Here is a 45,885-nt window from a genome sequence, read left to right on the forward strand (position 1 = left end):
GGATACGACATGCACAGCATCGGCGGGGCCGGCGGCGCGGGTGGAAACGGCGCGGCCAGCTTGGCCAACTTCGGCAACGGTGGGTTCGGTGGCGCGGGCGGATCCGGCGGCGACGCCAAGTTGTTCGGCAGCGGCGGGACCGGCGGGAACGGCGGGAGCGCGGGCCAAGGCGGACCCACCGGCAATGGCGGCAAGGGCGGTAACGGCGGGACCGGCGGTCACGGTGGCGCGGTGTATGGCAATGGCGGCTTCGGTGGGGTGGGTGCCGCCGGCGGCCTCGCCGGTGCCGGCGGCGCAGGCGGCGACGGCGGTCTGGGCGGCGACGGCGGCGGCGCCGTCGGGCTGATCGGCAACGGCGGTAACGGCGGGCCGGGCGGCGCTGGTGGACTCGGGCCTCCCGACGGTAATGGGGGCGCCGGCGGCAACGGCGGTACGCGCGGAACGCTGTTCGGTACGCCTGGCGCGGCCGGTCCGCACGGCTGACCCCGCGCCTCTGCCGGTTGGCGGCGCCCTGCGCTAGCGTGGGTAGATCAACCAAATCCACGCGGGAGCGCATGCCGAGTGCGCTGAGAGGACGGCTGGGGCCGTCGACCGTACGAACCTGACCGGGTAATGCCGGCGTAGGGAGATTGAGAATGACCGTAACTATCGAACCGTCGGTGACCACCGGACCCATCGCGGGCAGCAGCAAGGTGTACCGCGATGTCGAAGGCTTTACCGGCATGCGGGTGCCGTTCCGCCGGGTGCACCTGTCCACCGGGGACCACTTCGACCTCTACGACACCTCGGGCCCGTACACCGATACCGACGCGACGATCGATCTGGCCGCGGGCCTGCCGCCGCGGCCCGGCGTGGTTCGCGACCGCGGCACTCAGCTGCAGCGCGCCCGGGCCGGCGAGATCACCGCGGAAATGGCGTTCATCGCCGCCCGCGAGGGCATGCCTGCCGAGCTGGTCCGCGACGAGGTCGCCCGCGGCCGTGCCATCATCCCGGCCAACCACAACCACCCCGAGATCGAGCCGATGATCATCGGCAAGGCGTTCGCGGTGAAGGTCAACGCGAATATCGGCAACTCCGCGGTCACCTCCTCGATCGCCGAAGAGGTCGACAAGATGGTGTGGGCCACGCGCTGGGGCGCCGACACCATCATGGACCTGTCCACCGGCAAGAACATTCACGAAACTCGCGAGTGGATTCTGCGCAACTCGCCGGTGCCGGTCGGCACGGTGCCCATCTACCAGGCGCTGGAGAAGGTCAAGGGCGACCCGACCGAGCTGACGTGGGAAATCTACCGCGACACCGTGATTGAGCAGTGCGAGCAGGGTGTCGACTACATGACGGTGCACGCGGGGGTGCTGCTGCGGTATGTCCCGCTGACCGCCAAGCGGGTCACCGGCATCGTCAGCCGCGGCGGGTCGATCATGGCGGCCTGGTGCCTGGCTCATCACCGAGAGTCGTTCCTGTACACGCATTTCGAAGAACTGGCCGACATCCTGGCCGGCTACGACGTCACCTTCTCCCTCGGCGACGGGCTGCGCCCCGGATCCATCGCCGACGCCAATGACGCCGCTCAATTCGCCGAGCTGCGCACCCTGGGTGAACTCACCAAGATCGCCAAAGCCCATGGCGCACAGGTGATGATCGAGGGACCCGGGCACGTCCCGATGCACAAGATCGTCGAGAACGTGCGGCTGGAAGAGGAGCTGTGCGAGGAGGCTCCGTTCTACACGCTGGGCCCGCTGGCCACTGACATCGCGCCGGCCTACGACCACATCACCTCGGCCATCGGCGCGGCCATCATCGCCCAGGCCGGCACCGCGATGCTGTGCTACGTCACGCCCAAAGAGCACCTGGGGCTGCCGGACCGCAAGGACGTCAAGGATGGGGTGATCGCCTACAAGATCGCCGCGCACGCGGGCGATCTGGCCAAGGGCCATCCCCACGCACAGGACCGCGACAACGCTTTGAGCACAGCGCGTTTCGAGTTCCGCTGGAACGACCAGTTCGCGCTGTCGCTGGATCCCGACACCGCGCGGGAGTTCCACGACGAGACGCTGCCCGCCGAGCCGGCCAAGACCGCGCACTTCTGCTCGATGTGTGGGCCGAAGTTCTGCTCGATGCGCATCACCCAGGATGTGCGCGACTACGCCGCCAAGCACGGGCTGGACTCCGAGGAGGCGATCGAGGCCGCGATGGCCGAGAAGTCGGTCGAGTTCGCCGAGCACGGTAACCGGGTGTATCTGCCGATCACCCAGTGACGTTGCCGCCTCCGACGCTGCCGCTCCCACCGCCCGGCGCGACGCCGCTGCGGGTGCTGACGATCGCCGGATCGGACTCGGGGGGCGGTGCCGGCATTCAGGCCGACCTGCGCACCATGGCGCTGCTCGGTGTGCACGGCTGCGTCGCCGTCACCGCGGTCACCATGCAGAACACGCTGGGCGTCAAGGGTTTTCACGAGGTGCCAGAAGATATCGTGGTCGGCCAGATTGAGGCGGTGGTGACCGACATCGGCGTACAGGCCGCCAAGACCGGCATGCTGGCATCCTCGGCCATCATCGCCGCGGTGGCTGACAGCTGGCGCCGGCTCGAGCTGAGTGTTCCTCTCGTCGTCGACCCGGTCTGCGCGTCGATGCACGGCGACCCGCTGCTGGCCGCATCTGCACTGGATTCGCTTCGCGCTCAACTGTTTCCGTTAGCCACGCTGGTGACACCGAATCTCGACGAGGTGCGGCTACTGGTCGATGTCGACGTCGTCGACACCGAGTCGCAGCGCGCGGCCGCCGAGGCGTTGCATAAGCTGGGCCCGCGGTGGGTGTTGGTCAAGGGCGGGCACTTGCGTTCGTCGGGCAATAGTTGCGACCTGCTGTACGACGGCGTTGATTTCCACGAGTTCGACGCCCCCCGGCTGCCCACCGGCAACGACCACGGTGGCGGTGACACGCTGGCCGCCGCGGTGGCGTGTGCATTGGCGCACGGCTACGGGATGCCCGACGCGGTCGCGTTCGCCAAAGCGTGGGTCACCGAATGCCTGCGCGCCGCCTATCCGCTGGGCGGCGGCCACGGCCCCGTATCCCCCTTGTTCAGGCTCGGATCATGAACCTCGACGACATCGCAGGCGTCGCACACGAACCCGACGGCACTCCACAAGGCGTTGCCGTGTTGACGCATGGCGCCGGGGGTAACCGGGATTCCACATTGCTGCAACAGGTTTGCGACGAGTGGGCGCGCCACGGCTGGTTGGCTATCAGATACAACCTGCCCTATCGCCGCCGCCGGCCCAAAGGACCGCCGTCGGGCTCGGCGGCAGTCGACCAAGCCGGAATAGTCGAAGCCATCGAATACTGCCGCAGCCTTGCCGACGGACCGCTGATCGCCGGCGGGCATTCCTACGGCGGCCGCCAGACGTCGATGGTGGTGGCTGCCAACCAAACCCGGGTCGACATTTTGACCCTGTTCTCCTACCCCGTCCATCCGCCCGGAAAGCCGGAACGTCAGCGCACCGCGCACCTGCCCGACATCACCGTCCCCACCGTGTTCACTCACGGCACCTCGGATCCGTTCGGCACCATCGCCGAGGTGCACGATGCCGCGGCGAAGATCTCCGCCCCTACCGAGGTCGTCGAGATCTCCGGCGCACGTCACGACTTGGGCTCGAAGACCCTCGACGTGCCCGCGCTCGCGGTTGGCGCGGCGCTGCGTCTGCTGGAGACCCGGCCGGAGAGCCGAAAAGCGTGACCTCCATCAACTTTCGCACACAAGCCTGACCATAAGCCGAATCCGCGGGGCCTCCCATCCGACTCAGATCGACCACTAGCGCCATGGCGGCGTGCACCAGGAACCGCGCCTGCATCGGGGTGAGCGACGGTCGCGCGGTTGTCAGCAGCCGCACCCAGGAATCGATCGTCGACAGCTGCACGTTGTGCAGCAGCATTTGGTCGGCGGGTGTCAGGTTGACCCGCTCGGTGTAATAGACCGCGGCCAGCTCGGGGTTGGCGAACGACGTCGCGACGTAGGCGTCGATCAGCAACATCAGCGCCTGGCGCGGTTCGGTCAGCGCGCCGACGACCGGCGACAGTTGCCCGGACACCCGGTCGGCCGCCCGGCGCAGGCCGGTCGCCAGAATCTCGCACTTGCCGGAGAAATACCGGTAGATCCCCGACACCGGTATGCCGGCGGCCGAGGCGATCTGCGCCATGCTGGTTTCGGTATAGCCGCGGTCTTTGAACAAAATCATCGACGCGTGCAGCAACGCCTCGTAGACGCCCGCGTCCTCGGCGAAGATCCGCCAGGATGGCGGGCGGCCAAAGACCTCGCCGGGCTGCGGGAGCTCCGCGGCGAGGATCGCCGCGGCCGCCTCGCCGAGCAGTCCGCGAATCTCGTCGGCCGGCAGCCGAGCCCGGTGATCGACGATGCTGCCGATCGCGCTGAGCACGCCCGCCGACAGCATCCACCGTTGCGAGGAAATCAGCGCCGGCCGAATCGCATTGAGCGGCTCCTGAATTCGGCGATTCACCAGCTTGAGTTGACCGGTCAGGGTGAGCTGGTCCTCGGCGCGCAGGTAGCGCGCCTGCCAGCGGTACAGGCCGCCGGACTCGCGATTGTCCAGGGTGACGTCGATAAGTGCGGCAACCAGCTGGTCCAGCGTCGTGGCCGGATCAGGGTCGGGATCGGGCTCGGGATCCAAATCCGTGCAGTCGACCAACAATTGGCTCAAGGTCAGTACCGCGCCACGGAACAGGTCATATTTACCCGCATAGTGCCGGTACAGCGCGGGTGCCGATACCCCGACTTTGGCGGCGATGGTCTCCATGCTCACCGCGTGATAGCCCTGCGCGCTGAACGCCTCAGCCGATGCGCGCGCAATCTGCGCCTTGCGGTCCTTGGGTCGCCTCCGAATGGCGGTGGCATCGGTGGACACCGCCTCACTGTAGCCGCATGCCGTCCTCGCCTATCGCAGTCGCGGAATATCCATTAACATAATCACCGCTTGGGGAGCCGCGCGAGGACGGCCGGAAGGACCGCACATGTTGGAAAAAGTTCGCCGGGTGCTCAATTTTCAGGTCACAATCGGCCAGCTGATTGTCGTCGCTTTGGTCGTTGGAACGCCATATTTGCTGGTAGGGGTGGTCTGGACGACGACACACACCGAGCAACTTCGCCGGATGCAGGGTCTCGACCTGGCGGTCTCCTTTTTAGGCCAGATCGTCTCGTGGCCGGTCCTGCTGTTCTCGAACGTGTGCATGACGTGAGCGCAGCGGGGTCGAATTTGGCATTAACATACCGAACACATGGAGAAGCTGTGAGTCGTCGTCAGATGTACCTGGGAATCGCCGGACTACTGCTGGGCGTGGTCGGATTGTTCGCGCTCTTCTTTCCGATCTACCTGGATGAGTACGACTCGTACGGCGTCAAGATCACCTGCGGCAACGGCATCAGCTCCGATCTGACGCAGGCCCACCAGGCCCCTGGTGGCGCCGTCGTGTCGAGCTGCGACTCCGCCCTGCTCATGCGCCGCGCCTGGGCCATCCCGACCGTCGCCCTGGGCTGGGTGATGGTCACCGGCTTTCTGGTGGTCTGGGTGCACAACGGCCAGCAGCGGGATGCCGCCTACCCCGGGTAGCGCGCGTAACACCCGTCCATATCGCCGCCCACCCCACCCCGGAACGCCGCGATGCGGGTGAATCCGGCTGGCACGCTGATGCCGTCGGCGTCGCTGGCCACCATGTGGTTGGTGAGCAGCCCGGCCACGGCCTCGTCGAGGTCGCCGGCCGTCAGGACGAGTGACTTGCCGGACGGCAGGTCGATCGGCTCGGCCATCTTGCGGTGCGCAACCCCGGTCAGACATGCCGTGCGCAGCGCGGTCCACGGGCTCTGCATCGCCAGGCCACGCTCATGCTGCGCAGCCAGCGCATACCTCGACATCACGATCGACAGGGCCGTGTCATCGCCTTGGGGCAGACTCTGTTCCTTTTCAGAGGCGACTTTGCCCATCGCCGCCAGCGCGGGCAGGTCGACCACGATGGTGTTGGTGGCCGGACAGTAGGACGCCGGCGGGCTGGGCCTGGCGTCGGGGCAGCCGGCTGCCTTATAGGACAACGTCGGCGGGTTCTTGGGCGAGAAGACCTTGCCCATGAGTTCCATCAGCGTGGACAAGGTGTCTTCGTTGATCGGCACCTCGCCGGTCTCCGGGTCGCCGTTGGGATCCACCCGCAACGTGGTCGGGAGGTCACCGCGGCGCTGCTCGATCTCGGCCTTGTTGATCGACGCGCACGCCGGAGTGCCGCTGATGAAACCCATCTGGAACGCGCTCACCCGATCCAGGGCCGAGCCGTGTTCGTCGTCGTTTTGCGCGTCGGCGTCCATCACCGGGTCGCGGGTGGTGATGATCCCGGCCATCACATGGTCGAGGCCGTCGGCGGTGCTCAAGGTGAAACGCGGCGACTTGCCGTCGGCCACCCAGTACAGGTAGACCCCGGCGAAGCAATCGGCCTGCTGCTCACGCACGATGGTCGGGTCTCTTCTGGTGACCAGCTGCGCCATGGATTGCAAGGCGTGACCGAACTCGTGCGCCAACACACCATTCACCGACATGTCGCCGAAGTACTTCTGGGCCACCGCCATGAACACCCCGCGGTCCCAGGCGATCATGTTGCACCGGGAGGTGAAGAAGGCGTTGACGAGCTGGTAGGTCTCGTTGTGGCAGACGATGGGACTGTTCGGATCGTTGGAGTCGTAAGACACCAGCTTGTCGACGGGCTTGAACGAGCCTTTCAACGGAGCGATGTAGTTGGCTTTCCAGTACTCCTCGATGTCGTTGATAGACAGCAACGACAACTTGTCGATCGCCCCGTTGTTGGTGTTGATCACCGTGCCGGTTGCCGCGGGCGCGTTGGGGCGTTGGCCACTGGGGCCATTGGTCGCGGGTAAACCACCCACCCGGAACGGGTCGTTGAGGATCGACATGGCGCGGCCGCCGACGACGGTCGTGCAGCCGGCCACTACGAGTACCGCCCCCAGACAGGCGATCCCGGCCCGCGCCGACGCGACCAGCCCGCGAGAGCCACCACACCGCAACTTCATCTGACCAACCCCATCCCGACCGGTCTGCACTAAAGGAATCCCATCTTAGATGGATTGGTTTACCGTCAGCACCCAAACGAAGCGGCCCCGATGTCAGAACCGCGCAGTATCGTCGTCAGCCATCGGGTCGGTGCACGAAGTCATCGAGGCATTCCGGAAGGCGCCGTCAAATTCCGAGCGGGGCACGAAGTTCGAGCAGCTCATGGTGCGATATTTCGAACTCGACCCGACGATGTCGCAGCAGTATGACGCGGTGTGGCGGTGGATCGATTGGCCCGGGCGCCAGGGCAAGCCGGACACCGGTATCGACTTGGTCGCGCGCGAACGGGATACCGGTAGCTACACCGCTATCCAGTGCAAGTTCTACGAACCAACCCACACGTTGTCCAAGGGGGATATCGACTCGTTTTCACCGCTTCGGGCAAGACGGGCTTCGCCAACCGGGTGATCATCTCCACGACGGACCGCTGGGGCAAAAATGCCGAGAACGCCTTAGCCGATCAGATGATCCCGGTGCAGCGGATCGGGATGGCCGAGATCGCCGAGTCGCCAATCGACTGGGACGTCGCCTGGCCGCACGGCGACCTGCAGGTGAACCTGGCACCCGCGAGGCGCCACGCGCCACGCCCCCACCAGCAGCAGGCGATTGACGCGGTGTTCCGGGGTTATGGCTTGAGCAACGATCGCGGCAAGTTGATCATGGCGTGCGGCACCGGCAAGACACCAGCATTCTGCCGAGCTGGTGTCGATGGACGACGAGTTGACGTTCGGACCGGAGTTTCACCGACTCTCGTTCGGTGACGCGGTGGAACGCGGACTGCTCACCGACTACAAGGTGATGGTGCTGACCGTCGACAAGTCGGTGATCGCACCGCGGCTGGCACAGGAACTGGCCGGCGTATCCGGTGAACTCATGCTCGACGACGCGTCGAAAATCGTGGGCTGTTGGAACGGCCTGGCCAAACGCGCCGGCGCGGGCGTGGCCGCCGGCGAACCGCCGATGCGCCGCGCGGCGGCGTTCGCCAAGGACATCAAGACCTCCAAGCAGATCGCTGAGATGTTTCCGAAAGTGGTTGAGGCCTACCAAGAGCTGCTCGATGAGCATTTGGGCTCCGATAACACCAACCGCGGGTTGCGCTGCGTCGCACACCACGTCGATGGCACCTTCAACGCTCTTGAACGCAACGAGCAGCTTTCCTGGCTCAAAGGTGTTGTGGCTGAGGATGAATGCCGCATCCTGACGAATGCCCGCTGCCTGTCCGAAGGCGTCGACGTTCCCGCCCTGGACGCCGTACTGTTCTTGAACCCGCGCAATTCGATAGTTGACGTGGTGCAGTCGGTGGGCCGGGTGATGCGGAAGTCGTCGGAGACAAGGACTATGGCTACGTCATCCTGCCGGTGGCGGTGCCCGAAGGTGTCGAACCCGCGGTGGCGCTGGCCGATAACAAGCGGTTCAAGGTTGTCTGGCAGGTGCTCAACGCGCTGCGGTCGCACGATGAGCGGTTCGACGCGATGGTCAACAGCATTGCGCTCAACGCATCGTCGAAGAAGAAGGAAGGTGTAGGTAACGACAAGCTGCTCGGCGGCCACATTGGTCCAACCTCTGACGACCCGCGGCCCGATGTTGCCACTCAGATGGCACTGTTCTCCCTGTCGCAATGGCAAGAAGTGATCTATGCGCGCATCGTCAATAAGGTTGGCACGCGGACCTATTGGGAGCAGTGGGCCGCCGATGTTGCCGACACCGCCGCGACGCTGACCACCCGGATCAAGGCGCTGCTCGAAGGTGCTGGCCCGGGAGTGGCGACGGCTTTCGAACAGTTCCTTGCCGGGCTACGCGACAACCTGAACAACTCGATCACCGGTGAGGATGCGATCAGTATGCTGTCGCAGCATCTGATCACCAAGCCGGTGTTCGATGCGCTGTTCGCCGGGCACAACTTCGCGTCGCATAACCCTTGCCGTCCATGTTTGCGACCCCGTACCACACAAACGTTGGTTTATGCATGCTCGGCGTCGGTGGCGCAGAGATCTCTCTGTTGATGGTCGGTTCTCTTCCCGATCTGAACTTTCACGGATTCGGCGGCCAGTTCTTCCCGCGCTGGACATACGAGAAGGCCGAATCACCCTACGAAGAACTAGATTTCACGTCCGCCGACAACACCGACATAGACGAACACGGCTACCGGCACGTCGACAACATCACCGATGGAATCCTCAAGCTGTGCCGCGACGCCGTTGGCAATCAGGTCACCAAGGACGACATCTTCTACTACGTATACGGCCTGCTACACGACCCTGCCTACCGCGAAAGGTACGCAGCCGACCTGAAGAAGATTCTCCCCCACATCCCGACTCCCGAAACACGTGAGCGTTTCGAGCGATTCACCGATGCCGGCCGCAGGCTCGCGGAGCTGCACGTCGGCTATGAGTCCGTCAAGCCGTATCCCCTTGACGTACAACTGAAGCCAGGAGTAGGCGCAACAGACCGCGAAACGTGGCGTGTCTAGAAGATGAAATGGCACTCCAAGCAAGATCATTCGTCGATCGTCTACAACACCAAGGTGACGATCCAAGGCATTCCAGAGGAGGCCGAACGGTATATGCTCGGCTCCCGGTCGGCGCTTGGCTGGATCATCGACCGCTACCAGGTCACCACCGACAAGGCCTCAGGCATCGTCAACGATCCCAATGACTGGTGCGACGAACACGATGACCCGACTTACATCGTCGACCTCATCAAGAAGGTGACGACCGTCAGCGTCGAGACTATGAAGATCGTCGACTCGCTTTCGTGAACCGCTACAACAACCGCGTAATCCTGCTCTGCCCAACCGTATAGATGACAGGCCCCGGCGAACTCGCGGCACCTGCAATCGCTGCCACGTTGTCGATGAACCGCATCGCGGCGTCCTCTGCCAGAAGGTCAGCGCGAGGCACGCAAAACAACCGGGGATCACCGCCGCAACCAACTCATCAGTGAGCTGATCATCACCGCCGTCGCGGTCCAACCCGCACGCCCGCGCCCGATCACATACCGGCGCACCGTTTTGCGGTCACTGCCCGATAGCCGGGCCACCTCCCGCAACCCCAACCCCTGCAGCCACAGCCGCGGCATCTCCACGATCTCGATCACCGACACCTCCCGGTAGCTCATCTGGCCAATACAGCGGCCCAACAACCGGAAGATCCCGACGCCGCCTACGAACTCATCGTCGAAGGCCAGTCGTACCGACAACGCCAAAAGCCAAAGCCGGCCCCTCCGACTGCGTCGGATTGACCGGCAACGACTCCATCAGTCACCATCAACACGGCCCATAGCCGGAAGACCAACTGGTCCCATGCTCATGGCAACCAGTGGTCCCATCACCCTGGCCGGCGACAAGCAGATCACCTAGAGATCGCCTTCAAGAGTGGTATGGTCGTAGGAATCGGTTCCACCCCAATCAGATTCGCGGTTCGCTGGGACTTCGTTGAGTGCAGCGTCGCCAACTTCTGGTGGTCCGGCTGGCCTATGAGTACTCGATGAGCGCCCCGTCTGGGGTTGCTTTTCGCCAGCCCGGCACGGCATGTTTGCAATAGGTGCGCCGGAAAGTCTGGTCGGCAGCTTGGCCCGGAGCGGGCCGAGTGTGTTTCGGCTGGAAGGTTGATCCGTGTCAAGCAGACGGAGCAGCGTGTCGGACGCCCCACAAGCGCACGAGGTCGGCCTCCTGACCTACACCGGCCGATTAGGCGGCGGTCTTTGGGCGGATGTGCAGCGAAAGCTGCCTTTCTACACGACCGACTTCAAGGACGGGCTGCATTCGAAAGCCGTAGCATCTGTCAGTTTTCTTTTTTTCGCCTGCCTTGCGAATGCTATTGCCTTCGGTGGCCTCACCAGTGTCATGACCGACGGTGAGATCGGCATCGTGGAAATGATTGTGGCAACCGCCTTCGGCGGAATCCTGTTCGCGCTCCTGTCCGCTCAACCCCTGACAATTTTGGGCGGCACCGGCCCCATCGTCATCTTCACCGGCCTGCTGTACACGATGTGCCGGCGTTTCGATCTTCCCTTTTTACCGGTCTACGCCTGGGTAGGAGTTTGGTCGGGCGTTCTCATGCTCGTCCTCGCGGTCACCGATGCCAGCGCGCTGATGAGGTTCTTCACCCGCTTCGTCGACGAGATCTTCGCCGTCCTCATCGCCGTCATTTTCATCGTCGAAGCGGCGCGCTCCGTGGTGTCGCCCTTCACCGCGTCACCGCGCAACGACGCGACCGCCCTGATGACCATGGTGCTGGCACTGGGAACATTTCTGTTGGCCCGCAACTTCAAGACTTTCCTGCAGACCAGGTATATCCAGCGCAGGTTCCGTGAATTCGTGGCAGATTTCGGACCCACCATCGCCATCGCGCTGATGACGATCTTCGCTTTGGCGTTGCCGGAGGTCAAGGTGGCGGACGTGGCCATTCCCGACCATTTCGGCACCACCACCGGCCGGCCCTGGCTCGTCGACATGTTCTCGGTGCCCGTCTGGCTGATCCTCGCTTGCCTCGGGCCGGCAATCCTCGTCACGGTTCTGCTATTTCTCGATCAGAACATTACGACTCGTCTGGTCAACAGCCCGTCGCATGCCCTCCGAAAAGGTGGGGGCTATCACCTGGACCTGGCTGTCGTCGCCGTCATCACGGCGGTGTGCTCGGTGTTCGGTTTGCCCTGGATCGTGGCGGCCACGGTCCATTCCCTCAACCACATCAAGAGTCTGGCGACCACCAGACGACCCGTCGAGACGTATCTGTCGCAGGGATTTGGCGCAAACCAGTCTGAAGACGACGACTCCGGTGCCGAGCGCATTCTAGCTGTCCGAGAAAATCGAGTCTCCCCGCTCGCGATTCATTTGCTGGTCGCGGCCTCAATTTTCATGTTGCCGGTGATCAAGAAAGTTCCGATCGAGGTACTTTTCGGCCTGTTCCTGTTCATGGGTTTCGCCACCCTCAACGGGACGGACTTCTATGCACGGTTGAAATTGTGGTTGACGGACCGCAATCTGTACCCCAACACCCACTACGTTCGTCATGTTCCCTGGAAAGTCATCCACGTCTTCACCTTCGTGCAGGTTCTCTGTCTGGTGGTGTTGTGGATCCTCAAGAGCAGCCCGGTGGGGATCTTGTTCCCCTTATTCATCGCGATGCTGGTGCCGTTGCGCCTTCTGCTCAACAGGTGGTTCCAGGCAGAGCATCTGGCCTTGCTCGACGCCAATGAGCAAGCCGACGACGAGAGCATGGGGGACTTCCGGCCCTGAGCTTCGAGGTGATGCAAGACGTCCTGATGCTGCAGTCCGAAAGACACTGAGCCGACTAAGAATTGGTATTCCACGTGTTGGGCTTGAAGACGGGATACACGCCCGACTTCAGCGGCCTACTGGGCTGTCCGCCGCCATCACAGCGTGCACACCGAACGGCCGACACGTTATCCAAACGCCTACGCGGGGCACGCCTGGACGGCACCTACGAAGACGAGATGCGAAAACTGCACCGCGTCGAGCTGCTGATCATCGATGATCTGGCGCTCCACCGCCTGGAAGACCACCGAAACCAGCGACTTCTACGAGCTCATCGTCGAACGCCACCGCAAAGCCTCGACCATCACCAGTAACCGCGAACCACCCTAGATCCTGACCATGATGGCCGACCCGCTCCTGGCCCAATCCGCGATGGACCGACTGCAATCGGCGGCTTACGAACTCGTCGTCGAGGCCAGTCCTACCGACAACGCCAAAAGCCAAAGCCGGTCCCGCCGACTGCGTCGGATTGACTGGTAACCACGCCGTCAGTCACCATCAACAGGGCCCGTGACCGAAAGACCAACTGGTCCCATGCTCATGGCAAACCGGTGGTCCCATCACCCTGGCAGGCGACATTCACCGAGACGCATCGACCACAATCGCGGCTGCGACCCGACCTCGGTGGCAATGGTATGCTCCGCCCCGCTGCAGCAGGGTTCGAGCGCTTCGCGCGTGATCGCCGAGATGATCAGCTTCGACTGCTGCGCCTCATGCCGCAAACAAGCATCCAGCGCAGCGGAAACCTTGGCCGTCATAAGTTTCATGAAGGCCAACGCCATTTGATGGAGAGCTAGGAGACTGCGGCGCCAGGTGATGCGGTTGCCAGGCCGACCGCGCGGCACCCGTCCAATAAGCGGTGGTCATATGTGACGAACGCCCTGAGCTCTCGTTTGATCTGGGAAGCGGCCGCGAGGTGAATAGCATCGAGAGAGCGTAGTGAAACCGGGCCGATTGTTTCAGCCAGAGCGATCACTGGTTCGGCGAGCGGGACTATGTCGAGCCCGTCGAGTAGGTAACGGGCACGCTCAGCATGGCCTGGTTGTCCGTATCGGGCAACTACTCTCATCAACTCGACCCGGCCCAGCGCGCTCGTCACGCCGTACTCACCCTGCCCATTTTGCGTAGTGAGCCAGTTCTGCAGTTCGGGCGTCTCAGGCTCGGCGATGAGCAGCTTAGTGAGGGCCGAAGTGTCTAGATAGATCACTGCTCGTCGCGCATCTCTTTGAGTACATCGGACAACGTGCGCGGGTGGTCCGGGGCCGGGGTAGCCGTGATGCGCAGCAGGTTTTCTGGACTCCGCGCCGGAAGTAGGGCACCTGCATTGATCAGTGATTCGCGAGACCGAAGGCCAGCCTGCACCGGGACGAGGCGAGCCACCAGCCGGCCGTTGCTGGTCACGCCGATCTCCTCACCGGCTTCGACCCGGGCCAGGTAGCGCGACGCATGCTGCCGCAACTCGCGAACTCCGATTGCTTCCATGCTCCTAACGCTAGCACGCTGTAGCACTCGCTGTGCTACACGGCTTAGGACACCCGGGTCCGGTGCCGCTTGTCATGGGGTGTGACGCCATTTACCCCGCCGATCGACCTCGCGTAGCTACCCACCGCGAACGCCACGCCAGAACCCATGACCGCCAGAGCTTCCCGATTGATATTGTCCACCGTGTCCCGCGCGCTCTGATAGTTGGGATCAAACCAGACACCCGGCTGCCCACCCCAAAGTCGCGCCTGCACAAAGGTTTTCGTCTGCGAAGCCCCGGTGGTCAGGCCCCCGATCGGCACGCCGGCCACCAGAAACGGGTGGTAGGCCACCCCGGTGTTGAACGGCATGTCGGCGGGGCGCTTACCGGCCAGATTCAGATAGCCGGCCAGCGTGCGCTCGATGGCGTCCGAGCCCTCCGGCACGTCGGCAGCCGACACCCCGGGCCCCGGAAGACCGGACTGATCGCCGTCATCGGTGAAGAAACCCGCGTTCGCCGATCCGAGCATGTCGAAGTTCAGATACAGCGCGATGTCGTTGAGCGCGGCGTTATCCAGGCCGAAGACGTAGTCCATGGCGCCGTTGAGGCCGTTGTGTTCGCCGCCCCAGAACACGAACCGCACGGCGTTGCTCACCGGTGGCAACGGACCCAGCTGCAGCGCGGTTTCCAGTACCGCGGCCACGCCCGACCCGCCGTCGTTGATGCCCGGCGTATCCCGTGGGCTGTCCAGATGCGAGCCCACCATGACCACTTCATGGGGCGCGCCAGTCTTGGTCTGCGCCACCACGTTTCGCGATTTGATCTTGAGATTCTCGGCGTCCAGTACCAGCCGTACCGGAGTGGTGGCCCGCTCCAGCGCGGCAGCCCCGCTGCCGGCGACCACCGCGACCGGCACGGTGAGCTGGTTGTAATAACCGGGGTTGAACAAGGTGGGCGGGGCGCCCTGATTGCTGGGCTGGCTGACCACGATCAATGCCGCGGCGCCCTTGGCCACGGCGGTGTTCTGCTTGTCGACCACCGAGCATCGGGTGTCGTCGACCACGGCGATCGCACCCGCCGGCAACGCAGACGGGTAATCGCTCGCGGCGCAGCCGGCGGGTTGTGCAGGCCGGACCGTCGGGGCGGTCAGCCCCCCGGACGGGGTTCGGATCAGCAGCGACGCCTGGTCGACGGGATAGCTACGGCCGGCCACCGTCAGCGTCGGCTTGCCCTGCGACACGGCGGACAACCGTTCGAACTGCGGCGTCGACACTTCAAAGCCCTTGTCGCGCAATGCCTTCGCGACATAATCGACAGTAGCGTCGTGGCCGGGTGTGCCCTCGGCCCGGTTGCCCTTGTTGGCGTTGGCGATCGCCTGCAGCGCGCGCAGGTGGGTGAACATGCCGTCCGCTGTCACCTTGGCCGCCAGCATCCGGCCTAGGTCCGGTGCCGCGGCCGGGGGCGCCGGCCGCGGCGTCGAACATCCCGCCAGCAGGCAGGCGAGCACTACCGTCGCAAGCCCGCGCCTCATGGCTTGGCGAGCACGTGGCGGGTGCGGTCCCCCATCACTGGAACACCGTTGCGGCCGGTGAGGTCCTGTGCGTACAGACCGATGGCGTAGGCGACGCCACCGCCCTGAATCCCCAGCGAGGTGCGATCGATGTGCTCGAGGGTGTCGCCCTTCTGGTGGTAGTTGGGATCGAACGGCTGATCGGCGGTGCCGCCCCACAGCTTGGCCTGCTCTTCGTTCTTCTTGACCTCGGCGCCGGAGAACAACCCGCCCGACGGGATGCCCGCCAAGGTGAACCCGTCGTAGTCGGAGCGGCCGTCGAACGACGTGTCCTGCGCGGTCTTGCCCGCCATCTTCAGATAGGCGACCAGCGTTCGCTCGATACCGGCCGAGCCCTCGGGCACCACCGGCTGACCGCGGGCGTCCAGCGGCAGCGATTGGTCACCGTCATAGGTGAAGTAGCCCGGGTTGGGCGAGGCCAGCATGTCGAAGTTCAAATAGAGCGCTATGTTCTTGAGCGCATCGAGATTCAACGACTCGACGTAATTCCGCGAGCCGATCAATCCCAATTCTTCGGCTCCCCAGAAACCGAAACGAACGGCGTTGTGCACGTGCGGCGAATTCCCGAGTTGCACTGCGGTTTCCAGGATCGCGGCGACGCCGGAACCGTTGTCGTTGATGCCCGGTCCCTCCGGCACGCTGTCCAGGTGCGCGCCGGCCATCACCACATCGGTGGGTGAGCCGGTCTTGGTCTGCGCGATGATGTTGCGCGCCTTGAAACTCTTGGTGTTCGCATTGAGCTTGACGGTGGCCGGGCCGGATTTGCCGCGCAACTGAACCCCGACTGACTTGGTGACACTGACCACCGGAATTTTGACGTCGGTGTTGACGCCCAGCGTGCCGCCCATCGACTGCTCGTCGACGTTGTCGGCGACGATCAGCGCGACGGCGCCCTGCTGCGCAGCGGTCTCTTCTTTCTGGGCGAACTGGCAGTTGCCCCGATCCACCAATACCACCGCGCCTTTTACCGGCAGCTTGTCGTAGTCGGAGGCAGTGCAACCCGGACTGTCGTCGGTGGGTGCGAACACCAGCGGACCGGTGATTCCCTCCTCCGGGGTGCCAAGGCTGTACTCCAGGGCGCGCGCCTCGGCGCTCAGTCCCCCGACGGCCACCTGCCCCTTCTCGGCGTGGAAGACGCGCGCGGAGAACTCCGGTGTCTGCACGTCAAAACCACTGTTGCGCAACGTGTTGACGACATAGTCGACGCTGGCTTCATAACCGGGTGTGCCCACCGCGCGGGTTCCGTTGTTGGCGTTGGCGATGTCCTGAAGTTTCGACAGGTGCGCCATCATGGCGTCGGTACTCACCTTGTTGCGCAACGTGGTGGCGAACTCGGCGGCGGCGGGGTTGCTGGGAGCTGGCTGCGATTGAGTTGACCAGCGAACGCAACCCATTGCCACGAAAGCAACGATCACGGCAACGGCCAGCACCGCCGGTATCGTCTTTGATTTGTTCGACATTGCGCTCAAGATTAGACCGCCACGGCGGCTGATGTCGCGAAAGCCGCATCCGCACAGGCGGATGCGGCTTCGCTGCAGAGCAATCAGATCAAACGAAAAGCGCGGTGAACGGTGCGAACGGGAGATTGCGTACCACGAACCAGACCAGTACTAGCGACAGCGCTACTACCGCTGCCCAGCGTCGGTGCTGCCAACTCCTGATTCGTCGACCTACCAGGCGGCCATATGTCCAAGTCAGGTAGGCCCACACCAACAGCCCCACCGCCACCAGGCCAAGCGCGTTAAACCTGGCGGCTGCCAATAGATTGCCATGCATAAGGCTGTACAGCATTCGCAAGCTGCCACACCCGGGGCAATCGATTCCCAACAAGGCTTTGGTGGGACACACCGGCAGCGGGCCGTTCGGGGTTGTCGGATCACCCAGCCAGATTGCGGCACACGCCAATGTCGTGGATGCCGCCACCAGTAGTGGCGGACCCAAGCTCAGCGTTGCCGCCCCCTGGCGGGTCACCATCAGCGCACCGGACTTAGTACAAGGTGGTTAGCATCATCGCCGCGCTCTGAGTCCCGCTGTTGAGAGCACCAACCGCCAACAAGATGCCGTAGATGACGAACACGATCACGCCGGCCACGGCCGACCAGATCACGAACTTCTTGGCAGCATCCGCAGACGCCTGCGCCTCCGCGTACCGGCCCTGTGCCCACAACCCGTTGACTTGGGTGGACTTGACGATCGCAACGATGCCAAGGGGGAGGCAGCAGAACAGGGTCACCAGGATGGACCAGACCAGGTAGTTGTCGGGTTGCTGTCCGGCGGGCGGCTGCTGCGGCGGGTAACCGGGAGGTGGTGGTTGTGTCATGGATTCTCCAGTCAAAGAAGTTAGCTGGCGTAAAGCGGTGCTTACCATACCGGAGAGCCGTCGCTACGGCATCACCAACCGGAAAATAGTCAACTGTGCAAAATGCCCATGCCGTTTCCAGCGGAATCAGCTATGGTCCGGCGCCCTCACACCGGTATAACCCGGCAATAAAATCCATGCCCAGACAGACAATTGCCAGCGGAATATGTTGCAGATCATGGACATAGCTGCCTGAATGCGTATTGACAGAAAACTCTGGTTTTCCGGCAAGCGACACAAATAGACTCCTGCATGTCAGCGCAGCCGCACCGTCGGTCCGACAACCCTAAGGAGTAAGGATGTCTCACTTCACCAACGCGCTGCGGGCCGCGACGGCTACCGCGCTCATGGGCAGCTTTGCCTGCCTGGGTACTGCCACCGCGACCGCAGACCCAACAGGCAACTCGTCCGACGTCAACACCCTGGCCGCAAACCTGTCGAAGGGTTACGGCCTCAACAACTGCACCGCGCAGTCGATTAGCGCCGGTGAACTGGCCGCGCTTTCCTGTGGGCAGAGCCCCGATTCGGCAGGACCCGCTCAGGCCAAGTACATCCTTTTCGCCAACGCCGACGATTTGGCCGGCTCGTTCAAGGCCAGCATCAAAGACGAAACACTGACGGCGTGCGGGGATAGCGGTCAATCGCCGACCACCTGGCATCAGGGCAGCGCCGGCACCACCGCAGGGCAGGTCGCTTGCGGGACGTATCAGGGCGCCGCCGAGATCATCTGGACCACCGACGCGAAGAACATTCTGAGCTACATCCGCGCATCCAACACCGATGTCCCGGCGCTCTACCAGTGGTGGCGGACAAACGGCTAGCTCAGCCCTGCGGCCCAACCCTCGAAATCGAGTGTGAACTCAGGGCTTTCACTGTGCATCGTGGGCGTCACCGATCCCATTGTCGCGCCCACGATGCACACTCAACGCCAGGGGTTCACACCGCTTTGCAGACGAGTTCGGCCACCGCACGCATCCCGGCACCGTTGGGGTGCAGCGGTGCCGGCCGACCAGGAAGCGGCACACCAGGTCTCGTCGTCCAAGGCTTTTCCGACCACGCGTGATGGTCGCGGCTGGCCGCCCCGGCACTCACGACCTCGCATTCGGCTGCCGCGGCCGCATCGGCCGTGAGGCGTTCCAGGGTGGTAGCCACATGCCACCCCAGCTCGGCATCCCGCTGCGACAGCGGCGGAGCCGGCACACCCGCCGGCGGCAGCACAGTGAGGTAGTCGATGAACAGAATGCGCGCGCCCGGGGCGCGCTGGCGCAGCGTCTTGCCCACCGCACACAACGATTCGAAGACCTGTGCCAGCGCGCGGTCTCGGGTATCACGGTCGAGCAGTTCACGTATCCGCCCGCCCAGCATCGGCAAATGCCGCATGGCGTGCGGCAACGACGCGACCGTCAGCAACGGAATGTAGCCCACATCATTGCCGCCGATGGTGACCGTTACCAATGTTTCCGAGCCGTCCAGAGCCGTGACCTGGGGCGGTGCGCCATGCTGATGCTCGGTGAGCACATGCGCGGTGGTCGCACCGGAATAGGTGACGTCAACCAGGTCCAGGTTCAGCCGCTCGGCAACCAGGTGCGGGTAGTTGTGCGCCGATCTTCCGGCGCGCCAAGGAGCTCCGCTCGCGCGGGGCGCAATGCCGGGCCCGGCCGCCATTGAACTGCCCAACGCCACATAACGGTTCATAAGGCGGGGCTGGAAGCCTGCGCCCAGAACCGCTTGGGAATGCGGCCCGCCTTGCGCGCCAGATAGCCCGCGGTGACGGCGGTGGCCATCGCCGCGGCCATGGTGGGCGGGTCGGCGGCGCGGGTCACCGCGGTGGCTAATAGCACTGCAGCACAACCCAATTCCATGGCCAGCGCGGCGTCGCTGGCGGTACCGATGCCGGCGTCGAGCACGACGGGCACACCCGCGCGCGCGACGATCATCTCGATGTTGTGCGGGTTGGTGATGCCCAGACCGGTGCCGATCGGCGAGCCCAATGGCATCACCGCCGCGCAGCCGGTGTCCTCCAGGCGACGGGCCAGGGCCGGGTCGTCATTGGTGTATGGCAGTACGACAAATCCGTCGTCCACCAATTGTTCTGCGGCCCTGACTAATTCGACGGCATCTGGCAGCAGGGTGCGTTCGTCGGCGATAACCTCGAGCTTGACCCAATTGGTGTTCAGCGCCTCGCGGGCCAGCTGCGCGGTCAGCACCGCCTCGGCGGCGCTGCGGCAGCCTGCGGTGTTGGGCAGCGGAGTGATACCCAGCCGGTTGAGCAGATCAAGCAGTCCGGTCCCGCCCTCGGCATCGACCCGGCGCATCGCCACCGTGGTCAGCTCGGTGCCCGAGGCGATCAGGGCCTCCTCGAGTACCGCCAGATTGCTCGCTCCGCCGGTCCCCATGATGAGCCGCGAAGCGAAGCTACGGTCCGCGATCGTCAACTTGTCAGCCACCTTGCACCGCCGTCACCACCTCGAGTCGGGCACCATCGAAGAGCCTTATTTCCCAGTTAGATCGGGGCAGGACCGCTAAATCGAGCGCCACCGCGACACCGCGGTCCGGGAAGCCCAGCGACGCCAGCAGCTTGGCCACGGTGGTCTGCTCGTCGACCTCGACCCGCTGGTCGTTGACAACCACGATCATGAGACCGCTCCCACCGCAGCGAGTTCGGACACGATCCGTTCGGCGGTCCACGGCGCCAACAGAAATCCCGAGCGGCCGTGGCCGGTGGCCACCAGCGTCCGCTCATCCAGCCGGTGCACCAGCGGCAGGTTGTCCGGGGTCATCGGCCGCAGTCCGGCGGCGCACTCGGCCAGCTCATACTCACCCAGCGCCGGCACCACCGCGCACGCGTCGTCGAGTAGGTCGCGCACTCCCGACACGACCGGGGCGGTGTCGCGGCCGTGCTCGTATTGCGTGGCACCGACCACCACACCATCTGCGCGTGGCACCAGGTAGACCTGCCGCCCATGTACGCGGGCGCGAATCACCCTCTGCAGCAACGGCATACAACCCTTGCGCCAGCGTAGCCGCAGCACCTCGCCCTTCACCGGACGCACCGGCAGGCCGGGCCACAACGAAGGTGCGTCGATGCCGTTGGCAATCACCACGGTTTCGCCCACGGCGTCAGATAGCTCGTGTACCGGGGCCGCCCACCGAACGCCCAGCCGTTCGCAGTCCAGGCGCAGCGCGTCGAGCACGGCGCGGTTGTCGACGGCGAGTTCGGTGGGAGCCCGGAAACCGTGCCGGATGCCCTGTGCCAGTAGTGGTTCCACGTCGCGGGCGGCGGACTCCCAGGCCACCGGGTGCCCCTGCGCCGACAACCAGTCCGCGACGGTACGCAGGTCGGCGACGTCGGCCGCGTCGACGGCGACAACCAATGACTCGTGCGCGGTGACCACTTGCGGCGGCAGCCCATGCAGAAAGCCCTCGCGCCACAGCCGCAGCGACTCCAGGCCCAGCCGCAGCAACCGCTCCTCACCGGGCCAGCCTTCGCTGTGCGGGGCCAACATGCCGCCCGCCACCCACGACGCTCCGGCTTCGCTGGTGCGGTGTACCCGTACCGTCCAACCGGCTTGCGCCGCGCGCCGCGCCACCGACAGCCCGATGACGCCGCCGCCTATGACGGCCAAGGACCCGGTCGGCATGCTGTCCTCCCTTCGCCGGCATGATCCGGATCAGGTGTGACGGTAAGGGCGGGCGCGCCCACTCTCAGACCCCGTTCCCGGGACTCCCGTGTCTACAAGCTTCCACGCTAGCGCGCTAGCGTCACGATGTGCACCATCGCGGTCTCGAGGTCCTCGCAACAGCCAGGCTTTACCTGTGCACCGACGCTCGGCGCGAGCGGGGCGACCTGGCCGAATTCGCCGATGCGGCGCTGTCGGGTGGGGTCGACATCATCCAGCTGCGCGACAAGGGTTCACCCGGTGAGCAGCGGTTCGGCCAGCTGGAGGCGCGCGACGAGCTGGCCGTTTGCGAGATCCTGGCCGACGCGGCCCGCCGCCATGGCGCTCTGTTCGCGGTCAATGACCGCGCCGATATCGCCCGCGCGGCCGGCGCCGACGTGCTGCACCTGGGCCAGGGCGATCTGCCCCTGGGGATCGCCCGCGACATCGTCGGCCCGGACATGGTGATCGGCCTGTCCAGCCACACCGCCGACCAAGCGGCGACGGCAGCCGGGGCCGACTATTTCTGCGTCGGACCGTGCTGGCCCACCCCAACCAAGCCGGGGCGCCCGGCGCCGGGCCTGGACCTGGTCCGGACGGCCGCCGGGCTCGCCGGGGACAAACCATGGTTCGCCATCGGCGGCATCGATGCACAGCGGCTGCCCGAGGTGCTGGCCGCCGGGGCCCGCCGGATCGTGGTGGTGCGCGCGATCACCGCGGCTGCGGACCCCAAGGCGGCCGCCGAACAGCTCAAGTCAATGCTTGCAGCAGCGTGCTGATCCGGGGACTGAGCGGCACTTGATCCGCGTCCCCGGGCATGCACCAGACGAAGACCCCGGCCTCTAGCTCCAGGGTGCGTGGCAGGCTGCGGCGCCGTTCGTCGCCGTGGCCCAGCGGCAGCGTGGCCGGGGCGGACCGCAACCCCTGCCAGCTCGCGGCGAAGCCGGGGTGCAGCGGCAAATTGGTCACCTCGTGTTCGGCAACCCAGCGCAGCTCGGCGCTTTCCCGGTTGGGCACGGTCTCGAGCAACTCGGCCGCATCGGCGACGACGGTCGTGTAGGTCCACTCGGTGCCGCTGGGCCGCGCGGTCACCACCACCGCCCGCACCTCCACCAGCGCGGCGTCCAGGCCAGCCTCTTCGTGTGCTTCGCGAACCGCGGTCTGCTCGGGGGTCTCGTGGCTGTCACGCGCACCGCCGGGCAGACCCCAGGTACCGCCCTGATGACTCCACACCGCCCGATGCTGCAGCAAAACGGCGGGAGTTCCGTCGGCCAGTGGAGCCCGCAGCAGCAGGCCCGCGGAGCCGTATCTACCCCAGAAGTGGACGCCGCTGTCGGAAATCACCCATCCGTCACCGTCGCCGCGCACGAACTCAGGGTAATGGCGGATTAATGTTCCAGCCTCCCCACATCCGTCGGCACATTCTCTTAAGATTCGCTTATAGAGGTTCGTAATATGGCCGAAAGATGAGGTGTCGGAGAAAACGTGACGGTTGAGCTGGCGCACCCGTCGACCGAGCCACTGGGGTTACGCTCGCCCGCGGAACCGGCCCACCCCCGCTGGTGGTTCGTGGTGACGACGCCAGGTCGCATCCTGACCATCGGCATCGTGCTGGCGGCCCTCGGCGTCGCCAGCGCATTCGCCACCTCGACGACCATCAATCACCGGCAGCAAGTGCTGACCACCGTGCTCGAGCACACCGAGCCGCTGTCGTTCGCGGCCGGCCGGCTCTACACCACGCTGTCGGTCGCCGACGCCGCAGCGGCCACCGCGTTCATCGCCCAGGCCGAACCGCGCGCCGTCCGGCTGCGCTACGAACAGGCCATCACCGACGCCGCGGTGGCAGTGACCCGGGCGTCGAGTGGGCTCACCGACGAGCCGTTGGTGCAGTTGCTGGGCCGGATCAACGCCGAGCTGGCGGTGTATACCGGGCTGATAGAGATCGCGCGCACCAACAACCGGGCGGGTAATCCGGTCGGCTCGTCGTATCTGTCCGAAGCCTCGGGGCTGATGCAGTCGACGATCCTGCCCGACGCCCAGCAGCTATACCAGGCGACCTCGACGCGGGTGGACAACGAAACCACGGCGTCGACCCAGATCCCGGCGCCGGTGATCCTTGTCGTGACCACCACCGTGGTGTTCGGCGCGTTCTCGCATCGCTGGCTGGCCCGGCGCACCCGACGTCGGATCAATCCGGGCCTGGTCGTCGGCGCGCTCGGTATCCTCGTCATGGTGGTGTGGGTCGGGACCGCGCTGACTATTTCGACTACGGCCAGCCGTAGCGCGAAGGACACTGCGGCCGAGTCGCTCAAGACCGTGACCAACTTGGCCATCACCGCCCAGCAGGCGCGAGCCGACGAGACGCTGTCGCTGATCCGCCGCGGCGACGAGGAAGTCCGCAAACAATCCTTCTATCAGCGCATCGATTCCATGCACCACCAACTCGACGCCTACATGGCACGCAACGACGCCGTCGACAAACCCGACCTGCAGGGCGCCGACCAGCTGTTGGTCCGCTGGCAACAGGCCAACGACCGGATCAACTCCTATATCTCAGTCGGCAATTACCGGGCCGCCACCCAGGTCGCGCTTGGCAAGGGTGAGGACGACTCGACACCGGCGTTCGACAAGCTCGACGAAGCCCTGACCAAAGCCATGGATCAAAGCCGAAACCACCTGCGCAACGACGTCCTCAACGCGCATCGAGGGCTGGCCGGCGCCCAGGTCGGCGGCGTGGTGCTCAGTCTGGGCGCCGCCGTCGCGGTGGCCCTGGGCCTGTGGCCGAGGCTGAAAGAGTACCGATGATGAGGCGCCTGGCGCTGCTCGTGGTGGCATTGCTACTGGCCGGCTGCGGCCATTCCGAACCGTTGAAAGTCGAGACGACGCCGACGCTGCCGCTGCCCACGCCGGTCGGCATGGAGGAAATGCCGATTCAGCCGCCGCTGCCGCCGGACAACACCAGCCAGGACTGCAACCCGACCGCCAGCCTGCGTCCCTTCCCCAACAGGGCCGACGCCGACGCCGCGGTGGCCAACATCCGCACCCGCGGCCGGCTGATCGTCGGGCTCGACATCGGCAGCAACCTGTTCAGCTTCCGCGACCCGATCACCGGCGAAATAACCGGTTTCGACGTCGACATCGCGGGCGAGGTGGCGCGCGACATCTTCGGTGGCCCAAACCACGTCGAGTACCGCATCCTGTCGGCCGACGAACGCATCACGGCGCTGCAGAGATCTCAGGTCGACGTCGTCGTCAAGACCATGACCATCACCTGCGAGCGGCGCAAACTGGTGAATTTCTCTACGGTGTACCTCGATGCGAACCAGCGCATCCTCGCGCCGCGGGACTCGCCGATCGCACGGGTTTCCGACCTGTCCGGCAAGCGCGTCTGTGTGGCCCGGGGCACCACGTCGCTGCGCCGCATCCGTGAAATCGCACCACCGCCGATCGTCGTGTCGGTGGTGAACTGGGCCGACTGCCTGGTGGCGCTGCAGCAGCGCGAGATCGACGCCGTCAGTACCGATGACTCGATCCTGGCCGGGCTGGTAGAAGAAGACCCTTACCTGCACATCGTCGGGCCGAACATGGCCACCCAGCCCTACGGCATCGGGATCAACCTGGAAAACACCGGCCTGGTCCGGTTCGTCAACGGCACGCTCGAACGCATCCGCACCGACGGCACCTGGAACACGTTGTACCGCAAATGGTTAACGGTCCTCGGCCCGGCGCCCGCCCCACCCACCCCGAGGTACGTGGACTGATGGGCAAACCCACTCAGGAAAAGCCGCAGACCGAACAGCCGGCCGCTGACGCCGAAGACGTGAGTCCGGGCACCCAGCCCGCCGAGATGCACACCACCGGGTCCTCGGAACGGCCGCTGGCCACCCAGGCGCTGTTCCGCCCCGACTTCGACGATGATGACGACGACGACTTCCCCATCTCGCTGGGCAGCATCGATACCCAGCCACAGGATCGCATCATGGCCGCACAGCGCAAGCTGCAGCCAGTCCGGCAGCTCGGCGGTGGGTTGGTGGAAATCCCGCGAGTGCCCGATATCGATCCGCTCAAGGCGCTGATGACCAGTCCGGTGGTCCCGGAGTCCAAGCGCTTCTGCTGGAACTGTGGACGACCGGTCGGCCGGTCCAGCGCGGAGGGCAAGGGCGCCTCGGAGGGCTGGTGCCCGTATTGCGGCAGTCCGTATTCCTTCCTGCCACAGTTGAGCCCGGGCGACATCATCGCGGGGCAGTACGAGGTCAAGGGCTGCATTGCGCACGGCGGACTGGGCTGGGTCTACCTTGCCGTCGACCACAACGTCAACGACCGCCCGGTGGTACTCAAAGGCCTGGTGCATTCCGGTGACGCCGAGGCGCAGGCGATCGCGATGGCCGAACGCCAGTTCCTGGCCGAGGTGGTACACCCGTCGATCGTGCAGATCTTCAACTTCGTCGAGCACACCGACAAGCACGGGGATCCGGTCGGCTACATCGTCATGGAGTACATCGGCGGGCAATCGCTCAAGCGCAGTAAGGGCGAGAAGCTGCCCGTCGCCGAGGCGATCGCCTACGTATTGGAAATCCTGCCCGCGCTGGGGTATTTGCATTCGCTCGGCCTGGTCTACAACGACCTGAAGCCGGAGAACATCATGCTCACCGAGGAGCAGCTCAAGCTGATCGACCTGGGCGCGGTGTCGCGGATCAACTCGTTCGGATACCTCTACGGCACACCGGGTTTCCAGGCACCGGAGATCGTCCGGACCGGGCCGACGGTGGCCACCGACATTTACACGGTGGGACGCACGCTGGCGGCGTTGACCTTGGACCTGCGCACCCGCAACGGCCGCTATGTAGACGGGCTGCCCGAAGACGACCCGGTGCTGGCTACCTACGACTCCTTCGGGCGGCTGCTGCGCCGCGCCATCGAACCCGATCCCCGGCGCCGGTTCGCCAGCGCCGACGAGATGTCCGCGCAGTTGATGGGTGTGCTGCGCGAAGTGGTTGCCCAGGACACCGGGATTCCGAGGTCCGGGCTGTCGACGGTATTCAGCCCCAGCCGCTCGACGTTCGGCGTGGACCTCTCCGTCGCGCACACCGATGTGTACCTGGACGGACAAGTGCATTCGGAGAAGCTGACCGCCAAGGAGATCGTGACCGCGCTGCCGGTACCGCTGGTCGATCCGGCCGACGTCGCCGCCCCGGTCCTGCAGGCCACGGTGCTTTCCCAGCCGGTGCAGACGTTGGACTCGCTGCGCGCGGCCCGCCACGGTGCACTGGACGCCGAAGGGCTTGACTTGTCCGAATCGATCGAGCTGCCGTTGATGGAAGTGCGGGCGTTGCTTGACCTGGGCGACGTCAGCAAGGCCACCCGCAAACTCGACGACCTCTACGAGCGGGTCGGCTGGCGCTGGCGGCTGGTCTGGTATCGGGCCGTGTCGGAGTTGCTCACCGGCGACTACGACTCCGCGACAAAGCATTTCACCGAGGTGCTCGATACCTTTCCCGGCGAGTTGGCGCCCAAGCTGGCGCTGGCTGCCACCGCCGAACTGGCCGGCACCACCGACGAGCACAAGTTCTACCAGGCGGTGTGGCGGACGAACGACGGCGTGATCGCGGCGGCGTTCGGATTGGCGCGGGCGCAGTCGGCCGAAGGCGATCGAGCCGCCGCGGTGCGAACCCTTGACGAAGTGCCGGCTACCTCAAGGCATTTCACGACCGCACGGCTCACCAGCGCGGTGACCCTGCTGTCCGGGCGGTCGACGAGCGAGATCACCGAGGAACAGATCCGCGACGCCGCCCGACGGGTGGAGGCGCTACCGCCCACCGAGCCGCGAGTGCTGCAGATACGGGCGCTGGTGCTCGGCGGCGCGATGGACTGGCTGGAAGACAATGAAGCCAGCACCAACCACATCCTCGGGTTTCCCTTCACCGAGCATGGCCTGCGCCTGGGCGTCGAGGCGTCGCTGCGCAGCTTGGCTCGCGTGGCGCCCACGCAGCGGCATCGCTACACACTGGTCGACATGGCCAACAAAGTGCGGCCCACGAGCACTTTCTGAGTGTGCTTCCTTGGCTTTCTGGTGCACAATCGATGCTGCGATCGTCTCGCGTGTGCACTCTTGGATTCCAGTGTGTTGCATTGGCGGTCGAATGGCTTTTGCGGCGCCGTGGGTACACACTCAAAGCCGGTAGTACACAGTCGATTCTGAGATACTTCGCGTGTGCGCCCTTGGCTTCGCGTGTGCACCCTTGGCGGCCGAATCGCCCGCGACCCACCATGAGTACACACTCAAAGCCGCTGGCGCACAGTCGAATCCGCGATAGCATCGCGCACCCGCCGCAGAATATCCGCCGGACGGTGTTCGGCGACAACCCGGATGACGGTCCAGCCCATTCGCTGCAGCATCTCCAGCCGCTCGATGTCCCGGCGAAACTGTCGCTGGTCGACCCGATGCTGGTCGCCGTCGTATTCGACGGCGACCAGCCAATGTTCCCAGCCCAAGTCCAGGTACGCGATCGGAATCCCATCTGCATCGAGTACCGGTATCTGGGTCTGCGGCCGCGGTAGCCCGGCATCGATCAGCAACAGCCGTAGATAGCTTTCCCGAGGCGACTGCGCGCCCGCATCTACGAGTTCCAAAGCACTCTCCAGTCGCCGCAGCCCTGGCGATCCGGGATGACGCCTGGCCACATCCAATACATTTTCAATTTTGAAGCCAGTTGCCAGCGCCAGGGAATCAAGCCGCGCAACCGATGAGCGGACCGCCCCGCGCCGGCCGAGATCGAACGCGGTGCGCTCTACAGTGGTGACCACACGGCCGTCCAGCAGCTGCGTTTCGCCGTCGAGAAGCATGTCGCGCCGGGTCATCACACCCCGCGGTGGACGAGTGTTGGAATGAATCAGCTCGACCGGCACCCCGTCGGGAATCCACTTGGCGCCGTGCAATGCCGCAGCAGCCGCTCCGGCGATGACTCCCTGCCGGTTCGACCACAGCCAGGCTGCGCCGACGCGCTGGTACAGGGACGGCTCGACGCCCCTAGCCAGGTAGACGTTCGGAAAGACCGCCCGGTACCGGGTCCGCAGTTGGTGACGGCTCAACGCTCCGCAGGTCAGTACCTCACTGCCCAGGAATGCTTCCAGCTTCACGGCGCAAACAATTGCACGTCAACAACCGACCGCGGTTCCCGTTATCCACAGGCCCAAAACTCAGCGAAAACACAGGTCGGCAGGTCACAGTTAGGCAATGGCCGGGCAGTCCGCACGCTGGATCACCACGGCCCGCGTCTTGCGCCGGGCCGGCTTCGGCGTGACCGGCAAGCAGGTCGACGCGGTAGCGAGTCAGGATTGGCCGACGTACGTCGACAGCGTGCTGGCCGCCAACCCAGACGCCGACCCGGGTGCACTCGCCACCCCGATGCCCACGCTCACCCCGCCGCAGCCTCCCGGCAAGGGCGCAACCCAAGCCGCCCGCAGACAGTACGGACGCCAGCTCTCCGAGCAAGCCGACGAGCTGACCCGGTGGTGGATAGGCCGCATGGTGGCCGTCCAGACGCCGACCCACGAAAAGCTGACATTCTTGTGGCACAACCACTTTGCCACCTCCGCGCAAAAGGTCCGGATCGCGGCGTACATGGCCGCGCAGAACCAGAAGCTGCGCACCCTGGCGCTGGGCGACTTCCGAACCCTGGCATACACGATGCTCACCGACGCCGCGATGCTGCGCTGGCTGGACGGGCAACTCAACACGGCCAAGGCGCCCAACGAAAACCTTGCTCGGGAGTTCATGGAGCTGTTCACGCTCGGACATGGCAACGGCTACACCGAGGACGACGTTCGTGCGGGGGCCCGCGCCCTGACCGGATGGGTCATCGACGCCGACGGCCAGACCGCGCTGCTGCCGCGGCGCCAGGACACCGGCCCCAAGACGTTGTTCGGGATCACACACGATTTCGACGTCGCCGGGTTCTGCGACACCGTGCTGGCTCAGCCGGCCTCGCCGGCCCATGTCGCCGGACGCTTGTGGCAGCAACTCGCCTCCGACGACCCGCCGTCGCCGCAGGTGCTGAACCGCCTCGTCACCGCCTACGGCCCCACGCGCGACCTGAAGGCGCTGACCCGGGCCGTCCTCACCGACGGCGAGTTCGTCGGCGGCCGGGCCACTGTGGTCACCGCACCGGTCGAGTGGCTGGTCGGCATCATCCGGGCCCTGCAAGTCCACGTCGAGCAACACCAGAAGCTGGTCGACGTGACGCTGCGGGCGCTCGGCCAACGGCCCTTCTTCCCCACCGACGTCAACGGCTGGCCGCGCGGGCAGGTGTGGCTGTCCACCGCATCGGCCAGGGCGCGGCTGCGGGCCGCGATTCAGCTGGCACGCAGCGGCGACCTGTCGGTGATTGAAAGTGCCGCTGTCGGCGAGCGGATCGACGCCGTGGGCTATCTGATCGGTGTGGGCGCGTGGACCGATGGAACCGCCAATGCGCTTGAGCCGCTGATACATAGACCGGCGCAGCTGGTCGCAGCCGCCGTCAACTCCCCCGAATACCTGACCTCATAGCGAGATTGCCATGCCCGATTTCAACCGCCGCCGATTCCTGATCACAGGTGCCGGCGTGGGCGCGGTCGGTCTGCTGTCCGGAAGCATGGCGGTCGGCTGGCACGATCTGATGCACGCGGCCCACGAACGGCCACTGGCCGACAACGCCGGCATCTTGGTGATCGTCACCCTCTACGGCGGCAATGACGGGATCAACACGTTGATTCCCTACGCGGACAACGCTTATCACGATGCCCGGCCAGAACTCGCCTATGCACCCGAAAACGTGTTGCACCTGGATGCTCAACTCGGGCTCAACCCTGCCATGCGTGGCCTGGCTCAACTGTGGGACCAGCGGCAACTGGCCATCGTGCGCGGGGTCAGCTATCCCAAACCCGACCACAGCCACTTCCGGTCGATGGATATCTGGCAGACGGCGTCGCCGGCCACAGCCGTCTCGACGGGCTGGATCGGCCGCTGGCTCGACGCTACCGGCGACGACCCGTTGCGGGCGGTCAATGTCGGCAGCGTCCTGCCACTGCTCGCGGTCGGCGAAAAGCACACGGCCGCAGCTCTTTCCACCACCATAGTTCCGCGCGGCCAGCAGCATAAATCCGACATATTCGGCGACGTCATGAAAGCGCTTGGCGCCGACGACCCCAACGACACTCCGGCCATGTCAGCGGTGCGCCAGTCCTATCGCGCCGCTCGGGCCACCGACGCGACGTTCGCGTCGATCGCGGCAACCGAAGAGAGCAACGCACTGGCCAGCCGGCTGAGCATGGTGGCCAATGCGATCAAGGCGCGTGTTCCGACGCGGGTCTACATGGTGCATCTCGGCGGCTTCGACACCCACGCCGACGAGCGCGAGACCCAGCAGCGACTGCTGCAGACGTTCGACGAAGCCGTCTCCGGATTCCTGCGGCAGATGGCCGGCGATCGCTACGGGCGCAACGTCGTCCTGCTGGCATATTCGGAATTCGGGCGCCGGGTGGCCGCCAATGCCTCCCAGGGCACCGATCACGGCACCGCCGGCCCGGTGTTCGTCGCCGGGGTACCGGTCAAGGGCGGGTTCTACGGCGAGGAGCCCAGCCTCACCGACCTCGACGAGGGAGACCTCAAGCCCACCACCGACTTTCGCGACATCTACCACGAGCTGCTCACCCGCACCGTCGGAACCGACCCGACACCGTCGGTCGGCAATGGCCGGACCAACCTGGGCTTTCTATAAGACTTCGACTCGTCCGTCGCGACCCCCAGCGCCCGGCTTCGCCGCGCTTGCGATCGCTCCCATGCAGTCACGCGCGATAGCCAGTTCTTCGTTGGTCGGAATCACCAGCACGGCAATGTGTGAACGATCGGTGGAGATCCGCCGGGCGCCGGCGCCGAGATTGCGGTCCTCGTCGAGCTCGATACCGAGTTCGGCCAGCCCAGCCAAAGCATCCCGGCGCACCGCGGCGTCGTGCTCGCCGATGCCGGCGGTAAAGCTGATCACATCGGTGTGGCCCAGCACCGCCAGATACGCGCCGACATACTTGCGTAACCGGTGGATGAACACGTCGTAGGCCAATCGCGCTGCGCCATCGCCTGATTCAATCATCGAACGCAGCCGCCGAAAATCGCGCTCGCCCGCCAGGCCCAACACTCCGGACCGGTGATTGAGCATCGACTCGATCTCGTCCACCCTCATGTTCGCGGTGCGCCACAAATAGCTGAAGACACCGGGGTCCACATCACCGCTACGGGTCCCCATCACCAAGCCCTCCAGCGGAGTGAGGCCCATCGACGTCTCGACCGGCCGCCCCGCCGCGATCGCCGACGCCGACGCACCGTTACCCAGATGCAACACAATCTGATTCACAGCCGCTAACGGCCGACCCAAGAACGAAGCGGCCTGCGCGCTGACGTACTGATGCGACGTGCCGTGAAAGCCGTAGCGGCGAATCTGCCACTGCGCGGCCAGTTCCCGGTCGATCGCGTAGGTCGCCGCCGCGGCAGGCAGATCATGGAAGAAGGCGGTATCGAACACCGCAATATGCGGCACGTCAGGCAACAACTTACGGGCCACGCGGATGCCCAACACTGCGGGCGGATTGTGCAGCGGGGCCAGCGGGGCCAGCTCCTCGAGCTTGCCGATCACCGCATCGTCGAGCACCGTCGGCCGGTGAAAATCCTTGCCGCCGTGCACAACCCGGTGACCGACTGCCACCAGGCCGCAGTTGCGCAGGTCGATCCCGTCGTCGGAGAGCATCTCGAACGCGCGATGCAGGGCTGCGTCGTGGTCTGGGATCGATGACGACTCCTCACCGATCCGCTCCACGCTGCCCGACGCCAAGGCCGGCCCGGCGGGATCGACGAGCTGAAACTTCAGCGACGACGAGCCGGAGTTGATCACCAGCACTACCCGGTCAGCCATGGCAAATACCCTGTGCCTGAATCGCCGTGATGGCAACGGTGTTGACGATGTCTTCGACCAGCGCACCGCGGGACAGGTCGTTGACCGGCTTACGCAGACCTTGCAGCACCGGACCGATCGCGATCGCACCGGCGGTCCGCTGCACCGCCTTGTAGGTGTTGTTGCCGGTGTTGAGGTCCGGGAAGATCAGCACCGTCGCGCGCCCGGCCACCGGCGAACCACGCAACTTGGTAGCGGCGACCGAGGGATCCACCGCGGCGTCGTACTGAATGGGCCCCTCGACCAGCAGCTGTGGATCGCGTGAACGCACCAATTCCGTTGCCGCCCTGACCTTGTCGACATCGGCTCCGGTTCCCGAATCGCCGGTGGAGTAGGACAGCATGGCCACCCTGGGCTCGATGCCGAACTGCGCGGCGGTACGCGCCGAGCAGATCGCGATGTCGGCGAGCTGCTCGGGTGTCGGATTGGGGATGATCGCGCAGTCGCCGTAGGCCAGCACCTTATCCGGCAGACACATCAGGAAGATGCTGGACACCGTGGAGACGTCCGGAACGGTTCGGATGATCTCCAGCGCGGGCCGTACGGTGTGCGCGGTGGTGTGCGCGGCACCGGAGACCATGCCGTCGACCATGCCGTTGTACACCAGCATGGTGCCGAAATACGTGGCATCGTTCATGATTTCGCGGGCATGCTCGACGGTGACCCCTTTCGCCTTGCGCAGCTCCGCGTACTGGTCGGCGAATTGCTCGTGAAGGTCGCTGGCGCGCGGATCGATGACCGTCGCCTCGTCCAGGTCGACACCGAGTTCTGCTGCACGCAACCGGACTTGGGCTTCATCGCCCAGGATGGTCAGGTCGGCCACGCTGCGCTGCAGCAGCCGGCCGGCGGATTTGAGGATGCGGTCGTCCTCGCCTTCGGGAAGGACGATGCGTTTGCGGTCCGACCGCGCCTGCTGCTGCAGCCGATGGGTGAACATCTGCGGCGTGGTGACGGCCGGAATGGGAATGATCAACTGCGCCAACAGATCTGCGAGGTCGACGTAGCGCTCCATCAGTTCCAGCGCGGTGTCGATCTTACGTTGCGATGCGGCCGTCACCCGGCCGCGCGCCGACGCGGCCGCGCTTGCGCTGTGGTAGGTGCCCAGCGCGGTGGTGATGATCGGCAACCTCAACCGCAGCCCCGACACCAGGGCCGCGATAGACGGATGCAACTCCAGGCCGCCGTTGAGCACCAGGCACGATAGCGACGGAAAGCCTTCGGCCGCATGGGCACTCGCGACGGCCAGCACCACGTCGGAGCGGTCGCCGGGAGTAATGACCGCCATGCCGTCGCGCAAGCGCTCCAGGCAATGCTCGGCGGTCATTCCGGCCACCATCACATCCATCACCTCGCGTTGCGCCAGCACCGCGTCCCCGCGGATCTGCTCACCATCTACCGCCGTCGTCAGCTCGGCCACCGTGGGCGCGGCCAGCAGCCGTTCTTCGGGCAGCGCATAACTGCGGGGCCCGAACCTTTGCAGCGCCTGGCACACCACCTCCAGCTGCGCAGGATCACACCGGCTTGCCACCACCGCGGCCGTGTGTGCGCGCTGAGCGGCCAACTCCGCCAGGCAGATCTCCACCACGGTGACGATCTGGTCCGGCGTGCGGTCCTTGGCCCGGACCGTCAGCAGAACGGGCGCACCGAGGTTGGCCGCAATGCGCGCATTGACCGAGAGCTCCGCGGGCGTCGCGATGTCGGTGTAGTCGCTGCCGACGATCACCACCGCGTCGCACTTGTCGGCCATCGCGTGATAGGCGTCGACGATGGCGGCGATCGCGCCGTCGCTGTCGTCGTGCAGTTGCTGGTAGGTCACCCCGACGCAGTCCTCGTAGGGCAGGCCCGCGGTGGTGTGCTCCAGCAGCAGTTCCAGGATGTAATCGCGATGGAGGGCCGCCCGGGTAATCGGCCGGAACACACCAACTTTGGCGACCATCGCGCTCAGCCGGTGCAAGAGCCCCAGCGCGATCGTCGACTTGCCGGTCTCCCCTTCGGGTGCGGCGATGTAGATGCCCGACGGTTCAGCCAAGTCGCCGCAGCCTGGGTTCCAGGTCGGATCGGAAGAGTTCCAGAAAGCGGCGCTGGTCGTGGCCGGGCGCGTGGAATACCAAGTGGTTGAGGCCCCACGTCACGTACTGGCCGACCTTTTCGACCGCCTCGTCGGGATCCGACGCCACGATCCAGCGCTTGGCGATCTGCTCGATGGGCAGTGCGTCGGCGGCCTTCTCCATTTCGATCGGGTCGTCGATGCTGTGCTTCTGCTCGGCGGTCAACGACAGCGGTGCCCAGAACCGGGTGTTCTCCAGCGCGAGGTCGGGATCGGTGTCGTAGGAGATCTTGATCTCGATCATCTTGTCGATGTCGTCGACATTGCGCTCGGCAACTGCGGCGCCCTCCCGCACAGCCGGGATCAGTTTCTCGGTGTAGAGCTCCGCACCCTTGCCGGAGGTGCAGATGAACCCGTCACCGGCGCGCCCGGCGTACTTGGCCACCGCCGGCCCGCCGGCCGCGATATAGACCGGCACACCATCTGCTGGCACGTCGTAGATCGAGGCCCCCTTGAGCCGGTAGTACTCGCCGTCGAAATCGACGCGGTCACCGCGCCACAGCTCGCGCATCAGCCGCACCGATTCGCGCAGCCGGGCGAAGCGCTCCTTGAAATCCGGCCAGGCGCCCTGGTAACCGGTGGCGATCTCGTTCAGCGCCTCACCGGTGCCCACGCCGAGGAAGACGCGGCCCGGGTACAAACAGCCCATGGTCGCAAACGCTTGGGCGATGACGGCGGGGTTGTAGCGGAAGGTGGGCGTGAGCACCGAGGTACCCAGCTGCAGCCGCTTGGTGCGTTCGCCGACGGCGGTCATCCAGGACAGCGAAAACGGGGCGTGGCCGCCTTTATGCCGCCACGGCTGGAAATGGTCACTGACGGTTGCACTGTCCATGCCGTGGTCCTCGGCGGCGACGGCTAAATCGACAAGCTCACGGGGTGCGAATTGTTCAGCGGATGCTTTGTATCCGAGTTTCAGTTCAGCCACCAGTTATTTCTACTCCCCCTAATTCAAAGCGGTGAAACTCAACCGTTTTCGCCCGGACGGGGATACGCTCCGGTCAGTTCTGCCCAAATGGAGGTGCGCTATGTCGTTTCTTGTCGCGGCGCCGGAGATGGTGATGTCGGCGGCTTCGGACCTGACCAATATCGGTTCGACGATCAGCGCGGCCACTACCGCCGCGGCGGCCCCCACGACGAGCTTGCTGGCTGCGGGTGCTGACGATGTGTCGGCTGCTGTTGCGGCATTGTTCGGCTCGCACGCCCAGGCTTACCAGGCCCTCAGCGCGCGGGCGGCGGCCTTCCACGACCAGTTCGTGCAGGCATTGCAGACCGGCGCCGCGTCATACGCCAGCGCTGAGGCCGCCAACGTGTCGCCGCTGCAGACACTGGAACAACAGGCCTTGAACCTCATCAATGCGCCTACCCAGGCAGTGCTGGGACGCCCGCTGATCGGCGATGGCGCCAACGGGACGACACCGGGGCAAAGCGGCGGAGCCGGCGGTTTGTTGTACGGCAACGGCGGGGCCGGCGCGGCCGGCGACGCCGGTCACGTCGGCGGAAACGGCGGAGCCGCGGGCCTGATCGGCAACGGCGGCGCCGGCGGGGCCGGCGGAGCCGGTGCGGCCGGCGGCGCGGGCGGTAACGGCGGGTGGCTGTCCGGAAACGGCGGACACGGCGGCGCCGGCGGTGCCGCGACCACGCCAGGCGGAATCGGTGGCGCCGGTGGTGCCGGCGGCAACGCGTATGTAAACGGGTCCGGGGGCGCCGGCGGTGCCGGCGGAAACGGCTTCGCGGGTGCCGCCGGCGTCAATCCGGCGTTCAACCAGACCGGCTTCGCCAGTCCGAACCCGGGAACCGACGGTGGTACCGACCCCGCAACGCAAGCGGGCACCAATGGCCAAGCCGGAGGCAACGGCACCAGCCCAGGGATCGGCGGCGGGGCCGGCGGTCACGGCGGTGTGGGCTACGCCAGCAAACCGACCATCACCGGCGGCGACGGCGGCGACGGCGGTAGCGGTGGCGTCGGTGCCGCGGGTGGTACCGGCGGCGACGGCGGCGACGCCAAGCAAGCGGCCTTTGGTCTGCCACTGCAAGCGGGAGCGGGTGGCCAGGGCGGCGACGGCGGCGCCGGTGGCCCGGGCGGTCACGGTGGCAACGGCGGCATAGCCGCCGCCCAGGACAGATCCGCCGCGACCGGCGGCGCCGGCGGCGCCGGTGGCGCGGGCGGTGCCGGCGCAAACGGCGGTGACGGCGGCGACGGCGGTATCGCCGAGGGAGGCGGGACCGCCACCGGCGGAAACGGCGGCGCCGGCGGCCACGGCGGCGCCGGAACAGCCGGTCAAGCCGGTGGTGGGGGCGGCGTCGGCGGCGCCGGCGGCCGCGGTGGCCTGCTGTTCGGCAACGGCGGCGACGGCGGCAACGGCGGCCTGGGCGCCAACGGCGGCGCCGGTGCCGACGGCGGGGGCGGCGGTCACGGCGGCAACGGAGCCGCAGCCAAGGGCGCGCAGGGAACCACCCTCGGTGACGCCGGGCAGGGCGGCGACGGCGGCGACGGCGGCGACGGCGGCGTGGGCGGCGACGGCGGCAACGGCGGTGCCGCCGGTGCGGGCGGACTGTTCGGACATCAAGGCAATGTCGGCGGCGGCGGCGCCGGCGGCCATGGCGCACTCAGCGGCACCGGTGGCGCCGCTGGAATCGCCGGGGTAAACGGGGGCGGCGTGCACGGAATTGACGGCCAGGCCGGCAAGACACCCGGCATGGCTGCCGACGGCCATCAAGGCAATCCGGGCTGAGCCTGTTAAATCGGGTTATGGCCCACCAATCGACGGAACTCGTTCAGATCACCGACAAGGTGCACCTCGCCCGAGGCCCGGCCGTGAACTGGGTGCTGGTCACCGACGACACCGGCGTCATGCTCATCGACGCCGGCTACCCCGGCGACCGCGAGGAAGTGGCGGCCTCGCTGCGCAAGCTGGGCTACGGCCCCGGGGACGTGCGGGCGATCCTGCTCACCCACGCCCACATCGACCATCTGGGCTCGGCCATCTGGTTCGCCAGCGAGCACCGCACGCCGGTGTACTGCCACGCCGACGAAGTCGGCCACGCCAAGCGTGAATACCTCGAGCAGGTGTCGATTCTCGATATCGCACTGCGCATTTGGCGACCCCGCTGGGCAGTGTGGACGGCACACGTGGTGCGCAGCGGCGGGCTGATCCGCGACGGCATCCCGACCACCCAGCCGCTGACCGCCGACATAGCCGGCGCGTTACCGGGCCACCCACGAGCCGTTTTCAGTCCCGGCCACACCAACGGGCACTGCTCGTATCTGGTCGACGGCGTGCTGGCCAGTGGCGACGCCCTGATCACCGGCCACCCGCTGTTGCGCCACCGCGGCCCGCAGCTGCTGCCGGAGGTGTTCAGCTACAGCCAGCAAGACTGCATCCGCAGCTTGTCCGCACTCGCCCTGCTGGAGACTGACATCCTGGCCCCTGGCCACGGCGATCTGTGGCGTGGCCCCATCCGCGAGGCCACCGACGCCGCCATCCGGCTGGCGAGCTAATCCGCCCGCAGGTGCTCGCGCAGCGTCGCACCTGCGTACTCGGTGCGGTACAAACCGCGCTCCTGCAGTAGCGGCACCACCTTGTCGACGAATTCGTCCAGGCCATGCGGGGTGAGGTGCGGCACCAGGATGAACCCGTCGCAGGCGTCGGCTTGGACGTAGCGGTCCATCTCGTCGGCGATGTGCTCGGCGGTGCCGACGAACTGCTGGCGGCTGGTGACGGCGATGACCAGTTCCCGGATCGACAGGTTTTCGGCTTGGGCGCGGTCCCGCCACGTGCGCGAGACCGCGATCGGGTCGACGTGCCGGACCCGCCCCTGGGTGATGTCGCTGTCGACGACCGGGTCGAAATCGGGCAGTGGGCCGTCCGGGTCGAAGTCCGAGAGCTCGCGGCCCCACACCTGCTCGAGCATCGCGATCGCGGTCGCGCCGCTGACCTGCTGGTAGCGAATGTGTCGCGCCTTGTCCTGCGCCTCGTCGTCGCTGTCGCCGAGGACGAAGGTGGCGGCCGGAAACACCTTGAGTTGATTGGGATTTCGTCCGGCGGCGACGGCACGGCCCTTCACGTCGGCGTAGTAGCGCTGGCCGTCTTCCAGGGAACCGTGCAGGGTGAACAGCGCGTCGGCGTGCCGGGCGCCAAAGGACCGGCCCTCGTCGGAGTCGCCGGCCTGCAACAAGACCGGATGACCCTGCGGCCCGGCCGGCAAGGTCGCAAAGCCGCGCACCTGGAACTGGGTACCCGAGTATTCGACGCTGCGGATGCGGTCCGGATCGACGTAGCGGCCGCCGTCGGCGTCGGCCAGTACGGCGCCGGGTGCCCAGCTGTCCCAGAACTTTTGCGCCGCGGTGACGAACTCCTCGGCCCGCAGATACCTGTCGGCGCGGTCGAGAAAGCCGCCGCGGCGGAAGTTGGCGCCGGTGAAGGCGTCCGAGGAGGTGACGATGTTCCAGCCGGCCCGGCCGCCGGACAGATGGTCCAGCGTCGCGAATTGCCTTGCCACTTCGAAGGGTTCGTTGAAGGTGGTGTTGATGGTCCCGGTCAGCCCGATCCGGTCGGTGACCGCGGCCAGCGCGGCCAGCACGGTGAACGTGTCGGGCCGGCCCACCACATCCAGGTCGTAGATGAGGCCGCGATGCTCACGCAGCCGCAAGCCCTCGGCCAGGAAGAAGAAGTCGAACAGCCCCCGCTCGGCGGTACGCGCCATGTGCACGAAGGAGTCGAATTCGATCTGGCTGCCCGCGTTCGGGTCGGTCCACACGGTAGTGTTGTTGACGCCCGGGAAGTGGGCCGCGAGGTGAATCGTCTTGCGGCTCAAGGGAGTATCCCCCACTTTTCGGCGATCAGCTGGTGCGAACGAAGTCGATCGGCATGCCGGTGCGTGACCGAGGTGATGACCAGTTCGTCGGCGCCGGCCACCCGCAGCAGCGCTTCGAGCCGCTGCGCCACGTCGTCTGGATTACCGACGAATTGCGTTGCGGTGCGGTCTTTTACCACTTCCAGCTGCTCTTCGGTCAACGGCTCGCTGCGGTCCGGGTCGGGGTAGGGTATGGCGCCGCCGCCGGCGCGGATCGAGTACACCCAGTGGCCGTAGGTGGACGCGAGATGCCGTGCGGTGTCGGTGTCCTCGGCGACGACGACGTCGGCCGAAACCACGACGTAAGGGCGTTCCAAATACGCCGACGGGACGAACGCGTCGCGGTAGGCGTCGATGGCTTCCAGCGCGGTTGCCGGGGTGATGTGGTAGCTGGCGACAAACGGAAGGCCCAGCTCTCCGGCCAGGTGCGCGCTAGGTCCTTTGGTACTGCCGAAGATCCACGGTGTCAGGTCGGCCCCCTCCCCAGGTATGGCATGCAGGTCGAAACCCTCGACGCGATAGGTGCCGGCCAGCATGGCGATGATGTCGCCAACCTGGTCGGCGAAATCGGGCGCCACCGCCTCGGGCTGCTGCAGGACCGACATGATTGCCTGCACCTGACCCAGGCCCAGCAACTTCCGCAGATCGAACGGCGCGGGAATCACCACGCCGTCTCTCTCGTGCCACACCCGCGGCGGTTTGGGTTCCCGGGGTTTGGGGTTGGGTGATGGCTTGCGCCGCTGCCCGGAACGGCCCAGGCCCAAATCGATGCGTCCGGGGTAGAACGCGTCGAGCATGCCGAAGCTCTCCACCACCGCGGCGGCCGTGGTGTGGCTCAGCTGGACGGCGGCCGACCCCACCCGAATTCGGTTGGTAGCGGCCGCGATTTGACCGATCAGCACGGCGGGCGACGCGCTGGCGACGGCGGCGAAGTGGTGTTCGGCAATCCAGTAGCGGCGAAAGCCCCACCGTTCGGCGTGCTGGGCCAGCTCGATGGTGTTGTGCAGTGCGGTCGCGGCGTCGCTGCCGGCACTGATCGGCACCAGGTCCAGAATCGACAGCGGGATCACTGCGGCACCCCCCGGTACCTGTTGGGCGCCACCGGCAAGCCGAGCCGCTGACGCAGCGTCTCGCCGTCGGGGTATGCGGCGCGAAAACGACCGGCCCGCTGCAGCATTGGCACCACCTCGTCGACGATCACCGGAAGGTCGGCGGCGTTGACGGCCGGCCGCAGCCGCGCGCCGTCCACGCCGAGCCGCTGCCATTCCAGCAGCATGTCCACCAATTCCGTTGCGCTGCCGGCCCAGACTAGCGTGTCGGACCGGAAGTCGGTTTCGCCGTGGAACGAAACCACCACGTCGGCAAGCACTTTCAACCGTTCGCCGACTCCGCGCACTTCGTCGAGAACGCCGGCAACCGGAGCCTCAGCCGTCGGCGTGATGAACACGACGTCGCAACTGGCCGCGGCGAACGCATAGGCCGGGCCGGCATGGGCCAGTGCCGCCACCACCGGCTGGCCCTGGGGTGGTCGCGGCGTGATCGATGGCCCCTTGACCGAGAAGTACTTGCCGGTGAAGTCGATGTAGTGCAGCTTGGACCGGTCGATGTAGCGGCCGGTGGCCGCGTCGCGGATGATCGCGTCGTCCTCCCAGCTGTCCCAGAGCCGGCGCACCACTTCGACGAAATCGACTGCCTCGCTGAACAATTCGGACGGGTTGATCTCACGGCGCCCGAACAGCGCCGCCTCGTGCGCGGTCACGCTGACCCGCGGCTGCCAGCCGGCCCGGCCGTGCGACGCATAGTCAAGGGTGGCAATGGATTTCGAGATGTGGAACGGCTCGGTGTGAGTGACGGTCGCCACCGGTACCAGCCCGATGTCGCGGGTGACCGGCGCGACGCGGGCGGCGACCAGCACCGCGTCTGCGCGGCCCGCCAGACGCTCGGGACGGATACGCTCGCCGCGTCCGATCTGCGGCATGAAGCTGTCGTCGATGGTCAGGAAGTCCAACAGCCCACGCTCGGCGGTGACGGCGAGGTCGGTCCAGTAGCGACCGCTGAGCACTGACTCGGCCGCCGGGGTGGCTCGCCAGGCCTGCGGATGCCAGCCGTACCCGTCCAGCGCGACGGCGAGATGCAGCTGGGCCGTCATGGCAGTTCCTTCAGGAAGGCGACGGGAAACACCGGCCCGAGTGCGGGCAGCGGCCCGGGCAATCGGGTGTATCCGCCGGCGCGATACAACTCTTCGGCCTCGGGCTGGCGGTCGCCGGTGGTCAGGTAGACCTTGCGGTAACCGCGGGCGGCGATCGCGGCCTCCAGCTCGGCCAGCAGCGCGCGGGCGTACCCGCGCTGGCGGTGTTCGCGGTCGGTCCAAACCCGCTTCAGCTCGGCGGTGTCGTCGTCGAATCGGCAGAATGCGCCGCCGGTGACCGACCGGCCGTCCAGCACCCCGATCAGCATGCCGCCGTCGGGTGGGGCGAATTCGTTGGGCAGGCTGTCGGTGAGCCAGGCCAGCACGGCCTCCCGCGCGATGCCGTAGCGCTGTGCGTATTCGACGGCCAACTCGGCCAGCAGCGGTTGCGTGAGCGGATCGTCCAGGGTGGCCGGTACGAAGCGAAGCGTCACGTCAATTTCCAACGCCGGTCACCCGGAAGCATTCCGGGTCGCGGTGACGTAGCGGGGGGTGATCGCCAGATCGTGTTCGCTGATCGGCTTGCGGCCCGTCATGCCGACGGCGGCGAGCAGCTCGAGGAGGGTCCGTTCGGTTGTCGTCCAGCCGTGGGCCGCCAGAAAATCGGGGACCGAGCGGAATTCGTCGGCGTAGGTGAGCCTGGCCAGGTCGACGTCGAGACCTTGTTGGCGCCAGCGGTCGACGAAGGCGCGGCCTTCCTGCAGTTGCAGCGGCGTCCAGGTGGGCATGTGATCGGCGGCCAACCGGCTGCCCGGGGCGCTGACCGCGGTGACGTCGTGCAGTAGGCGGTCCTGCGCGTCCGGCGGCAGATAGCCGACGAGCAGGTTTTCCGCGATCCACACCGTGGGCCGGCCGGCGTCGAAACCGACCCGCCGCAGCGCCGTCAGCCAATCCTGGCGAAGGTCGACGCCGACCGCGCAGCGGTTCGCTCTTAGCTTGGCACCCAGCCCGCGCAAGACCTCCGTCTTGAAGTCGATCACTTCCGGCTGATCGACCTCGTACACCGTCGTCCCGGGCGGCCACCGCAGCCGATACGGCCGCGTGTCCATCCCGGACGCCAGAATCACCGCTTGGCGGATACCGGCCTGGCCCGCGCAGGTGAGGAACTCGTCCACGAACCGGGCGTGCGCGGTGAGGATATAAATCAGGCCGCTCATTAAGACGTTGTCGACCAGTCCGGTGAAGTACTCCACTCCGGCGGCTCGAACCAGCGGCTCGGCGTAGGGGTCGTCGATCAGTCCCTTGCGGGTCGCGACGGCCCTGGCGGCCGCGCCGAACGTGGCGGTCATTCCGACGCCGGTGGCCGGATCCCAGGTGTCGCCCTCGGTTCTGGTCATTTAGCCGCGTCGCCGGGCGAGGCCGACGGCCGCTCGCCAGCCCAGCAGCAGCACCGCGGTGACCGTCGACGCCACCACGATGAAACTCGCCGCGACGCCCGCCGAGCTCGCCTTGCGCAACAACATGCCGACCGCCACCGTGCACACCCAGACGATCAGCCCGGTGGGAGCCACCGCCGTGGGACGCTGCCAAGCGCGCGAGAGCAGCCAGCCGACCACCGTCCCGCTGAGGAATGGCCAGGCCGTGGTCGCGAGGCCGGTGACGTTGATTCCTTCGTCATGGCTGCGGCGCCCGAGCGCGCAGAACACCAGGACGGCCACCACGTCTATAACGAGCCAAGCCGGCCCACGCCGCGGTTGCATGCAGCGAGATTACCGGGCCGGGCAGGATGAGGTGATGAGCACCGATACCCCGCCCCCCTTCGACCCCTACGACCCGCTGGGGCTGGACGCGTCGCTAGCCGACGACGAGATCGCGGTGCGCGACACCGTGCGAAAGTTCTGCGCCGAGCACGTCACCCCGCACGTCGCCGGCTGGTTCGAGGATGGCGATCTGCCGGTGGCGCGCGAATTGGCCAAACAATTCGGCGAACTGGGGCTGCTGGGCATGCACTTGCACGGCTATGGCTGCGGCGGCGCCTCGGCGGTGCACTACGGCCTGGCGTGTCTGGAGCTGGAAGCCGCCGACTCCGGTATCCGGTCGCTGGTGTCGGTGCAGGGCTCGCTGGCCATGTTCGCGATCTGGAACAACGGCTCGGAGCAGCAGAAGCAGCAGTGGCTGCCCGGCATGGCCGCCGGCGAGCTGCTTGGCTGCTTCGGGTTGACCGAGCCGGACGTCGGATCTGACCCGGCCGCGATGAAAACCCGTGCGCGCCGCGATGGTTCGGATTGGGTGCTCAACGGGCGCAAGATGTGGATCACCAACGGGTCGATCGCCGACGTCGCCGTGGTCTGGGCCGCCACCGACGAAGGGGTTCGCGGCTTTGTGGTGCCCACCGATACGCCGGGCTTCACCGCCAACACCATCCACCACAAGCTGTCGCTGCGGGCGTCGATAACCAGCGAGTTGGTACTCGACGATGTACGGGTGCCGGGAGACGCGATGCTGCCGGGCGCGATTGGCCTCAAGGGTCCGCTGGCGTGTCTGTCGGAGGCGCGCTACGGCATCGTCTGGGGTTCGATGGGCGCGGCGCGCTCGGCCTGGCAGGCTGCCCTGGACTATGCGCTGCAACGCACTCAATTCGATCGGCCGATCGCCGGGTTCCAGCTGACCCAGGCGAAGCTGGTCGACATGGCCGTGGAACTGCACAAGGGTCAGCTGCTGTCGTTGCACCTGGGCCGGCTCAAGGACAGTGTGGGCCTGCGGCCCGACCAGGTCAGCTTCGGCAAGCTCAACAACACCCGGGAGGCCATCGAAATCTGTCGGACCGCGCGAACGATATTGGGCGGCAACGGAATATCGCTGGAATATCCGGTGATCCGGCATATGGTCAACCTGGAATCGGTGCTCACCTACGAGGGGACGCCCGAGATGCACCAGCTGGTTCTCGGTCAAGCCTTCACCGGCCTGGCCGCGTTCCGGTAGAACACAGGCATGCGGGTTTTGCGTCTCGTCTGTTGCGTGGTTTTCGCTGCGGCTGTGCTGGGGGGCTGCGGCTCGGCTCAGCTTGCGCCGCCGCCGTCGTCGAATGAGGCAGCGGGTCAGGCCGACGCGGTCATGCGAGTGGTCCGCGACTTCATGGGACAAGCGCATCTAAGGGCGGTACTGGTTCGGGTGACCGTGGATGGCAAGGAGATCGTCACACAGGCCGTCGGCGATTCGATGACCGGCGTACCGGCGACCACGGACATGCGGTTCCGCAATGGCGCGGTCGCGATCTCCTACGTTTCGTCGCTGCTGCTCAAGCTGGTCGACGAGAAGAAGGTGAGCCTGGACGACAAGCTGTCCCGTTGGCTGCCCGACTTTCCGCACGCCGACCGGGTCACCCTGGGTCAACTTGCCCAGATGACGTCGGGTTACCCGGACTATGTTCTGGGCAACGACACGTTCGACGACCTGTTCTACGCAAACCCATTCCGGCAGTGGACAACTCAAGACCTTCTCGCGCAGATCTCGTCGCGGCCGCTGCTCTACGAGCCGGGGACGAATTGGAATTATGCGCACACCAACTACATTCTGTTGGGGCTGGCGCTGGAGAAGGCCACCGGCCTGGATATGCCGACACTGCTGCACAAGAAGGTGCTTGCGCCGCTGGGGCTGACGGCCACCACCAATTCCGATACGCCGGCCATCCCCGGGCCCGCCCTGCATGCGTTCAGCTCCGAGCGCCGCGAGTTTTTGAAAATCCCTGCGGGAGTGCCGTTTTACGAGGAATCGACCTATTGGAATCCGTCCTGGACGATTACCCACGGGGCGATTCAGACGACGACCATCTACGACCTGGAGGCCACCGCCGCGGGCATCGGTTCGGGCAAGCTGCTGTCGGCGGAGTCGTACAAGATGATGGTGTCCACCGATCTGCGCGGCACAGCGCGTCGTCAACCGGGTTGCCCAACGTGTTTTGAGCAGACGGATGGCTACACCTATGGTCTGGGGATCGTCATCTCCGGTCATTGGTTGCTGCAGAATCCGATGTTCGGCGGGTATGCCGCGGTGGAGGCGTACCTACCGTCGCAGCGAATCGCGATTGCCGTCGCCGTTACCTTTGCGCCCGAGGCCTTTGACGACCAAGGCAACTACCGCAATCAGGCCGACATTCTGTTCCGCAAGATCGGTGCCGAAATCGCACCGAACGACGCTCCGCCCCTACCGCCGACACCTGAAAGGTAGCCAATGCGTTTCGCGTATCTGATTATCGTTGTGTTGCTGGGGTTTTCGGTATGTCTGCCGGTGGCGGGTGCCGAGCCGGGTGCCGTTTTGCCGCCGATGACCTCGACCGGGGCCGGGCCGGTGATCGGCGGGGGCGGTGCGG

41 protein-coding genes, 6 pseudogenes and 1 riboswitch are annotated in these 45,885 nt (G+C 66.0%); of the genes and pseudogenes, 22 read left to right on the forward strand and 25 right to left on the reverse strand.

Going from position 1 to position 45,885, the window contains the following annotated elements:
• From BST12_RS33550 to BST12_RS20260, 4 genes and pseudogenes are all read left to right on the forward strand, one after another.
• Positions 1-483: pseudogene (locus BST12_RS33550) on the forward strand (PE family protein); the annotation flags it as partial.
• A 51-nt stretch (positions 484-534) separates the two neighbouring features.
• Positions 535-645, forward strand: a riboswitch (TPP riboswitch).
• Positions 636-2,258 (forward strand): phosphomethylpyrimidine synthase ThiC, encoded by a 1,623-nt coding sequence (thiC, locus tag BST12_RS20250; protein WP_083114920.1) that lies wholly within the window; start codon positions 636-638, stop codon positions 2,256-2,258. It overlaps the preceding riboswitch by 10 nt.
• A complete protein-coding gene (thiD, locus tag BST12_RS20255; protein ID WP_083114921.1) occupies positions 2,255-3,097 on the forward strand; it encodes a bifunctional hydroxymethylpyrimidine kinase/phosphomethylpyrimidine kinase in 843 nt (280 codons plus the stop codon). Before thiC ends, thiD begins: the two co-directional genes overlap by 4 nt.
• A complete protein-coding gene (locus BST12_RS20260) occupies positions 3,094-3,735 on the forward strand; it encodes an alpha/beta hydrolase family protein (protein WP_139801799.1) in 642 nt (213 codons plus the stop codon). The genes thiD and BST12_RS20260 overlap by 4 nt, the downstream gene beginning before the upstream one ends.
• Here the strand turns inward: BST12_RS20260 and BST12_RS20265 are convergent.
• Positions 3,677-4,897: pseudogene (locus tag BST12_RS20265) on the reverse strand (TetR/AcrR family transcriptional regulator); the annotation flags it as partial. The gene BST12_RS20260 and the pseudogene BST12_RS20265 sit on opposite strands and share 59 nt — an antisense overlap.
• Before the next feature lie 127 nt (positions 4,898-5,024).
• Here BST12_RS20265 and BST12_RS20270 point away from each other — a divergent pair.
• On the forward strand, positions 5,025-5,249 hold the full coding sequence (locus tag BST12_RS20270; protein WP_083114922.1) for a hypothetical protein: 225 nt from the start codon (positions 5,025-5,027) through the stop codon (positions 5,247-5,249).
• A 50-nt stretch (positions 5,250-5,299) separates the two neighbouring features.
• A complete protein-coding gene (locus BST12_RS20275) occupies positions 5,300-5,620 on the forward strand; it encodes a hypothetical protein (RefSeq protein WP_083114923.1) in 321 nt (106 codons plus the stop codon).
• Here BST12_RS20275 and BST12_RS20280 read toward each other — a convergent pair.
• Positions 5,608-7,080: a neutral zinc metallopeptidase gene (locus tag BST12_RS20280; RefSeq protein ID WP_083114924.1), complete on the reverse strand. Its 1,473-nt coding sequence runs from the start codon at positions 7,078-7,080 to the stop codon at positions 5,608-5,610. The genes BST12_RS20275 and BST12_RS20280 overlap by 13 nt on opposite strands.
• Before the next feature lie 226 nt (positions 7,081-7,306).
• Between BST12_RS20280 and BST12_RS34945 the strand changes: the two are divergent.
• Together BST12_RS34945 and BST12_RS34950 are read left to right on the forward strand one after the other, a co-directional pair.
• Positions 7,307-9,039 (forward strand): annotated as a pseudogene (locus tag BST12_RS34945) (restriction endonuclease); the annotation flags it as partial.
• Positions 9,039-9,878: pseudogene (locus BST12_RS34950) on the forward strand (type ISP restriction/modification enzyme); the annotation flags it as partial. The pseudogenes BST12_RS34945 and BST12_RS34950, both read left to right, overlap by 1 nt.
• Before the next feature lie 158 nt (positions 9,879-10,036).
• Here the strand turns inward: BST12_RS34950 and BST12_RS20290 are convergent.
• Positions 10,037-10,318 (reverse strand): hypothetical protein, encoded by a 282-nt coding sequence (locus BST12_RS20290; protein ID WP_372510984.1) that lies wholly within the window; start codon positions 10,316-10,318, stop codon positions 10,037-10,039.
• Here BST12_RS20290 and BST12_RS34955 point away from each other — a divergent pair.
• The 3 genes and pseudogenes from BST12_RS34955 to BST12_RS34960 all read left to right on the forward strand — a co-directional run.
• Positions 10,277-10,360: pseudogene (locus tag BST12_RS34955) on the forward strand (ATP-binding protein); the annotation flags it as partial. The gene BST12_RS20290 and the pseudogene BST12_RS34955 overlap by 42 nt on opposite strands.
• Before the next feature lie 394 nt (positions 10,361-10,754).
• Positions 10,755-12,359: a sodium bicarbonate transporter family protein gene (locus BST12_RS20295; RefSeq protein ID WP_245850456.1), complete on the forward strand. Its 1,605-nt coding sequence runs from the start codon at positions 10,755-10,757 to the stop codon at positions 12,357-12,359.
• Between the two features lie 123 nt (positions 12,360-12,482).
• A pseudogene (locus BST12_RS34960) lies at positions 12,483-12,871 on the forward strand (ATP-binding protein); the annotation flags it as partial.
• Positions 12,872-12,958: 87 nt separating this feature from the next.
• Here the strand turns inward: BST12_RS34960 and BST12_RS20305 are convergent.
• The 7 genes from BST12_RS20305 to BST12_RS20335 all read right to left on the reverse strand — a co-directional run bounded on the left by BST12_RS20305 (position 12,959) and on the right by BST12_RS20335 (position 17,750).
• Positions 12,959-13,180, reverse strand: coding sequence for a hypothetical protein (locus tag BST12_RS20305; protein WP_083114926.1), 222 nt, complete (start codon positions 13,178-13,180; stop codon positions 12,959-12,961).
• A gap of 11 nt (positions 13,181-13,191) precedes the next feature.
• Entirely contained in the window at positions 13,192-13,605 is a 414-nt protein-coding gene (locus tag BST12_RS20310; protein ID WP_083114927.1) for a type II toxin-antitoxin system VapC family toxin, read from the reverse strand.
• Positions 13,602-13,880 (reverse strand): type II toxin-antitoxin system Phd/YefM family antitoxin, encoded by a 279-nt coding sequence (locus BST12_RS20315; RefSeq protein ID WP_083114928.1) that lies wholly within the window; start codon positions 13,878-13,880, stop codon positions 13,602-13,604. Before BST12_RS20315 ends, BST12_RS20310 begins: the two co-directional genes overlap by 4 nt.
• A 44-nt stretch (positions 13,881-13,924) precedes the next feature.
• Entirely contained in the window at positions 13,925-15,391 is a 1,467-nt protein-coding gene (locus BST12_RS20320) for a M28 family peptidase (protein ID WP_083114929.1), read from the reverse strand.
• Positions 15,388-16,890: a M28 family metallopeptidase gene (locus BST12_RS20325; protein ID WP_083114930.1), complete on the reverse strand. Its 1,503-nt coding sequence runs from the start codon at positions 16,888-16,890 to the stop codon at positions 15,388-15,390. The genes BST12_RS20320 and BST12_RS20325 overlap by 4 nt, the downstream gene beginning before the upstream one ends.
• 88 nt (positions 16,891-16,978) lie before the next feature.
• Positions 16,979-17,404 (reverse strand): DUF2752 domain-containing protein, encoded by a 426-nt coding sequence (locus BST12_RS20330; RefSeq protein ID WP_083114931.1) that lies wholly within the window; start codon positions 17,402-17,404, stop codon positions 16,979-16,981.
• A 13-nt stretch (positions 17,405-17,417) separates the two neighbouring features.
• Positions 17,418-17,750 (reverse strand): CD225/dispanin family protein, encoded by a 333-nt coding sequence (locus BST12_RS20335; RefSeq protein ID WP_083114932.1) that lies wholly within the window; start codon positions 17,748-17,750, stop codon positions 17,418-17,420.
• Positions 17,751-18,088: 338 nt separating this feature from the next.
• Between BST12_RS20335 and BST12_RS20340 the strand changes: the two genes are divergently transcribed.
• Positions 18,089-18,610 (forward strand): serine/threonine protein kinase, encoded by a 522-nt coding sequence (locus BST12_RS20340; protein WP_083114933.1) that lies wholly within the window; start codon positions 18,089-18,091, stop codon positions 18,608-18,610.
• Between the two features lie 115 nt (positions 18,611-18,725).
• Here the strand turns inward: BST12_RS20340 and BST12_RS20345 are convergent, their stop codons facing one another.
• Genes BST12_RS20345 through thiO form a run of 4 tightly spaced genes read right to left on the reverse strand, consistent with a single transcriptional unit; the run spans position 18,726 to position 21,430 of the window.
• Positions 18,726-19,484, reverse strand: coding sequence for an SGNH/GDSL hydrolase family protein (locus BST12_RS20345; RefSeq protein ID WP_083114934.1), 759 nt, complete (start codon positions 19,482-19,484; stop codon positions 18,726-18,728).
• Positions 19,481-20,185 carry a thiazole synthase gene (gene thiG, locus BST12_RS20350; protein WP_245847424.1) on the reverse strand — a complete coding sequence of 235 codons (705 nt, stop codon included), beginning with the start codon at positions 20,183-20,185 and terminating at the stop codon, positions 19,481-19,483. The genes BST12_RS20345 and thiG overlap by 4 nt, the downstream gene beginning before the upstream one ends.
• A 43-nt stretch (positions 20,186-20,228) precedes the next feature.
• Positions 20,229-20,426 carry a sulfur carrier protein ThiS gene (thiS, locus tag BST12_RS20355; protein ID WP_083114936.1) on the reverse strand — a complete coding sequence of 66 codons (198 nt, stop codon included), beginning with the start codon at positions 20,424-20,426 and terminating at the stop codon, positions 20,229-20,231.
• Complete coding sequence (gene thiO / locus BST12_RS20360) at positions 20,423-21,430, reverse strand: glycine oxidase ThiO (protein WP_083114958.1); 1,008 nt, start codon at positions 21,428-21,430, stop codon at positions 20,423-20,425. Before thiO ends, thiS begins: the two co-directional genes overlap by 4 nt.
• Positions 21,431-21,558: 128 nt before the next feature.
• On the opposite strand from thiO, the gene thiE reads away from it, so the two are divergent.
• Entirely contained in the window at positions 21,559-22,227 is a 669-nt protein-coding gene (gene thiE, locus BST12_RS20365; RefSeq protein WP_083114937.1) for a thiamine phosphate synthase, read from the forward strand.
• Here the strand turns inward: thiE and BST12_RS20370 are convergent.
• A complete protein-coding gene (locus tag BST12_RS20370; RefSeq protein ID WP_083114938.1) occupies positions 22,199-22,816 on the reverse strand; it encodes an NUDIX hydrolase in 618 nt (205 codons plus the stop codon). The genes thiE and BST12_RS20370 overlap by 29 nt on opposite strands.
• Before the next feature lie 117 nt (positions 22,817-22,933).
• On the opposite strand from BST12_RS20370, the gene glnX reads away from it, so the two are divergent.
• From glnX to BST12_RS20385, 3 genes are read left to right on the forward strand one after another with little or no spacing between them, the layout of a single operon-like run.
• On the forward strand, positions 22,934-24,253 hold the full coding sequence (gene glnX / locus BST12_RS20375; protein WP_083114939.1) for a protein kinase G-activating protein GlnX: 1,320 nt from the start codon (positions 22,934-22,936) through the stop codon (positions 24,251-24,253).
• Positions 24,250-25,209: a glutamate ABC transporter substrate-binding protein gene (locus BST12_RS20380; RefSeq protein ID WP_083114940.1), complete on the forward strand. Its 960-nt coding sequence runs from the start codon at positions 24,250-24,252 to the stop codon at positions 25,207-25,209. Before glnX ends, BST12_RS20380 begins: the two co-directional genes overlap by 4 nt.
• Positions 25,209-27,497 (forward strand): serine/threonine-protein kinase PknG, encoded by a 2,289-nt coding sequence (locus BST12_RS20385; RefSeq protein WP_083114941.1) that lies wholly within the window; start codon positions 25,209-25,211, stop codon positions 27,495-27,497. The genes BST12_RS20380 and BST12_RS20385 overlap by 1 nt, the downstream gene beginning before the upstream one ends.
• A gap of 230 nt (positions 27,498-27,727) precedes the next feature.
• On the opposite strand, the gene BST12_RS20390 is transcribed toward BST12_RS20385, so the two are convergent.
• Positions 27,728-28,585, reverse strand: coding sequence for an endonuclease domain-containing protein (locus BST12_RS20390; protein ID WP_211281315.1), 858 nt, complete (start codon positions 28,583-28,585; stop codon positions 27,728-27,730).
• Between the two features lie 97 nt (positions 28,586-28,682).
• Between BST12_RS20390 and BST12_RS20395 the strand changes: the two genes are divergently transcribed.
• Entirely contained in the window at positions 28,683-29,993 is a 1,311-nt protein-coding gene (locus BST12_RS20395; protein ID WP_083114942.1) for a DUF1800 domain-containing protein, read from the forward strand.
• A gap of 10 nt (positions 29,994-30,003) precedes the next feature.
• Positions 30,004-31,203: a DUF1501 domain-containing protein gene (locus BST12_RS20400; protein ID WP_083114943.1), complete on the forward strand. Its 1,200-nt coding sequence runs from the start codon at positions 30,004-30,006 to the stop codon at positions 31,201-31,203.
• Here BST12_RS20400 and BST12_RS20405 read toward each other — a convergent pair.
• Genes BST12_RS20405 through fgd form a run of 3 tightly spaced genes read right to left on the reverse strand, consistent with a single transcriptional unit; the run spans position 31,198 to position 35,459 of the window.
• Entirely contained in the window at positions 31,198-32,388 is a 1,191-nt protein-coding gene (locus BST12_RS20405) for an acetate kinase (RefSeq protein WP_083114944.1), read from the reverse strand. The two genes, BST12_RS20400 and BST12_RS20405, sit on opposite strands and share 6 nt — an antisense overlap.
• Positions 32,381-34,456, reverse strand: coding sequence for a phosphate acetyltransferase (gene pta / locus BST12_RS20410; protein WP_083114945.1), 2,076 nt, complete (start codon positions 34,454-34,456; stop codon positions 32,381-32,383). Before pta ends, BST12_RS20405 begins: the two co-directional genes overlap by 8 nt.
• On the reverse strand, positions 34,449-35,459 hold the full coding sequence (gene fgd / locus BST12_RS20415) for a glucose-6-phosphate dehydrogenase (coenzyme-F420) (RefSeq protein ID WP_083114946.1): 1,011 nt from the start codon (positions 35,457-35,459) through the stop codon (positions 34,449-34,451). The genes pta and fgd overlap by 8 nt, the downstream gene beginning before the upstream one ends.
• 100 nt (positions 35,460-35,559) lie before the next feature.
• Between fgd and BST12_RS20420 the strand changes: the two genes are divergently transcribed.
• On the forward strand, positions 35,560-37,266 hold the full coding sequence (locus BST12_RS20420; protein WP_083114947.1) for a PE family protein: 1,707 nt from the start codon (positions 35,560-35,562) through the stop codon (positions 37,264-37,266).
• A gap of 17 nt (positions 37,267-37,283) precedes the next feature.
• Positions 37,284-38,033: an MBL fold metallo-hydrolase gene (locus BST12_RS20425; protein WP_083114948.1), complete on the forward strand. Its 750-nt coding sequence runs from the start codon at positions 37,284-37,286 to the stop codon at positions 38,031-38,033.
• Here BST12_RS20425 and BST12_RS20430 read toward each other — a convergent pair.
• The 6 genes from BST12_RS20430 to BST12_RS20455 are packed head-to-tail and all read right to left on the reverse strand — an operon-like array spanning position 38,030 to position 43,276.
• Positions 38,030-39,349, reverse strand: coding sequence for an NtaA/DmoA family FMN-dependent monooxygenase (locus tag BST12_RS20430; protein ID WP_083114949.1), 1,320 nt, complete (start codon positions 39,347-39,349; stop codon positions 38,030-38,032). The two genes, BST12_RS20425 and BST12_RS20430, sit on opposite strands and share 4 nt — an antisense overlap.
• Positions 39,346-40,458, reverse strand: coding sequence for an LLM class flavin-dependent oxidoreductase (locus BST12_RS20435; RefSeq protein ID WP_083114950.1), 1,113 nt, complete (start codon positions 40,456-40,458; stop codon positions 39,346-39,348). Before BST12_RS20435 ends, BST12_RS20430 begins: the two co-directional genes overlap by 4 nt.
• Positions 40,455-41,537: an LLM class flavin-dependent oxidoreductase gene (locus BST12_RS20440; RefSeq protein WP_083114951.1), complete on the reverse strand. Its 1,083-nt coding sequence runs from the start codon at positions 41,535-41,537 to the stop codon at positions 40,455-40,457. Before BST12_RS20440 ends, BST12_RS20435 begins: the two co-directional genes overlap by 4 nt.
• Positions 41,534-42,016, reverse strand: a complete 483-nt coding sequence (locus BST12_RS20445) for a GNAT family N-acetyltransferase (RefSeq protein WP_372511003.1) — start codon at positions 42,014-42,016, stop codon at positions 41,534-41,536. The genes BST12_RS20440 and BST12_RS20445 overlap by 4 nt, the downstream gene beginning before the upstream one ends.
• Positions 42,017-42,028: 12 nt before the next feature.
• Positions 42,029-42,913: an SAM-dependent methyltransferase gene (locus BST12_RS20450; protein ID WP_083114953.1), complete on the reverse strand. Its 885-nt coding sequence runs from the start codon at positions 42,911-42,913 to the stop codon at positions 42,029-42,031.
• The gene (locus tag BST12_RS20455; RefSeq protein WP_083114954.1) at positions 42,914-43,276 is read right to left on the reverse strand and encodes a DUF3054 domain-containing protein; all 363 of its coding nucleotides are present in this window, start codon (positions 43,274-43,276) and stop codon (positions 42,914-42,916) included. It lies immediately after the preceding gene.
• 34 nt (positions 43,277-43,310) lie between these two features.
• On the opposite strand from BST12_RS20455, the gene BST12_RS20460 reads away from it, so the two are divergent.
• Both BST12_RS20460 and BST12_RS20465 read left to right on the forward strand, forming a co-directional pair.
• Positions 43,311-44,498, forward strand: coding sequence for an acyl-CoA dehydrogenase (locus tag BST12_RS20460; protein ID WP_083114960.1), 1,188 nt, complete (start codon positions 43,311-43,313; stop codon positions 44,496-44,498).
• 9 nt (positions 44,499-44,507) lie between these two features.
• The gene (locus BST12_RS20465) at positions 44,508-45,743 is read left to right on the forward strand and encodes a serine hydrolase domain-containing protein (protein WP_083114955.1); all 1,236 of its coding nucleotides are present in this window, start codon (positions 44,508-44,510) and stop codon (positions 45,741-45,743) included.
• The last annotated feature ends 142 nt before the right edge of the window (positions 45,744-45,885 follow it).

The organism is Mycobacterium angelicum, assembly GCF_002086155.1.
In the GTDB taxonomy this organism is placed as follows: domain Bacteria; phylum Actinomycetota; class Actinomycetes; order Mycobacteriales; family Mycobacteriaceae; genus Mycobacterium; species Mycobacterium angelicum.

Bases quoted from the DNA above. Each gene is read 5' to 3' on its own strand.
- thiC (WP_083114920.1), top strand. From the start codon at position 636: ATGACCGTAACTATCGAACCGTCGGTGACCACCGGACCCATCGCGGGC.
- BST12_RS20260 (WP_139801799.1), top strand. From the start codon at position 3,094: ATGAACCTCGACGACATCGCAGGCGTCGCACACGAACCCGACGGCACT.
- BST12_RS20270 (WP_083114922.1), top strand. From the start codon at position 5,025: ATGTTGGAAAAAGTTCGCCGGGTGCTCAATTTTCAGGTCACAATCGGC.
- BST12_RS20280 (WP_083114924.1), bottom strand. From the start codon at position 7,080: ATGAAGTTGCGGTGTGGTGGCTCTCGCGGGCTGGTCGCGTCGGCGCGG.
- BST12_RS20305 (WP_083114926.1), bottom strand. From the start codon at position 13,180: ATGGCGTTGGCCTTCATGAAACTTATGACGGCCAAGGTTTCCGCTGCG.
- BST12_RS20315 (WP_083114928.1), bottom strand. From the start codon at position 13,880: ATGGAAGCAATCGGAGTTCGCGAGTTGCGGCAGCATGCGTCGCGCTAC.
- BST12_RS20320 (WP_083114929.1), bottom strand. From the start codon at position 15,391: ATGAGGCGCGGGCTTGCGACGGTAGTGCTCGCCTGCCTGCTGGCGGGA.
- BST12_RS20325 (WP_083114930.1), bottom strand. From the start codon at position 16,890: ATGTCGAACAAATCAAAGACGATACCGGCGGTGCTGGCCGTTGCCGTG.
- BST12_RS20330 (WP_083114931.1), bottom strand. From the start codon at position 17,404: ATGGTGACCCGCCAGGGGGCGGCAACGCTGAGCTTGGGTCCGCCACTA.
- BST12_RS20335 (WP_083114932.1), bottom strand. From the start codon at position 17,750: ATGACACAACCACCACCTCCCGGTTACCCGCCGCAGCAGCCGCCCGCC.
- BST12_RS20340 (WP_083114933.1), top strand. From the start codon at position 18,089: ATGTCTCACTTCACCAACGCGCTGCGGGCCGCGACGGCTACCGCGCTC.
- BST12_RS20345 (WP_083114934.1), bottom strand. From the start codon at position 19,484: ATGAACCGTTATGTGGCGTTGGGCAGTTCAATGGCGGCCGGGCCCGGC.
- thiG (WP_245847424.1), bottom strand. From the start codon at position 20,185: ATGGGGACCGGCGGAGCGAGCAATCTGGCGGTACTCGAGGAGGCCCTG.
- thiS (WP_083114936.1), bottom strand. From the start codon at position 20,426: ATGATCGTGGTTGTCAACGACCAGCGGGTCGAGGTCGACGAGCAGACC.
- thiO (WP_083114958.1), bottom strand. From the start codon at position 21,430: ATGCCGACCGGGTCCTTGGCCGTCATAGGCGGCGGCGTCATCGGGCTG.
- BST12_RS20380 (WP_083114940.1), top strand. From the start codon at position 24,250: ATGATGAGGCGCCTGGCGCTGCTCGTGGTGGCATTGCTACTGGCCGGC.
- BST12_RS20385 (WP_083114941.1), top strand. From the start codon at position 25,209: ATGGGCAAACCCACTCAGGAAAAGCCGCAGACCGAACAGCCGGCCGCT.
- BST12_RS20395 (WP_083114942.1), top strand. From the start codon at position 28,683: ATGGCCGGGCAGTCCGCACGCTGGATCACCACGGCCCGCGTCTTGCGC.
- BST12_RS20400 (WP_083114943.1), top strand. From the start codon at position 30,004: ATGCCCGATTTCAACCGCCGCCGATTCCTGATCACAGGTGCCGGCGTG.
- BST12_RS20405 (WP_083114944.1), bottom strand. From the start codon at position 32,388: ATGGCTGACCGGGTAGTGCTGGTGATCAACTCCGGCTCGTCGTCGCTG.
- BST12_RS20420 (WP_083114947.1), top strand. From the start codon at position 35,560: ATGTCGTTTCTTGTCGCGGCGCCGGAGATGGTGATGTCGGCGGCTTCG.
- BST12_RS20425 (WP_083114948.1), top strand. From the start codon at position 37,284: ATGGCCCACCAATCGACGGAACTCGTTCAGATCACCGACAAGGTGCAC.
- BST12_RS20440 (WP_083114951.1), bottom strand. From the start codon at position 41,537: ATGACGGCCCAGCTGCATCTCGCCGTCGCGCTGGACGGGTACGGCTGG.
- BST12_RS20450 (WP_083114953.1), bottom strand. From the start codon at position 42,913: ATGACCAGAACCGAGGGCGACACCTGGGATCCGGCCACCGGCGTCGGA.
- BST12_RS20455 (WP_083114954.1), bottom strand. From the start codon at position 43,276: ATGCAACCGCGGCGTGGGCCGGCTTGGCTCGTTATAGACGTGGTGGCC.
- BST12_RS20460 (WP_083114960.1), top strand. From the start codon at position 43,311: ATGAGCACCGATACCCCGCCCCCCTTCGACCCCTACGACCCGCTGGGG.
- BST12_RS20465 (WP_083114955.1), top strand. From the start codon at position 44,508: ATGCGGGTTTTGCGTCTCGTCTGTTGCGTGGTTTTCGCTGCGGCTGTG.